The organism is Flavobacterium algoritolerans (assembly GCF_030010385.1).
Lineage (GTDB): Bacteria > Bacteroidota > Bacteroidia > Flavobacteriales > Flavobacteriaceae > Flavobacterium > Flavobacterium algoritolerans.
This window is the reverse complement of record NZ_JASCRZ010000007.1, coordinates 57672-115342: the sequence shown is the minus strand read 5'-3', so window position 1 is coordinate 115342 and position 57671 is coordinate 57672. Positions and strand designations below refer to the sequence as shown.

General features: G+C 31.7%; 34 protein-coding genes (2 of these 34 cut by a window edge). 6 read left to right on the top strand and 28 right to left on the bottom strand.

Features of this window, described 5'->3' with window-relative positions; all coding sequences use genetic code 11:
* The 5 genes from QLS65_RS14140 to QLS65_RS14120 form a co-directional block, all read left to right on the top strand.
* Positions 1 to 446 carry the end of a zinc metalloprotease gene (locus QLS65_RS14140; protein ID WP_282712712.1) on the top strand. It extends 502 nt beyond the left edge of the window, so the window shows 446 of its 948 coding nt (coding positions 503-948); its start codon lies off the left edge, out of view; its stop codon occupies positions 444 to 446.
* A 302-nt stretch (positions 447 to 748) separates the two neighbouring features.
* Positions 749 to 1696 carry a zinc metalloprotease gene (locus QLS65_RS14135; protein WP_282712713.1) on the top strand — a complete coding sequence of 316 codons (948 nt, stop codon included), beginning with the start codon at positions 749 to 751 and terminating at the stop codon, positions 1694 to 1696.
* Between the two features lie 76 nt (positions 1697 to 1772).
* A complete protein-coding gene (locus QLS65_RS14130) occupies positions 1773 to 2864 on the top strand; it encodes an AI-2E family transporter (RefSeq protein ID WP_282718458.1) in 1092 nt (363 codons plus the stop codon).
* Positions 2865 to 2866: 2 nt separating this feature from the next.
* The gene (locus tag QLS65_RS14125) at positions 2867 to 4048 is read left to right on the top strand and encodes a class I SAM-dependent methyltransferase (protein ID WP_282718457.1); all 1182 of its coding nucleotides are present in this window, start codon (positions 2867 to 2869) and stop codon (positions 4046 to 4048) included.
* A 2-nt stretch (positions 4049 to 4050) separates the two neighbouring features.
* Positions 4051 to 4617 carry a hypothetical protein gene (locus QLS65_RS14120; protein WP_282718456.1) on the top strand — a complete coding sequence of 189 codons (567 nt, stop codon included), beginning with the start codon at positions 4051 to 4053 and terminating at the stop codon, positions 4615 to 4617.
* Between the two features lie 3 nt (positions 4618 to 4620).
* On the opposite strand, the gene QLS65_RS14115 is transcribed toward QLS65_RS14120, so the two are convergent.
* The 11 genes from QLS65_RS14115 to QLS65_RS14065 all read right to left on the bottom strand — a co-directional run bounded on the left by QLS65_RS14115 (position 4621) and on the right by QLS65_RS14065 (position 22794).
* Entirely contained in the window at positions 4621 to 5280 is a 660-nt protein-coding gene (locus QLS65_RS14115; protein ID WP_282718455.1) for a M15 family metallopeptidase, read from the bottom strand.
* A 157-nt stretch (positions 5281 to 5437) separates the two neighbouring features.
* Positions 5438 to 6415 (bottom strand): hypothetical protein, encoded by a 978-nt coding sequence (locus QLS65_RS14110; protein ID WP_282718454.1) that lies wholly within the window; start codon positions 6413 to 6415, stop codon positions 5438 to 5440.
* Positions 6390 to 9701, bottom strand: coding sequence for a sbcc family protein (locus tag QLS65_RS14105; RefSeq protein WP_282718453.1), 3312 nt, complete (start codon positions 9699 to 9701; stop codon positions 6390 to 6392). The genes QLS65_RS14110 and QLS65_RS14105 overlap by 26 nt, the downstream gene beginning before the upstream one ends.
* Positions 9694 to 10326, bottom strand: coding sequence for a condensin complex protein MksE (locus QLS65_RS14100; protein ID WP_428831882.1), 633 nt, complete (start codon positions 10324 to 10326; stop codon positions 9694 to 9696). The genes QLS65_RS14105 and QLS65_RS14100 overlap by 8 nt, the downstream gene beginning before the upstream one ends.
* Before the next feature lie 17 nt (positions 10327 to 10343).
* Entirely contained in the window at positions 10344 to 11669 is a 1326-nt protein-coding gene (locus QLS65_RS14095; protein WP_282718451.1) for a hypothetical protein, read from the bottom strand.
* A 30-nt stretch (positions 11670 to 11699) separates the two neighbouring features.
* Positions 11700 to 14834: an AAA family ATPase gene (locus QLS65_RS14090; protein ID WP_282718450.1), complete on the bottom strand. Its 3135-nt coding sequence runs from the start codon at positions 14832 to 14834 to the stop codon at positions 11700 to 11702.
* Complete coding sequence (locus QLS65_RS14085) at positions 14831 to 15376, bottom strand: ABC-three component system middle component 1 (protein WP_282718449.1); 546 nt, start codon at positions 15374 to 15376, stop codon at positions 14831 to 14833. The genes QLS65_RS14090 and QLS65_RS14085 overlap by 4 nt, the downstream gene beginning before the upstream one ends.
* On the bottom strand, positions 15354 to 16736 hold the full coding sequence (locus QLS65_RS14080; protein WP_282718448.1) for an ABC-three component system protein: 1383 nt from the start codon (positions 16734 to 16736) through the stop codon (positions 15354 to 15356). The genes QLS65_RS14085 and QLS65_RS14080 overlap by 23 nt, the downstream gene beginning before the upstream one ends.
* Positions 16718 to 17797: a ComEC/Rec2 family competence protein gene (locus QLS65_RS14075; protein WP_282718447.1), complete on the bottom strand. Its 1080-nt coding sequence runs from the start codon at positions 17795 to 17797 to the stop codon at positions 16718 to 16720. The genes QLS65_RS14080 and QLS65_RS14075 overlap by 19 nt, the downstream gene beginning before the upstream one ends.
* 25 nt (positions 17798 to 17822) lie before the next feature.
* Positions 17823 to 21557, bottom strand: coding sequence for an AAA family ATPase (locus tag QLS65_RS14070; RefSeq protein ID WP_282718446.1), 3735 nt, complete (start codon positions 21555 to 21557; stop codon positions 17823 to 17825).
* Between the two features lies 1 nt (position 21558).
* Positions 21559 to 22794, bottom strand: coding sequence for an exonuclease SbcCD subunit D (locus QLS65_RS14065; RefSeq protein WP_282718445.1), 1236 nt, complete (start codon positions 22792 to 22794; stop codon positions 21559 to 21561).
* Positions 22795 to 23090: 296 nt separating this feature from the next.
* Here QLS65_RS14065 and QLS65_RS14060 point away from each other — a divergent pair, with 296 nt between their 5' ends.
* Positions 23091 to 24821, top strand: coding sequence for a recombinase family protein (locus QLS65_RS14060; RefSeq protein ID WP_282718444.1), 1731 nt, complete (start codon positions 23091 to 23093; stop codon positions 24819 to 24821).
* Between the two features lie 509 nt (positions 24822 to 25330).
* Here the strand turns inward: QLS65_RS14060 and QLS65_RS14055 are convergent.
* The 17 genes from QLS65_RS14055 to QLS65_RS13980 form a co-directional block, all read right to left on the bottom strand.
* Positions 25331 to 25894: a hypothetical protein gene (locus tag QLS65_RS14055; RefSeq protein ID WP_282718443.1), complete on the bottom strand. Its 564-nt coding sequence runs from the start codon at positions 25892 to 25894 to the stop codon at positions 25331 to 25333.
* Positions 25834 to 26076, bottom strand: coding sequence for an AAA family ATPase (locus QLS65_RS16195; protein WP_428831881.1), 243 nt, complete (start codon positions 26074 to 26076; stop codon positions 25834 to 25836). The genes QLS65_RS14055 and QLS65_RS16195 overlap by 61 nt, the downstream gene beginning before the upstream one ends.
* 55 nt (positions 26077 to 26131) lie before the next feature.
* On the bottom strand, positions 26132 to 27166 hold the full coding sequence (locus QLS65_RS14050; protein WP_282718442.1) for a nucleoid-associated protein: 1035 nt from the start codon (positions 27164 to 27166) through the stop codon (positions 26132 to 26134).
* Positions 27163 to 29025, bottom strand: a complete 1863-nt coding sequence (locus tag QLS65_RS14045) for a DUF3732 domain-containing protein (RefSeq protein WP_282718441.1) — start codon at positions 29023 to 29025, stop codon at positions 27163 to 27165. Before QLS65_RS14045 ends, QLS65_RS14050 begins: the two co-directional genes overlap by 4 nt.
* Complete coding sequence (locus tag QLS65_RS14040) at positions 29022 to 29474, bottom strand: three component ABC system middle component (protein WP_282718440.1); 453 nt, start codon at positions 29472 to 29474, stop codon at positions 29022 to 29024. Before QLS65_RS14040 ends, QLS65_RS14045 begins: the two co-directional genes overlap by 4 nt.
* Positions 29471 to 30700, bottom strand: a complete 1230-nt coding sequence (locus QLS65_RS14035; RefSeq protein WP_282718439.1) for an ABC-three component system protein — start codon at positions 30698 to 30700, stop codon at positions 29471 to 29473. The genes QLS65_RS14040 and QLS65_RS14035 overlap by 4 nt, the downstream gene beginning before the upstream one ends.
* Before the next feature lie 393 nt (positions 30701 to 31093).
* A complete protein-coding gene (locus tag QLS65_RS14030; protein ID WP_282718438.1) occupies positions 31094 to 35689 on the bottom strand; it encodes a non-ribosomal peptide synthetase in 4596 nt (1531 codons plus the stop codon).
* Positions 35690 to 35696: 7 nt separating this feature from the next.
* On the bottom strand, positions 35697 to 38195 hold the full coding sequence (locus QLS65_RS14025) for an amino acid adenylation domain-containing protein (RefSeq protein WP_282718437.1): 2499 nt from the start codon (positions 38193 to 38195) through the stop codon (positions 35697 to 35699).
* 477 nt (positions 38196 to 38672) lie between these two features.
* Positions 38673 to 40613: an alpha/beta fold hydrolase gene (locus QLS65_RS14020; protein ID WP_282718436.1), complete on the bottom strand. Its 1941-nt coding sequence runs from the start codon at positions 40611 to 40613 to the stop codon at positions 38673 to 38675.
* 29 nt (positions 40614 to 40642) lie between these two features.
* The gene (locus QLS65_RS14015) at positions 40643 to 41275 is read right to left on the bottom strand and encodes a 4'-phosphopantetheinyl transferase family protein (protein ID WP_282712741.1); all 633 of its coding nucleotides are present in this window, start codon (positions 41273 to 41275) and stop codon (positions 40643 to 40645) included.
* A gap of 14 nt (positions 41276 to 41289) precedes the next feature.
* Complete coding sequence (locus QLS65_RS14010) at positions 41290 to 45735, bottom strand: amino acid adenylation domain-containing protein (protein WP_282718435.1); 4446 nt, start codon at positions 45733 to 45735, stop codon at positions 41290 to 41292.
* 60 nt (positions 45736 to 45795) lie between these two features.
* Entirely contained in the window at positions 45796 to 47427 is a 1632-nt protein-coding gene (locus tag QLS65_RS14005; RefSeq protein ID WP_282718434.1) for a cyclic peptide export ABC transporter, read from the bottom strand.
* Complete coding sequence (locus QLS65_RS14000) at positions 47427 to 48125, bottom strand: thioesterase II family protein (protein ID WP_282718433.1); 699 nt, start codon at positions 48123 to 48125, stop codon at positions 47427 to 47429. Before QLS65_RS14000 ends, QLS65_RS14005 begins: the two co-directional genes overlap by 1 nt.
* A 100-nt stretch (positions 48126 to 48225) precedes the next feature.
* Positions 48226 to 48981: a hypothetical protein gene (locus tag QLS65_RS13995; RefSeq protein ID WP_282718432.1), complete on the bottom strand. Its 756-nt coding sequence runs from the start codon at positions 48979 to 48981 to the stop codon at positions 48226 to 48228.
* 51 nt (positions 48982 to 49032) lie between these two features.
* The gene (locus QLS65_RS13990; RefSeq protein WP_282712746.1) at positions 49033 to 50118 is read right to left on the bottom strand and encodes an NHL repeat-containing protein; all 1086 of its coding nucleotides are present in this window, start codon (positions 50116 to 50118) and stop codon (positions 49033 to 49035) included.
* Between the two features lie 20 nt (positions 50119 to 50138).
* Complete coding sequence (locus QLS65_RS13985; RefSeq protein WP_282718431.1) at positions 50139 to 56111, bottom strand: non-ribosomal peptide synthetase; 5973 nt, start codon at positions 56109 to 56111, stop codon at positions 50139 to 50141.
* Positions 56112 to 56288: 177 nt separating this feature from the next.
* A protein-coding gene (locus QLS65_RS13980; RefSeq protein ID WP_282712748.1) for an MBL fold metallo-hydrolase crosses the window boundary here: on the bottom strand, positions 56289 to 57671 show its 3' portion. It continues 243 nt past the right edge of the window; 1383 of the gene's 1626 nt are visible here — the last part of the coding sequence; the start codon falls outside the window, past its right edge; the stop codon is at positions 56289 to 56291.

Below are 57671 nucleotides of genomic sequence, written 5' to 3'. Positions count from 1 at the left end.
CACCTACAACAAAACTTAATATGTGGGCTTGTACTATTGGTGGTGGAATCTTAGGTTACGCTCAATTTCCTGGAGGATCAACAACTACTGATGGTGTTGTAATCGATTCAAAATATTTTGGATTATCTGGATCAGGTGCTTATCCTTATAACTTAGGAAGAACAGCTACTCACGAAGTTGGTCACTGGATGAACTTACGTCACATTTGGGGAGATGCAACTTGTGGAAGTGATTTAGTTTCTGATACACCTACACACAACACGGCTAACTATGGTGTACCAGCTTACCCACATTACAGCACTTGTACTGGAACTCCAGTAGAAATGACTATGAACTATATGGATTATACAGACGATAGAGGAATGTACATGTTCTCTAATGGTCAAAAATCAAGAATGGCAGCAATTTTTGTTTCTGGTGGATCAAGAGCAGGTTTCGGAATATAATTCCCTTTAAAATTAATAAGAGAGGCGACCTAAAAAATCGCCTCTTTTTTTATTCAGAAGCCTGTCTGATTTTATTTTTCGTTTACTATCGAAGCTGATAATACCCGTATAAATCTTATTTAATAGCATTGTATACTAAAATTGTAAGGTTGAACTATTTAAAGTTCATACCCTAAAAGCATAATTTCAACATCTTTTTAAATTATTTTTTAAATAAATGTTTAAAAAATTTGTTTTTAGAAAAAATTGTTATAAAATTGTGAAATAATTAACCAAAACCATTAATTTATAACAAATTTATTATGAAAAAAATTCTTTTATCTGCTGTAGCATTATTGATGCTTTTTTCTTGTCAAAATGAAACAACAGAAATGACTCCATCTGCTGATGCAGTTACAAAACGCGGTTGTGCATCTCAAGAGGTTTTAGCGGCCCAAATGAAGGCTGATCCAACTTTAGCCTTAAGAATGAACGAAATTGAAGCATTCACACAAAAAACAATGTCTACTGCACGTTTAGTAGACGGAAAAGTTCAAATTCCTGTAGTTGTAAATGTTCTATACAGAACTACTGCCGAAAATATTTCATTAGCTCAGATTCAATCACAAATTGATGTATTGAACAAAGATTTCAACGCAGCTAATTCTGATTTCAATAGTGTTCCTGCATTATTTTCTGGAGTTAAAGCGAATGTAGGAATCTCTTTTGTTTTAGACCAAGTAATCAGAAAATCAACTACTAAAACATCTTGGGGAACAACAGACGCAATGAAAAAAACGACTTCAGGTGGTTTAGCTCCAACATCTCCTACAACAAAATTAAACCTTTGGATTTGTACAATTGGTGGTGGAACCTTGGGTTATGCTCAGTTTCCTGGAGGATCTTCTTCAACTGATGGTGTGGCAATTGATTCTAAATATTTAGGAACTACCGGTACCGCTACTTATCCTTACAACTTAGGAAGAACAGCTACTCACGAAGTTGGTCACTGGATGAATTTACGTCACATTTGGGGAGATGCAACTTGTGGAAGTGATTTAGTTTCTGATACACCTACACACAACACTGCAAATTATGGTGTACCAGCTTACCCACATTATAGCACTTGTTCTGGAACTCCAGTAGAAATGACTATGAATTACATGGATTACACAGATGATAGAGGAATGTACATGTTCTCTAACGGTCAAAAATCAAGAATGGCTGCTCTATTCGTTTCTGGCGGATCAAGAGCTAGTTTTGGAATATAATTTTTTAGTTTTTTAGGTTTTAAAACTCGCTACTAGTTAGCGAGTTTTTTTTATCTTTATAACCTAAAACAACGATATGATTACATCTAAAACCATTTCAAATGGCATTATCAGAGCATTATTGACAACAGTTTTCGTTGGTTTAATTTTATTCGTCTTCTATCAAATTCAATCTGTACTAATTTATCTAGTTGTATCGTTTATACTTACATTGATTGGAAATCCTATTTTAGACTTTTTTAAAAAGCGATTGAAGTTCACCCATGTTTTTGCAACAATAACAACTTTGTTTATTTTCATACTAATCATATTTGGGTTTATAATGATGTTCGTTCCTTTGATTTTATCACAAGGACAAAATTTATCGCTTCTTAACACTGCTGAAATTGAAAAAAATATAATTCAGTTAATTAATCAAATCACTGTATTTTTAGACAACCACCAAATTGATTCCGCACAAGTTTTAAAAGAAGCAAATATTACCTCTAAAATAAATTTCAATATTATTCCTAACTTTTTAAATGCAATCTTAGGAACCATTAGCAGTTTCGGAATGGGATTGGGCTCAGTACTGTTCATCACTTTTTTCTTTTTAAAAGACCGATTAATGTTTATCGTGGGTGCTAAAAAATTAATCCCAGACAGTCATGAAGATCAAATCTTGAATTCATTGGAAAAAATAAATCATTTACTGTCTCGTTATTTTATTGGTTTACTGCTTCAATTGTTTATTGTATTCCTTTTATACCTTATTGTCCTAGTTATTTTTGGCGTTCCAAATGCAATTGTTATTGCTTTTTTATGTGCTGTGCTAAATATCATTCCCTATATAGGTCCATTAATCGCCTCTTTTTTAGCTGCAATTTTAACTATGATGAGTAATTTAGGAAGTGATTTTCAATCTGAAATTTTGCCTACAACAATTTATGTACTTATAGGTTTTTGGATTGTTCAAATAATTGATAATAATCTATCGCAACCTATAATTTTTTCCAAAAGTGTTAGTTCACATCCTTTAGAAATATTTCTAGTAATCCTAACTGCAGGTTTCCTTTTTGGAATATTAGGAATGATTGTGGCAGTTCCATTATACACTATAATAAAAGTAATTGGAAAAGAATTTTTTCCTGAAAACAAAATCATTCAATTATTAACTAAAGATATTTAATTTTGGATTTAAGGATTCTAGATACCGAGATACAAGCGTTTATCGATACTAATATTGGCAAAAGCATTTCAAAATTAGCACTGCAAAAAAATCCTTTTCAAGAGGTGGATTGGATTTCTATTTTGAACCAAATAGAAGCCAAAACAAAAGCTAAAGAAAAACTCCCAACTTGGTTTTCGACAAAAAATATTATTTATCCAATTAAAATTTCAATAGAACAAACTTCCTCTGAAAAAACCGCAGCCTATAAAGCTTCAATTATATCCGGAGAATCTCTAATCGATTTAACTGGAGGTTTTGGAGTTGACGATTTTTACTTTGCAAAAAAAATAAAAACAGTTGTTCATTGTGAAATTAATCCAGAACTGTCAAGTTTGGTAAAACACAATTTTGAGCAATTAAATGTTTCTAATATCACCTGCTATGCTGGAGATAGTTTAGCTACATTAAACACTTTAAATGCAAAATGGGACTGGATTTACATTGATCCTTCCAGACGAAATGACACTAAAGGCAAAGTATTCATGCTAAAGGATTGTTTACCAAATGTTCCTGAAAATATTGATTTTTATTTTACGCATTCAAATGCCGTTCTAATAAAAACAGCACCTATTCTTGATATTTCTGCTGGCTTATCCGAATTAAAACACGTAAAAACGATTAATATCGTAGCTTTAGAGAATGAAGTAAAAGAATTATTATGGGAATTACACAAAGATTATTCTGGAAATATAAACATTAAAACTGTCAATATTTTAAAAGATAAAACAGAAACATTTGATTTTGTTCTGAACGAAAATTGTAAATTCCCGAACTTAAGCTTGCCTCAAAAGTATTTATACGAACCCAACAGCGCTATCATGAAATCGGGTGGATTTGATGAAGTAAGCTCGTTTTATAATCTAAATAAATTACACAAACATTCTCATTTGTATACATCAACAGCTTTACTATCTTTTCCGGGGCGCGTTTTTGAAATTCAAAATACATTTCCTTACAACAAAACGGAAATGAAAAGTTATTTAGAAAAAAGTCAAGCAAATATAACTACCCGCAATTTTCCTGACAGCGTAGAAACCATTCGAAAAAAATGGAAAATAAAAGACGGAGGAAATGTATATTGTTTTTTCACAACTGATGAAAATAATCATAAAATAGTTTTAATTTGCACCAAAATATCATAAAAATGAAATACGTTATTACAATAACTTTATTATTCCTCAGCTTGAATATATTTGCTCAAAAACCATGTGAATATAACGCAAATGTTACCGATTCTTTAGGTACTTACAAATCGACAAAAGAATACATGATTAGCGAGAAAAATTTTGCAGGAAATTCCAGTTATATTTTTTATTCTTTGGCATTAACAGATGGAATACCAACATTGAGTGTGCAATTAATTCAAAAAAGCAAAGATTTTTTGAAAGCGAATTGTTTTGATAAAAATTCTAAATTATTTCTACAGTTAAACAATGGAAAAATAATCACATTAATACATATCGATCAAGAAAATTGCGGTACCATGTTACGCGACGATAAAGGATTTGATAATAGGGTTAATTCAGGTATTTTCATGTTTATGAAAGATAGCTTTGAAGAATTAAAAAGCTCTCCAGTGTCCATGATGCGAATTAAATATTTGACAGACACCGAAGATTATGTCTTCAAAAAAGAGTTTAAATCGGAATTAACGAATGAAATTTACAATCCGGAAAACTACTTCATCAATTACTTAAAATGTATTCAATAGGGACTATTTACAGTCCCATTTAGCATTAGAAACTTTATCATTCAAACCTGACTTCAAATTGTAGTGCCACCATTCTGAATCAAAAGAATTAAAACCGCTGCTAGTCATAATTGTTTTTAATAGTATTCTATTTTGTCTTACTTCTTCTGAAAGATTTGGATAATTGTGGCTCGCCTCAACTCCAAAAAAATCAAAATAAGTTCCCATGTCTAATTCTTTATCATTACTGTCTACTAAAGTAATATCTACAGCTCCTCCTCTATTGTGAATAGAACCTTTGGCAGGATTTGCAACATATTCTGGGTTAGATACAATTTTCCACATTTTTTTCTGAATGTCCAAAGGGCGATAACAATCAAAAATTTTGATTTTGTATCCTTTTTCCTTGAATTTTTTATTCACATCAACAAGTGCATTAACGGTTTTTAAACGTAAAAAACATTCCGCACAATCATACACTTTTGCTTTCAGGAAATTATCAGACGTTGCATATTTCATATCATACACAAAATCTTGACTATACTCTTTTAAATTTACAAATGTAGTATCATTGATACTTGTAGAATTCCTTTCTTGACCAGCAGAAACAATAGTTTGCGATTTACAGGAAACAATACATAAAAAAGAAAACAGAAGTACAAATGGTTTGAAGTAGGAAGTCATAAATGCTATTTTTTATAAAAATAGAATAAATAAAGGGATTTCAAGAACTATAAAAACAAAAAAAACGATACTATTTCTAGTATCGTTTTAAGTGAACCTTACGGTACAAAATTCGAACCTTTTACTAGAAGATTTAAAGCTTTTGAGTGAGTTATCTCTAGCGGATGTCGTTTAAATTATGATAAAACATATCCTTCAACACATTGCTTTCTTCTTCTATCCATAAATCTTCTTTAATCAATCTAGCTATTAGCTCTTGCTCATTTACAGAAAATACATTCCTGTCAAGCCCTGAGAAAGCAACTTTATAATCCCATCTGCTTTTGTGCATAAAAGAATCTGTTGGGAGATATTGATGCGGTGGTGGAGGTGTTAGGATTTGAATTTCTGCTCCTCGATTTTTTAATTTAGTTTTGATACGTTGATAGATTTTCAATCCTTCGTGATCCCAATCACAACTGTAATAGATGGGATATGACAATTCAATTTCGTCAATATCATCTATAATAGAAATGTTGTTGCCACCTACGTACCAGAGTTTAACTTCAAGTTCTTTAGCATTCCAAGGTTGTTTCAGGAAAGATTTGTTCTCACAGAGGATTATTGCCTTAGGGTTTGTATAGTCAACTACTAATCTGTATTGCAAATCCTTAGAAGTCTGTGGAAATTCATCGATTTCTAAGATTTTCAATACTGCATTACGGACACTGTTTCTAAATTTTAAATATTTTGATCCACCATAGTCAAATACCTTGGCAGAGAAGTCCTCAATGTTTGAGAGATTACCCTTTAATTCATTTCTGCTTTCATAAACTACGATCAATGTGCGAATATCTTCATCTGTGAAATTTTTGCCTCCATCGGGCCGGATACCTGCAAGATTAAGAAAGTCGTAATAGTATTGATAAGCGGTTAGGAACTGATCTTCATAATATTTCTCATAACCATCCTGTGCTATCAATATCTTGTTATTACCTTTTTTTTGAGCGATAAAATCTGTTTGCGTCATCAAATAACGTATAAAATCTACCTCCTGGATTTTGGCGGCAGTTTTCTTATTTTCATACAGATCATTCAGTGCTTTCAGTACTGGCCATGTAAAGTCCTTGCTAGGTAGTTTCTTCAAAGATTTCATCTATATTTTCTGTTAATTGTCCGTTGTGAAAAATGCCAAAAGGGGGAACGTATGTTAAGCCTGTAGCATCTTTATTGTCATTCATAATATACATATATTGCCCTTCGTCGGTGATGTCACCAGCAGTTTCGATGGACATCGTTACGATTTGATAATTTTCCTTCTTTGCTAATTTATGCAACATTTCATAGTTACTTCCTAATCCTTCGGCTTCATCAATCGGCATAATTCGTATTCCTGAGTGATCTTTATCTTCTATTAACGACAATCTGGCAAGGCAAAGCAAGGCATTTGCGGTATAGGTCTGTCCATTACTTCCCGAATTACTCTGTCCATCTTCTAATTTGATTTCAAAAAGGAGATCAAAATAAGAGCGAGGATTGAGCAGGTCTTGTACTTTAGCTTCTCTTGTTCCATTCGCCTCGCGGAATACACTGATCATAATTTCATCAATGTCCTGTTTGTTGTTTGGTGCAAATAATCCAACATCTTGCATTTCGTTCGTTAGCCGTTTTCGAAAAATTTTCATCCAATCATCCGGATAGCCGGCCGCTGGCTTATGCTGTAAAGTAGCATAATTGCCTCCCGTGATTTCGTGGCTTGATAAATATTTCGTTATTTTTTGAACCTTGGTCAGGTAATCGTTGTAGACTCTTTGTACTTCATTGAAGACGTTATGAAGAATTTCTATTTTTCTTGAACCGATGCGCTGCAAATCATTAGTCAGTTCGGTGAGCCTTTTTTCAATTTGCTCGCCAATAAGTTCTTCCTGGATTTGCTGTGTGAGGAAAACGGTAGGTAATAATTTGTGTGCAAGTACTCCAACGGAATGATCTTTTAAGATGGTTTTGTCTTCGATTTCGGTAGTAGCCCATTCATACGAGGCTACAAATTTGCTATAGGCTTCTGCACTTAGGCTTTCCTTCGGTTGATATTCTATTTTGATCAGATCCTGTTCTTTAACAAAATCACGATTATGCTCAACCATAAATTTCATCTTTGCCTCATCTAGCTTGGGTATGCTTGAATCGTATATTTGCTGATTCTGCTCAAACTGTTTTTTTACTTCATTATATGCTGTTTCGATTTCGTTGGCCATTTCATAAAGCCTGTTAAGCGAAGGAAGGGTTTTAAAAAGCTCGTCTTCTTGCTTTTGGATTTTTTGCAAGGCTATTTTCTCTTTTGCCAGAAGATTTTCTAAATCTGCTTCCACTATCAAAAGAAGGCTTTCTTCTTCTTTTGATAATTGCTCGAAATCGGTTGTGCCGTATTGTCTTTTTATGTTGCCATTAATCAGATCGATTTTTTCCTGGGTATCCTTATCAATCTGTTGGCGATGTGTATAATCGGCATATGCCTTGTCATAGTCTTCTTTGTGACTTTTATACATTGCTAGGTATTGTTCGGAATCCTTAAAAATAGAAAGATGCTTTTCGAGTTCAGCCGAAGTTAGTTCTGCAATTTCATCTATTTCTACAAATAATTCATTTTGGCTTGCTTTGTACAAAGAAACCGCCTTCTCCAATGCCGGATAGCTTTCCAGTTTTTCTTTCAGGTGTTTTAATTGTTCGTACTCTAGTTTTAATCCTTCTAGCAGTTGTTTCAATGCAACTAAAGGTTCCCTATCTAACTTGATTTGGTCTACTGGTACATTAAGATGCTGTTTTGAAACGTTCTCAATAAATTCATAGATACCGTTTAATTCCAGCCAAAATCCGGTAAGGTCTGTTTTGATTGTAATTGGATTTTCAAACAGCTTTTCTGGAAAGGGAAGGTATCTTCCTTCGGGCGGATTTATGGCCGTTCTCGATAAGGACTGGAAATGAATAAGCAGACTTTCCTGCTCAAGGCTCAGCGGCAAGTTGAGATGTTCTATTGCCCAATGGGCTAGTGATGCCGGATTATCAAGATCTGAAAAAATAAGCTGCGTTTCTTGCTTTGCGATAGCTTCTTCAAGGTTATTCAACTTTTGCAAACCAAACTGTCCTGCTTTCGAATACTTATTAAACCAATCTGACTGTTCAAAATCTTGTTGTAGTTTATGCTCTTTAAGAAAATTTTCAAATGTTTTTAGCGCTTCAGTATCATTGATTTTGGAACGTTCTGCCAAATGCCACTGACGGATGGCATCTTCATCTTTACGGTCTTCGGTAAGCCAATCGTTAACTTTTTCTATTATATCTTTATATTTTGTACTTTCATCCAACAACTTTTTTGTCTCTTGCAATTCAGATTCGAGTCTTTCTTTTTGCCGCACTGTATTTTTAATATTGTCTTTTAACTGAATTACGATTTGATGCTGCTCGTTGATATCAAAAAGTTTCATGTTAGCCAATTTTCTTTTAATCAAGAGCCTTTTGATACTGGTTGTTTGTTGTTCCTGATTTGATATTTGAAGTTCTTTATATATACGGACATTTTCTTGAGACAAAAAGCTTACGTTTTCCAAGCTAAATTGCTTTTTCAATTGGTTGTAGTGCTTGAAATCACGGAGCACATTTGCTATCTTTTGTTCCTTGCTTCTGATGGTAGCAATTTCTTCTAGCAGGCGTTGATGTTGCTGTTGATCCACATTGATGTTTTGCACTTCGTCGCGGTATTTATCAATAAGCTGTTTTTGGTCGTCGTCTCCAAAAAGAAATATTTTTAGTGCATCTGAATCTGTAAAGAAGCCTTTTCCTCTTGAAAATGAACGGATGATGGCTGCATAGCTTTTCAGGCTTTGCATGTTCTGGCTAAGATCTACCGCCAGTAAGCCGTTATTGAAAAGCAGTTGGTGGTATTTTTTATTGTTTACACCTTTGAGGTAACCCTTCTGTAAAAAGCTTTTCTCCATGTTTTCCAATGTTTCTATCTTTCCATCTACCAACAAATCCCGATAAAAAACAGGCTCATTCATCAGCACTAGCGTTTCTTCGAAATCATAGCCGGCTTGAATAATGAAAAATTGCATTTGGCTGCTTGTGGTTTCCAGATAGCCTCCCAATGCAATATATTTGCGTGGCTGTACCTCAACGTTAATCAAAATATAACCCCGCCCGTATTTTCCACTAGTGCTTTTAAGCACCAGTCCGCTTGTATCCCTTTGTTTTACGCCTTCTGTTCCTGATTTAAAAACACGAGAACCAACTAATAGCAATTGCATAAAATCGGCAATCAAACTTTTACCGCTTCCGCTTTCTCCACTAAAATCGGTACGGAAATTGTGGAATCGGTAATCGCAATTAAAGTGCTGCCTTACATTGAGGGTTGATAAACTATAAATCTTAGGTTGAAAATTAGTCATGGTCTTTTCGTTTTATAATTTCATCAATAGTTTCAATTTGTGGATAATAGATTCTTCTTAACCTTTCAAATGAGGGTTGGTAGGTAAAATAGTCGCTATCATTTGCGTCCCTTGCTATCCAGCCCAGCTGTTCAAATTCTGAAAACGCCTTATATACCAAATGTCTTAGCTTTTCTTCATTCATATCCGAATCGGCATCACTATCAATAGATGATACTACGCGTTGCATTTTATTGAGCAGTTCGTCATATTCCTGATACAGCAAGTTGATGAAATCGGATATTTTAGCCAGTTCAATATTACCATCGAGCTTATAGATTTTAAAAAAGATCAGTCCGATCAGAATGTACTCTGACTTGAGGTACCATCGGTATTGATTGTCAGTTGGGATCTTGCCTCTCGAACCTTCATGAAAATCGATATAGAAATAGGTATTCCATTCTTCGCCTTCTTTTTTAAGCAGCATTTCAAAAAAATCGTCATAGTAGGCTTGTAGACTGGCGTAATGTTTATCCAGAAATGCATAAAGCGAAACGGGTTTAGGAAAGTCTCGCTGTATGTGCATTCCCGATTTGAGCAGATAGTCGAGTTTGGCAAATGTGCTTTTTGCGGCTCTATCTGACATAAACGAATAGCGTACGTTTAGATCTTTTTCTGTATCGTCATATTCCATAGTGAAAGATTTAGATAATTTGGGTCATGATATTCGTTTTGGTCTACCGTTATCTTGTATTGCCAGCTGCTACATTGTTTCACCAGTCTCTGCGCAGTTTTTACGGCAATATTTAAGTCATCCTGCTCGTGGGCAAGAATGCTGAAGAAAAAGGGCGAAAATTCAAGTTTTCCTTCCTGTTCTATTTGGTCTATAGCTTTATTTGCCCAAAACTGTATTTTTTTCTTTTTTTCGAGTTTTTCTTTGTTTTTAGCCATGGCAGTTCTGGTTTGTTCCACGTCGACTGATCTGACGGCGGGTGGTATAGGTGCCTTCCTTACGAAATCTTTTTCGGTCAGGATATAAAACCGGGGTATCGATTCGGAAATCTTGACGCTAAAGGATTCAATTTCTTCGGGAAAAACGAGTCTTTTGGGTTGATTTTCCTGACGGATATAGGAGCTGTTATCTAATAAATAATGAAGAAACTTGTCTGTTTTTCGATCGAGCTCCCGTTGGTTGAATTCGAAGATAAACTCCCTAATGCGGGGTTTTATCTTGTCGATGCGTACGCTCACCTGATCTAAATGATTACGTACATTTTGGTTGTATTGCAGCACATGGTTGATGCTGTCCAGAATCTCAAAATTTGAGGGATCTTTAAGCATGTCCTGTAAGATATCGTCTATATCATAGGTAATCTGAAAGCCAGTAGTCAGTTCATGTGCGTGCTGTTTGATTTGGTCTAATCCTGCACTAATGATATCGATTACTTGATGGATGTTGTCCTGGCGTTGATTGATCTGGAAGCGGAATTCATCTACGGACTCGCTCACTTGCTGGTCTAATATTTCAATTTGCAAAGCCAATTCATTGCTTCGCTGGTTAAAATGGTCGTCCATCCAGATCAGCAGTTCTGGAGGTTTTTTTTCAAGGCATGTTCTTAAAGTATCCAATAGATGTTTGAACAGACGTTCTATTTTGGCGGGATGATAACTTTCTGAAAGGCGTTTGAATACTTTTTGACAAAATTCTTCTCCGTAATTTTTAAATCCATACACTTTTCTTTTCCTGTCGCGCCAAAGGAAGAACTCCTGCAGACGTAGAATAATCGTGTTGTTCCGGTTATTCTCTTCTCGATGTGAGCCTCCCAGATCGGTAAGAACCTTATTGATAATCTGTATGATCTGGTCTTCCGTAAATTCCTGCTTTTGATATTTTTGGTATAGAGCAAGAATAATCAGCCCATCTTCCTTGTTTGGGATGAGCTGATAGTAACGTGGCTTTGCTTCGGAATAAAGATCGATTTCTTTCATTTCAGGGAGTTAGCAAACTACTAAATTTAATTAATTTGTTTTCAACTTTCCAAAAGTCTCAAACTCTAAAAATTTAGATTTAAACAAATCTGATGGAATTTTCTTTTTCAGTAATAGATGAAAGTTTTCTTCGTGGGTTGATACTATTAATTGTTTATCTAGAGATAAAGTAATACCTCTAAATAAATCTATAAAAGATAGAATATTAATACTATCCATTGATTGAATTGGATCGTCTATAAATATACAATTGACAGGCTCTTTAGTTGCCGGATCTTTTGTTTTTAAAGCTCTTGCCAAGAAAATACTTAAACTTAAAATATTTACTTGAGCAGTACTAAAATAAAGAGAAGGTACAGATCTAACTTTTTGTCCTTTTTCATTAGACGACCATGTATAAATTTGTAAACGGGGTTTATTTTCGGCAAAATCACATTCAAATTCAATTGACTTATAATCAGGATGTGGATCTATTTTCTCGTAAATAGCATTAATTAAAGGTGTATAAAAATAAGCTTCAATTGTATTCTTAAGAAAAGATTTAAGACTTCCTCTTTCAATATTTAATTTGCCCTCAGCATCATCTAATTCTTTTAAGCTGTTGTTGATTTCTTCAATGCGGTCTTGTACTTTTTTTGATTCAGTAGCTTTTATACAAGCATCGTTTAAAATTCTAGTTATTTTAAATTTTTCTTTTTTATTTTCGATTAACTTTTCAACTTCCTTTTGCTTCTCAATTAGGTCTAAAAATTCTTTCTCAATTTCAGCTTTATCTTTACCAGTTAGTTCTATGCCAAACTCTGATAGAATATAATTTTCATAATTATCATATATCCTTAAAGCTAAATTTTTAGTGTTCTTTACCAGTTCTTTTTTCTTAATGTATTCCTCGTTGGTAATAGTATAATTTGACAATTTAGTATTTATCTCACTTAAAGATAAATTTAGACCTTCAATTTTAACTACTATATCACGGATAATTAGCTGAATACTAGTGATACGTTCTAATAATATAGATTTTTCAAAATTGTTAGAATTTAGCGCTTCAATAAAGAAGTTCCTTACTTCCTCATAGTCTATTGAAGATCGAAGTTTTACAAGATTATTTTCAGAAATTTTTATATTTTCTTCGTATGTTTTTAGTAATGAATCTATGTTAAAAACTTTACTGGCAATTGTATCAAGTAATTTATTCCTGTCGAGTAATTGTTTCTCTATCTCAAATACATCTTCCTGTATCTTCGCTGGCAATTCATCAGGGGTTTGCTGATCTCCAAAAAATAAAAGTAATTCTTGTAAGGTTAATTGATTTTTATTTAAATCATTTAACTTTTCCTTTCTCTCTAAAACTAGTTTATTTATTGTATTTTGTGTAACTTTCTGCTCTGATAAATAAGGTTGTTTTAATGCAGAAAAAGTATTTCCAATTTGTTCTTTGTTGCTAGATAGCTTTATTACTAAGTTATTTAATTCTATTTCATTATCATTTTTTGCCGCTAAATATATTTTTAATTTACTGTCAATTAGTTTATTAGATAAAATACTCTCTGATAATTTTTCAAATGAGTCATAATCATGATTACATAAAGGGCAATCTGAACTTTCTGATTTATTGACTAACTCTAAACCTGTATTTATAAATTCTTTTAATTCTTGATTAAAATGGTTTTGACTATCAATTTTACTTTGGACATCATCAATATTACTTTTTAAATCCTTTAATTTTTTCGATCCTTCTATATAACTAGTAATTAATTCTTTATGCTCTTTAAATAAATTAAACTCTAATAAAAGCTCAATATCATCATTAATTCTATTCTCATAATATCCAAATTGATCTAAAATTTCTTTTGAATCATTCAACTTTTTTTCTCCTGATACTATTAATTTTGATAAATCACCAATTTTTTTTTCTAACTCCAAAATAATCGGAGAAGTTGCTTGTAATTGTTCTTTTTGGGTCGGAATATTGTTTAGGATTGATTGATTCCTAACTAAAGAATTTTTAAGCTCATTGAGTTTTATTGTTGCATCGTTTTTCTCTTTTTCAGAGTCGAGCTTTTCACCTTTAGCAACTAGCGATTTGTTTTTTAATTCATCTATGTTTTTTTCTAAAGCAGCAATTTCAATTTTTGTAGCAAGAAAAGATTCAAATTGCTTTTCAATATTGAGAGTTCTCTGCAATCTGTTTTGCTCAATCTTTACATTTTCATTATTTAAACTTAATTCGTTATTAAGCCTTTCTTGCTGTTCAAACCACAATATTATTTGATCTAATTCTTTAGATTGTTCATCTAATTTTAGAATCTTATTTCTATTATCTAGGTAAGACAAAATGCCTCCATTCAATTCATTATCTTCAATTTCTTCACCATCTCTTGCTAAAGTAATTGTATCAATACGCAATTTAGCCTTAATTAGCTCCTCTTCCAGTGATAACAGTCGAACATCAATATTTCGTGATAAATTGTCGTAAGATGTCGGGTTAAATGAATGTTGATTAATAAAATCAATGTTTTCATCTTCTTTTTTTAGATAGCTAATTACTTCGTTAATTTCATCAAACTTTTTGAACTCTTGTTCAAAGTCTATCTCAGTTTGTAATGATTTTTCTTCTTCCGATTTTTTACTTTCTAAAGATTTTCTTTCCTCCTTGATATATTCTAATAACCGATTTATTTTCTTATATATTGCATCATACTTTTTTAAACTATCATCAATTTCTATGAAATTTTCATAGCGCTTATCAGCTTTCTCTTCTTTTAGAAATGCATCTATTAAATCTTGAGTCAATATTTGATTTTGAAAATATTCGTTTACGGGTTTCTCATTGTACTTATAAACTTTTTTCTTATTAATAACATTCTCAAAACTATTTAAACTCGTTTCTACTATTACCTTTCCTGATAACGAAGCCTTATTTAATAATAATGGAGCATCATTGTCTTTTCTTACTTTTTCAAAATCAACCATTCGATCGAAACGTTGAATTTTATGAGTAACTGCCCATTCAACAGCATCATAGAAAGACGTTTTACCAAAACCATTTGGAGCATAAATTGAGGCAAAATTCATTATTTCACCGTTAGAAGTGAAATCAAAAGTAGAATCTGCCTCTTTCTCAAATGCTCTGAATCCAGTAATTTTCACACTTTTAATTTTCATAACTTGGTAATTTCCTTAATTAATTTTCCTTGAGCTTCTCTATCTCCAATAACTTTTTCCTCTTTTTCTAAAAGCTCCCAAATATTTTTATTTTTTGGAACAAATTCAGAGATTGTAACTTCTTGAGTTTTATCTACAATTTCTTTTAAATCTGAATTTGTAATATGCTTTACAATTAATCGATTTGCTTCATCATTATCAAATTCTTTACTATAAGAATCTTCAACAATTTTTCTACTTGAAAATTTATCATTTTCAACTTTATTTTTTAGTTCTTTGGGAGTTATATCGCTCGCGATATATATGATGTAGAGATTCCATTTTTCATATACTGTTTCTAATTTAGACTGGTATTTTAATGCAATTTCTTTTGAAATATTTTCCCATAAACTTTCTTCAGAAAGAATAGAACTCTTAGCTAATACAAAAAATACAGATATGTTTACATTTACGTGTACTAACTGAAACTGAAAATCACAAGTCTTATATTTTTCTTTTAATTGATCTATTACATCCGCGCTATATTCCAAATACTTTTCCATATTCTTCTTTTAGTTTAATTAATAATTCATTTTCATTAGGTCTTTTATAAGTTTTGAAATCGTCACTATTTTCAATGAGCATGTATTTTTTTAAATATTCAAAATGAATAAAATTATATTTATCAAATGCAAACTCATCTACATCAGATACTGCACTCCCAATATTATTAACTGTTAAGGTTCCATTTTCATAACTTTTTCTGAAAGCATCAATTCTCGGCACTAAACTTCCTTTTTCTAACTTATAATAAGCTATATTTCCAGCGACTGGATTGCTATTTGTCTTTATAAAGACAGTACCATTTTCATTTAATCCTAAGTAGTTTGATGACAAACAATCTTCTAGAAAATTATCGCTTTGCCAATCATCATTTGTGTTCTTATACAATAATCTTGTCATTGAAAAAATACTTTCAAGATCATTTTGAGTGCAAGCAAATTCTTTTGCAATATTTATTAATGTTAAGAACTCTAACCAAGTAACATAAATTAGTTCATCATTAAGTTTCGCACCATTATTTTCATTAATTAATAATCTCTCTTTAAAAAGATCTTTGATAAATATTGGAGTAATGTCACTATTAATAACTGCAAGTGTCTTATCTTTCAGAAACTTTCTTGTAAAAGAAATATTCTCATCTAATATCCCCGCAGAAATATCAAAAGCCTTGTCCTTTAAGAATTTAAAACTTGTCAGAAATGAAGGCATCATTTCTGACAAACTGTTCTCCTCAACTATTTCTATAAATTTATTAATCGGAACAACATCTATTTGTCCATTTGCATAATCCGTAGTTGTAGATGATTGAATACCGATAATGTTTATTATTCCATTACTTAATCTCAAAATACCTCCGCCGGAAAACCCTTTAATATCTTCATGATTTAGATTTCCAAAGTTTGTTTCTAATCTAAAATACCCGTTATTAGTTATATTGATTTTACGATTAATTTGATGATTACTATATCTGTCATTTTTATTATCATCTATTTTACTAGGATAACCACATAGTAAACACTCATTAAATGCGATACAATTTTCATCTACAAAAATTTTATTACAACCTAAGATCTCCTTTATAATTAGAATAGAAGCATCTACATTTGCATCAGGATGTTCAAAATAGTTTTCATCTTTTTTTATATCAATATCATTTGGAGCATTCTGTGCATCAGAGTAAGATATACTAATTATATCTTTAAGTTCTTTTGTGTTTGGACCATCATCATTTTTCATTTCGTTATAAAACACGTGCTTAGCAGAAAGTACATAAGTTATTGTTTCATCCAAAGGTTGAAATAAAACTCCACTACCACCACCTAAAATGACCGTATATCTTTTTAAATCGTTTTCATCCATTTATAAGTAAATTCATTAGTTTCTTTAGACTTAAAAAACGCAAAGCTACTCCAATCTTCTTCTAAAAAAATTTTATCTTTTAAATCAAAATTAAAGCATATGATAGCAGTTGGATTATTATCAATAATTCTTGCTATCGTTCTTTTATTAGGTAATCCGTGCTTAGTTGCATTTGAACTTATTAGGTAATTATCTGTTTTTACAATTTCTAAAAGTTCTTTATTTGTATTGTACGCACTTCCGTGGTGAGAGACCTTCATTAGTTCAGTATTCAAAGGATTATATTTATCGTATCCAAACATTTTTAAACCTTCTATCACAACAGATGGGTGTGCATCACCTAAAAATAAAAAATTTTTATTCTCGTACTCCATAATAAAGGCTATAGAACTGCCATTGGCAATACTTGTATCCCCTTTAAATTTAAAATTAAGCTTGTTTTCTTCATCAATAAAATCTTTTAATGGAATTTTAAAATCATATTCACCATTACCACTTGTAAAATAGTCCTTTTGTTTTTCATACAACTTTAAAAGTATATCCAACTTCTCGTTATTAGGAGACAAAATTTTAAATTTTGCGCCAAATAAAATAAATTCTAATCCTTGTTCAATAATCTGCCCTTCCCATAAATTATTATCCCTAAGATACTTTTCAAATTTAATTCCTTGTTTAGGGCTGGTATGAAAATCGTCTGCTCCTTCAGTGATTTCAATATCTAAATCTTTGTTTTCATCACTTTCGAACTTCTTAGCTATTTCCTTTCCTGAGTTAAACCAAACTTTTTTAATAAGTTTAGGAGCCTCTTTATCTTTATTCAGCCATCTTAAAATCCCTCCAATATGGTCATCATCAAAATGGGTTAAAATGAGAAGGTCTATGCATTGTTCATTTTCCTGAATCTGTTTAATTACTTTAAATAAATCACCATTTACATTTGAGGAACTTTTATAAGTATCACCAATACCACCATCAATTAATATATTTCGGTTTTCTTTTCCATCCTTAAATGATAAAAGTATAGAATCTCCATTACCTGCTTTTAAAATTTTTATTTTCATAGTTTTAAGTTTGATTAGTTTTTATTTACATCCCCAAAACATCCACTTTACTTTTCCCACTTTGCTGCTTACTCACTTTAATCTGTACTGGTATCCTCTCAGTCATTTCTTGCACATGGGAGATGACCCCCACTTTACGGCCTTGGTTGTGGAGTCTTTCCAAAGCATCCATGGCGATATTGAGCGTGGTGGGATCTAAAGAACCAAAACCTTCGTCAATAAACAAAGATTCCACTTTCATACGGCTGGATGACAAAGAGGCTAAACCCAATGCCAAGGCAAGCGATACTAGGAAAGATTCTCCACCGGAAAGCGAATAAACTGTACGTACCTCATCGCCCATGTCCTGATCTACTACCTGTAATCCAAGTGTAGCGGAAATACGTTCAATCTTGTATCTGTTGGTGAGTGCCTTTAGGTGAATGTTGGCATAACCAAGCAACACATCAAGTGTATATTCCTGAGCAATCTGGCGGAATTTTTTACCATCTGCAGAGCCAATAATTTCATTCAGTTTGCTCCAGTTTTCTGTAATACCCGCTTGTGTTGCGATGCTTTTCAGCAAGTCACCAATTTTATGCTTATTGACCTCGTCCTGTTGTAATTGGAAACCAATTTCACCTTTTTTATGTTTCTGTAGTTCTGCATCTGATTTTGCAAACGTAAATAATACGCTGAGCTCCTCGAGTGGGCGTTCGGATAACGATTTTTGCTGATGAACATCCAGCAGTTGTTTTCTTTCAGCGAGGATGGAGGTTGCTTTTGTTACTTCATCATCAATTGCTTGTAATGCCATACGCTCGGTATCAATCCAATCGTTGTTTAATGTAAGAAGTTCATGCAGTTCGTTAATGCATAAGAATTGGTTGTTTTTTTGGTTGTAATTGACAAGCCAGGCTTCTGCTTTTTGCGAAGCTTTTTTGGCTTCTGCTTCTAATGAGGTTAATGTTACAAGCAATTCCTCTTTTTGGGTGTTGGCTTTTGTATTATTAGTACTCAATTCTTGCTGTATTTCTTTAAGCTGATCCAGTTGTTTTTGGGCTTCGGTTACTGCTTGTTTAATCTGACCCTCAACTTCTTCTGCCGATTTTCCTTCAAAAATGGTTTCTCTCTGTTGCTTAAGATCAAGATAATTTTGGTGCTGAGTTGTATACGCTGCTGTCTTATTTGTAAACTCTGCTAAAAGGCTTTTGGTTTGGTTTTCCAGTTCTTTTAATGTTGCTTCAAATGCTCCTTTTTGAAGGATATATTGCGTAAACTTTTCAGCATTTTCTTTCCATATTTTAGCAAAGCTGTCAATACCTTCTACAAATGCAGATGGAGCTGATTTCCAGTTTTCCATCCAGTCTGAAGTCGTGAAATAAGGTGAAAGTGTTTTTTCTACTTCACTAAGATCCAATGTAGCTTTGTTCCTTTCATTAATTTTTCCACCGTGCTGTTCCATGTATAAGGCGATAGAATTTTGCATAACCTTAACTTGGTTAGCAAGGCTGTCAATAGTTTCTTTTAGTTGGTCAATTTTGATTTTACTTGCTTCAAGTTGTTGTTTTTGGCCGGCATGACCTTGTATCTGCAAAAGCAAGTCTGCTTGTTTGGTTTTTAGGGTCTGTAACTTTTCCTCGATCCACTCAGCTCTTTTTTCATTGGTAATGGAAGGATTTTCTTTTACAATATCAAATTTCTCCCATGCTTGCTTTTTGTTTTCAAGGGCAGCTTCATTTATTTTAAGAGCCTCACTCTGACTTTGAATGGTTTCCTCTAGCGTTTTAAACACTTGTTCCAAAGCAATATGCTCACGATAACTAACGAGGTGAAGATGTTCTTTTTCATCGTAAATTTCTTCCAACTTAGCCAATACGTTCTCCAATTGCGGATTGTGCACTGCATAGGGATGGCTTGTGCTACCACATACCGGACATGGCTGATTATCGATTAAAGCCTCTCTAAGCGTTTCTACATTTTCGGCAGATGCCAGTCGAGCATGTTTCAGAAGTTCTGCAGCTGTATCTTTTTGAGCAAGTTCTACAACTAATTTCTGGGCAAGTTCTCCTAAAGTTTTCTCTTTTGTTTTGTAATCCGACTGATCTTTTTGTTGTTTCTGATTTAAGGTTTCAAGGTCTGTAATTGCATTGTAGAACAGCTGCCAATTAGATTGAGCTTTTATTGTATTTTCAACATAGCGATCTGCTTCTACCTTATCCAGATTTAGGGTTTCAATAGGTATTAATAATAGCTCTTTGGACTGTAAATCATAGGTTTTTTTTAAACTTTCCCATTCTTTCGTGTATTGGTCCAAGTTTACCTCAATTATTGTTTTATCAGTTTCACTTGTGCTAATTTTATGCTTCAATACATCCAGCTCCTCACTGGAAGACTGTAATATCCCTAAAAGCTTTTGAGCATCCTGTAATTTAGAAAGGATAATATTTCTATTGTCAGCAATGGGGCTACGATCTGCATTTTCTGTATTCCAATCTGTTATAATCTTAATTTTATCAGAAAGGTTGGTCAATTCAATTTGCTTCTCCGTCAGAACTTTTTGTTGTTGGTTGACATTTACTGAAGCACTTTCCACTTCTTTTTGGGCATTATCTGCTTGTTCCTTTCTTTCAGCAAGCAGAGTGTCCAGTTTTCTTGCCTGCTCCAGCAGAGGCAAAGTATCACTAAGAGCTATGTTTTTTGCTTTAAGATCAGTTTCTGATGCTAAAAGATGTATTTCCAGTTTTTCTTTTTGCTCCAGAAGCGAAGTAATTGTTTCTTGTAAGGTATTCAGTATTGTTGTTTTCTCAGTATGTTGTTGTTGGGCATGCCTTTGTGCATCTACCCAACTTCTGGTTTGTTGTGCGTGTTCGGTCACTAGTAGCTTTTGCCTGCGTTGGTGAGCATTTACTTTAACTTCAGTTGATAGTTGTAATGCAATATTGGCTTCAAAATGATTAACTTGCAGCTTGGCTAGCTGTTCGTGCCAATTTATTTCCGTTGTTAAATTTTCTATTTCTTTTTCGAAACCTTTGATTTGGGTTTCTAAAACACCTTGTTCTTCGAGTAAAGTTTTTAGTTCTTCTTCGTTTAGTGTAGCAATTCCTTCTTTTCTGAAATTAAGGTCGCGAAGTTGCTGTTCTTCAAATTTGTACTTTTCGTATATCTTTTTCGAAATTTCGGAGTAAATATGTGTTCCTGTTAGTTTTTCGAGCAATGAGGATTTTTCGTCTTTACTTGCTTTCATGAAAGCGGTAAAATCACCTTGTGCTAACAATACCGATCTTGTAAACTGGTCAAAATTTAAACCAACGAGTCGTACAATTTCATTTAAAGTTTCTTGCTTTTTGCCAGGAATATCTACATTGGAAGTAATATTTTTTAGTGTAATCAAATCAGCCTGCATACTGCCTTCTGCTTTATTTCTTGCACGTCGTACGCTCCAAGTTGCACGATAATGCTGCCCATCAATACCTATAAAATCTACCTCAGCAGACCCTTCTGCCGTTCCGTCCCGCAAGATACTACGAACGTCTCCCTGACTAAGTGTGCTTCCCTGCACGTCAAAAATATCTATTCCTGTTTCTTTTGCTTGTAGATATCTGGGAGTTTTACCATACAGTGCAAGGCATAGTGCGTCTAAAATTGTAGACTTTCCCGCTCCTGTAGCTCCGGTAATGGCAAAAATTCCTGCCGAACAAAGTGGCTCAGCAGTAAAGTCAATCTCAGTATTTCCTTCTAATGAGGCCAAGTTTTTTATGCGTATAGCTAATATCTTCATTTTATTCGGTTGTTTGATTTACTTCTTCTGCTACTTGTTTAAAAAGTTGCAGAATATCGTCCGGAACATCAATATTGTACCTAGATTGATATACTTTACCAAATACATCAATAGGCTGTAGTTCGCTAAGTTCATCTGGTGTAATAAATTCTGGTGCTTGCAGGGTTGATGCTGGATATTTTACATCAATTTTAGCAAGCCTAACTCTCTTTCCTACTAATGCCGTCTCTACTTTATGTCGCAAAGCTGGTTCAGGTCCATCGAGTAGTATTCTTACTTCCAGAAAAGGAACTGTTTGTAGATTATTATCCATAATTGACAGATTATCCAATAATCCAATTACTTCATGCAATGGCAAAGGAGTTTGTGGAATTCTTTGAAGCGGAACAGATAATGGAATTTCTATCGATTTTAGCTCGCTGATTTCTTCGTCTAGTTCAAAAACGATAACCTGATGCTTATAATTTAATTCAGAAAAAGACATTGGTAATGGACTTCCCGAATACCGAATGTGTTCTTTTCCACCTATTCTCTGTGCTTTATGAATATGCCCCAGAGCTACATATTTGATATCTTGATGAAATGCTGTAGCCGCAATACATTCCACACCTCCCATAATAAGTCTTTCTGTCTTATCCAAATCGCTTACTTCGGCGTGATGGGTGTGCAAATGCCCCATAGCAATGATGGTTTGCCCATCTTGCTTTTTCAAACTAGCATATTCAAATGCGTCTTTATATAATGCAGTTACTCCTTCAGTATAAGGATTTGCACAATTTAATACAGTTGGATAGTCACCCATGCGCAAAAAGGGAATCGCAAGACACCATATTTTTACATTTTTCGAATCATCATGAATAGGAACAAGTAGCTTTTGGTAGTCTATATTGCCTTCTGCATCTTTTTCAACAAAACCTATAATATGTACATTAGAAGATTCCAATAATGGTTTCGGAGCTTCTAAACGCGATGCCGAATCATGATTGCCTGCTGTAATAACAATCTGTAGATCAGGATTTAACTTAATAGCTTTGTTTAGAAAAGAATAAAACATTTTTATGGATGATGCAGATGGGTTGGAAATGTCAAAAATATCTCCACTAATGAGTAAAACATCTATTTGTTCTGTTTGCAAAGTAACAAGTAGCCAATTAAGAAACTGTTGGTGTTCATAAGTACGGTCATATTCGTGAAACAATTGGCCAATATGCCAGTCTGCTGTATGGAGAATCTTCATATTTTAATTTGCTTTTATCGGTATGCTTTTAAATTACATTATGTAAGATAATTCAAATATCATTCTTTAATATGAATCTTTTTTACGGAAAACCACATTGTTCTTACAAATATATCGATTCACAAAAATCAATCACTACGTATTTATACCTATATATTTATAATTAATATCACTAATATCTAGCTGTTAATTTATCCAAAACCTTATTGTTTTCGTAAATATATAATAAGCAAATGAGATACGTAAACATGCTCCCTAATAAAAGTAAATAAAGTAATCACTACACAATTTTTGTTATGAAAAATGCTTATTTATATGTCAGAGTAAGTACTGACGAACAAAAAAGAAAGGGGTTTTCTCTGATTGAACAAGAAGATCGTTTATTAAAATTCTGTGCAATGAACCAAATAACGGTTAAGGGAATTTTTAGAGAAGATTTTTCAGCCAAGGATTTCAACAGACCAGAATGGAGAAACCTTATTAAAACAATAAAGAAAAATAAACATCGCCCACCAGAAAATATTCTATTTGTTAAATGGGATCGTTTTAGCCGTAACATCGAATATGCTTATCAAATGATCGGGATACTAAGAGGACTGAATACTCAAGCCATGGCTATTGATCAGGTAATCGATTTTGAGGTTCCTGAAAGTACCGTAATGCTTGCCATGTATTTATCAATTCCGGAAGCAGAGAATAGCAGACGAGGGCTAAATACATCTGATGGTATAAGAAGAGCGAGAAAAATGGGCAGATGGCCGGGAAAAGCACCAATGGGTTATATAAACAAGGTTGCTCCTGATGGCAAAAAGATTATTATACCCAAGCATCCTGAAGCTGATTATATCCGCTGGTCATTTGAAGAATATTCTAAAGGTAAATTTACAATTAGCTATATCAGAAGAATGGCTAACCTCAAAGGACTTATCTGTGGCAGGAATAATTTTTGGAAGGTTCTGCACAACCCACTGTATTGTGGATTAGTCTTTGTACCTGCATACAAAATGGAGGAAGAATATTTTGTAGAAGGTCTACATGAGCCTCTTATTTCAGAGAAGCTTTTTAAAGAAGTTCAATGCCTGCTAAACAGTCGACGAACAAAAAATTCGTTTAAGCAAAAAATGAAACCGGTTTTCCTCTTGAGAGGGTTTTTAACCTGTCCATATTGTAACAAGCCATTAACTGGAAGTACATCGACTGGAAGATATGCAAAGTACCAATATTACCATTGTGCAGTTAGAAAGTGTAAAGCACGTATAAGAACTTATATTTTGGACTTTGAATATGAGGAACTATTAAAAAAAATAAACATTAAACCAGAAGTTTATGAATTGCTTGAACTTGTTTTGGAGGATGAAAATATTTTGACTGTAAAACGGGAATGTATAAATGAACAAAAAAAGATTCTTAAAGAGATCTCGGATCAAGAGCTTATAATATCAAAGGCAAGGAGGCATTTCATTCAGAATGAAATTGATTTTGAAGATTTTAAGGATTTAAAAACAGAATACAAACAAGTGATGAATTTCCTTAGTGATCGGCTTACACTTGTAAGTGAAAGTCTTAATAACTGCAATACTGGTAAAAACATTAAAGATCTAAAAGATGGTAAAAAAAATGTTTTAACATTGTATAAGAGCCAAGATATAGCTGGTAAACAATATATCATCGAGTTATTTACACCTCTTTCGTTCGACCCACTAACAAAGAAATTAAATCACTTACATATAAATCACGCTATATCCATGATAACTACTTATAGTGATAAATATATTACCAGTACTAATTTTATAAACACCAAAACCATTGGTCAAATTTCAAATAGTAAGCCCAGAGTTTTCTCTGATAGAAAAGTCTCCATCAATCAGGTAATGAAAATATTGAAAAAAAATGGCATCGAGACAACCGTAGCACAGGCAAAAGAAATACTTGATTTCCTGTATACATTTACTAAATTATATTCAAAACAAGATGTTCAAAATATATCAGAGTTGATAGAACCCCGCAAGGGGATATCGAACCTCTAATCATTGTTGTTATTATCTATTTTCACATTTTCTTTAAAATGATCTTTACGAATCAAAATTATCGAACCAGTAAAAATTTTAAAAACAACTATACAACTAATTTAAAATCAATAAGTTGAACCAAATAAAAAAGGGGATAATCAAAATTGATTATCCCCTCAAGTGACCTTGCAGGACAAAATTCGAACCTTTTATTAGAAGATTTAAAACTCTTAGCCGACTGTTTTGAGGATATTTTGTAACACAAACTTAATTAAATAAGGCATTAATGAAAAAACTTAAATAAATAAGACGACTTTAATATAAGCTATTGTGGGTGCTAATAAAAAGAAATTTTAATCATGAAAGCTACCTTTAACTTTGTCTCTATTTTATGCTTACAAATCCAAATTGGATCTAATACCTTTTCTACCACATTGATTTGAGTCTGTTTTTTATGTTTTAAAAAATATCTAATTTTTAACTATAGAAGTTTCTAATACGCTTCGTAGGTTTATGACGATATAAAACTATTTGTTTAATAATGATAGAAAAAATCTCATTCCTCTGAAATCTCCAGTTCCATCACCAGAATTCCTGTCATAAGTATGTTGTTTAACTTGATATACTAGTAAGTAATTATTAGTATGCATATATTCTAACAATAACTCAGTTCTAAAATACTCAAAATTTTGAGAATAATAATCTTCCTCAAAATTATAAGATTTGTGTGCAAGAATATTATTTTTATCTAGTATTTGAAGATTTTTAGTATCAGCTCTTAGACCCATTTGTTTTCCAATTTTTGTATTTGGAATGGTTGAACTAATTGATGGAATTACTTTTGAATTACTTTCCCATAAATAATCAGTGAGCGCTTGTTCAAATTCAAAAGAAATTCTTTTTTTCTTTTGAATATGAACAACTTTATTTATATCCTCTTTTTTATATTTTGCAGGATAATGTACTATGTCAAATGGTGTTATCATATGTCCAACTTCTTCTTCACTTTCTAAAGGCAAGTCTTTATGATTTAAAAGAGCAGTTGGTATATTGTCAGCCCAATATAATTCTCCATAATATACTTTTGACAATGAACTTCTTGAAGTATGTCCTTTTTTTGGTTACCCAAATTGTACATCAACCTAATTGCATCTATGATGGCAGTTTTACGACAGCCATTTTCGCCTATAATAATATTTAACTTTGGATCGAAGTTGATCGAAAGCGACGAAACTCCTTTGTAATTTTTTATATTAATTGTTGCTAAATACATTTAAAATTTTTAAAATTTTTACAGAAATAAATTAACTTTCAACCTGATTTTAATACTAACTTTCTTCCTTATAATAAATCTTATAGAATTTCTTACCACCTTTATCAATGCCTTTTTCTATTAACTCTTTGTCCCCGTGTATATAGATGTGAAAATTTTTATCTAACTTCAAAACACTTTTAAAAATTCGTGATTGTTTTTTTGTAGCGGTTTCAGATATTAAAAAATTATCTGCAATCTCAAGACCTTGCTCTTTTTCAAATCTGCTTTTATAGCTTTTAAAACTTTCACTAATTTCAGAGTCATCGATAACCTTTTTAGAAAAGTCTTCTATCTCAAAAACATTTTCCTCTTTAAAGAAATCTACAGACTTATTCATATAATCAGCCTGTTCAGTTTTGGATATATTGAATTTAGCAGGAAGTTCTTCACTAATAAATTTTTTGCATAGTGACATTGCATTTTGTGTATTGTAAAAACCATCTTTTCTTGGGCGTACATGAAGGAAGTCATTTATCCAATATTGTGCTTCATTAGTTTTGTTTGTATTGTCTACCACTGATACTAAGTATCCATTTTCTTTATTTGTATTGAAAATGATGCAACCCTTATCTAGCTTATTAATGTTCATTCCCTGTAAAGTTTCGATTTCGAAACCATCAGGCATCTGATTTACCATTAAAAAAAAATCTTTATTTTCCGATTTAAAAATACCAATTGCATCTGTGATTTCATCTTGTACCAAACAGTCTTTAAAATATAATATATATAATTCTCCATCCTTTATCTTAGCATGGGTACTTTGATCGTAAAGATGGCTCACAATACTTTGGGATACTTCAATTAATCTTTCATTATCGGAAAATAGTGTTTCGGCAAAACTATATAAAGGATTAAGGCTTATATTATGGGTGTAAAAAAATTCATGAAATTGGTCAAAACTAAAGGCATTTTTTGCCTGCTGTAAAATACTTGCTTCAGCATTCTGAAAGTTTGTCTCAACTTGCGAGAATTTAACACCCTCTCCTCTTGATTTATTTCCGACGTAATGAATTACTAAGTTTTTAATATGTTCTATTGAAATCTTCATAAAGGTTTATTATTTGACTGAACGTATAAAGGTACCATACCGTTACCATCTGTAAATTCTGCAACAGTATGAAAGTATTCCATATTATTTTGCTCCCAATATTCTTTTGGAGCATGCTCGACCATAAAAATCTGGAACTCATTTTTAAGTTCTTCGACAACATATTTTAAAAATGAATTGAGAAGACTGAAGGCATCTAAAAGTTTATCCTTATCGTTATTTTTCACATCTCCCTCACCTGAGTAGTAAGGGAAACTGGGTTGATCAATAAATAAAAACTGAGGCACATGTTTTTGTTCTTTTTTTATCATATGTTCATGCAATCCCAGATAAAAACAGAGATGCAAGAACATATAATTAGATGAGCTGCCGACAGTCTCAATTTCGAAAAGTTCCAAAGGGCTTTTCAATTTCAAGAATTTATCTTCAATTGAAAAACGGATTTTATAATCGTTATAATTTGGCATTGAATTGACAAGGTCATAATTCCTTTGTATGGCTTTGTCAAGTTCTTCGCTCATCACATATTTTGTACTTTCAATGTCATTTATTAGTGCCTCTAGTACTTCAGATTCTTTCACAAGCCGCTCTAACTCCTTTATGTCGGTGTTAGTAATATTATTTTTCTGCTCTTCAATATGAGCAAGCCTTTGTTTGATAGTACCAACAAAAATGTATTTTGTAGCTTCGTTTGAAAACGTGGGTTTAATTTTAGGAAGATCAGTTATTTCTTTTGCAATTTTCTGCTGTTCTTTTTTTAATTCGTCTAGATCTTCTTGAAGAGTGAATGTTTTAAAATCTGATTTAAGATAGCTTCGTTTTATATCTACCAACGATTTTTCAAGCTCACCCACAAAGAGTAAAACCTCATGGGATTTTATAATCTCATTAAAATTTTCATTAATGTATTCAATAGGTTTTAAGCTATCCTCATAACTAGAGAGATTTTTATTGTAATCAGCAATTTCTTTTTCGTAGCCTTCGATTGAATTTATTTTGCGAATTATTTCTCTTTTTTGCCTATTTAAAGCGTCAATTGCGGAAAACGTTTTCTCGTTATCAGCCAACACTGTATACTCCTCGACTATTCTGTTTAAGATACCTGGAGCTTCGATTGGTGTGGTTTCAAAATCCGGGCTTAGCAAATTATTTTCCTTGCATTCCCGCACTAGAGAAAATAAGCTTAAATCTATATCTTCTTTTTTTCTCCGTTCAGCTTTGATCCGTCTTGTAATACTGGAGATTTCTTTATTTAAACTATCTAATTTCTTCCTGTTTTTCATATTTTCCATTCTGTCAACACCAATAGCCATAAGCAATATTTGCTCAAGAGTCTCATCATTATCGATTTCGTAAAAACTTTTATCGAAATAATTATTTGTGGTAATAATGATATCAGCCGATATAGATGTGAAAAGCAAAAATTGTTTGTAACTAAAGGTTTTTAAATTACTTAAAAGGTAATCTTCAGAAGTAGATATGCCAAATTCTGTATTTAGTATTTCTTTTAGTTCATCAATTGTAGTATTGGCATATGGAAATTCAGGATACTCTCCAGTTTGGGAAAAATAAATTTCAGATGATACGGTTCCACTGTTTGCACCTTTTCTAGCTATAATAAAATTATTTTCATTAATCTGAAAATCAATTAAATACCACGAAACATTTTCATTTATTGTTTTTTCAATGATCCTATTTTTATTTGATAGCATGCAATAATCAATAACACTTAGAAAACTTGTTTTACCAGTTGTTGCATCTCCTGTGATAACATTGATTTTATTGGGAAGAAACTTATAGATTATGGGCTTTGATTCATTTTTGAACCATAGCTTAATATTGTTGAGCCTAAATTTCATAATCTAATTTTTAAAATTTTATATAACGTATTGGTTTCATAGCCTGCAGTCAGACTGACAAAATTTTCAAGTTGGCCTGCAATGCTCTCTAATCTATTACTTGATGCTGATTGTGACAACTGCTGATAGTTTGAATTATAAAAAATTCTATTTTTACTTGTCATCAAAACTCCCATTTCTTTAAGAAGTGTTAATGAATTAATAGAAATTGGCAAAAGGTCAAGATACCGGTCATTGAAATTGGCAAAAAGTGTGGGATGTTTGCGAAGCAACTCCTCAAAATTGGAAAAATTACTTGTCCGCAATTTAACAATAATCCTATCTTCGAGAAGAATAGGTAAAATAAGTAAAAACCTTGATATCTCAATCTCATTTAAGAGCCGTAATGTCTTTTCTAGCACCAGTGACGCAATTGCCTCATTATTGTACACATAATAGCTTTTACTCATAGTTTGTATTTCTTTTCCCAATCGATATGCCATCCGATTACAGGCTCGTTTGAAAGCAGGTAAAATTGACCGTTACTAAATTCTTCCGTTAGTTCGTTGCTCTTAATATTTAATTTTTCTCTTCGCATTTCATTGACACATGCAATTGCACATTCTTTTATCTCTTCCTCTAGATCTTCAAGGGCTGCTCCAGTTGTTATTCTTTTCTTGATTTCCCTATATTTTTCTTTAAAAATTCTTTGCCACGTAATAATTGCGTCTTTATCCAAATTTGATTTATCAGTTTCTAGTAGATCACCTTCATTTACCCAGTCTTTAAGCTGATTAAAGAATTTTAGCATCGCTGTGGTATAATTTAAAATTTCTTCGTCTTGATCAGTTTCACCTATTTCAATTAGTTGTTTTATAAACAACTGCTCCTTTAAATCATCAGGAAAAATTAATGGCAGGTTTCTAATTGGGAGATTATTAGAAGCATATGCAAAATCAAAACAAGTTTTGTATTTGTTTGAAAAATCTTCAAAAGTGATACTAAACTTTTCTCTCCCGGCAATAGTTAAAAATTTATCAACTTGGATATTTGTGTAAAAAGCATTAAAAACATCATCAATTCTCTCAGGCCTTCTGATTAATTTATGAATCCTGCCCTTTATTAGTGAGATAATATTTTCCTGATCCGACACTACCTTAATCTTACATAAAAAACTTTTTTTTACTTTTTGTTTCAACTTTATTAATTGATTTATCTTTTCTTTTAAAACCTTGTCAGTGGTTCCTGAAAACAAATCTAAGATGTACCCATTCATTTGCTTTATGTCAAGCTCGCCAACTTGGAGTTTTGCAAGGTTTTTTAGAAAACCATTACTATCAATGGATTTATTGGTAACAATAGTAAATGAAGTGTTTAAAATATATTTTTCAGCATCCTCTGCTACGTTCACAAATGCAATCCAATTGGATATTGTTTTCCATAAATCAGAATCTCTTTCTGTTAGATTTATTTTCTCACCAGATCCATTTGTTTGTGTTGTATGCTTCAGTTGAAGTAACTCAATATTTCCGTTAGGAAATTCAATATGAATATCATCTAGGATCTCGAACCCAAGTTTTTCTCCGGGATCTAAATCAAGGGATAGATATAAAAAATAAAAAAGCTGATAATCAAATCCAATGAGTTGAGGACCTGCAGTATGTTCGGTATGAATTTTTAAAGTATAGGATATCATTTGCAAATAGAAGATCAAATTTCAAACTAGAAAACATTTTAAAAATAGTACTTTTTTTATTAACTTAAAAAAAAAAAAAATGAGATTATTTCATTCATGTTTGGATTTCTGCTTTCGAAATGTTAAAATTACAGTTCATAATAAATTGAAATAACGCTTTACTGCTTTGTGTAAGATTTTATATTTGTTTCCCTCAAATATTTAGATTCTTTAAACTAATTAAATACGTGGATGCAAAAAAAATTTAGAAATATAAAGTATTAATTCTTTTACTAAAAGTCATGTGTCAGATTAAATACTGTGATCACTAGTCTCTAAAAGGGTAATTCGGCTGTAACTATCTAATAGACTGTAGTCCATAGTCTTAAAGTATAATAACATCTTGCCTTTCTATTATGGCAAGTTCTTTTTAAAGAAACCTGATTGAGTGGCATGACCAATCATATTGCTAACGGAGAACTCATTTGGGTTATCCCAAACTAATTCTAGCATTTGCATGACAAGATTAGTTAAATCGTTTCTTACATAGAATGTCTCAATACTTTTTTGACCATTCAAAATACCCGTATGTAATACCACATTATCAATTGCTTCCTCAAACCGTGAGTAATTATCACGAATAAACTTAAGAAAGTCTATATAGTTTATTACTTTGATTCCGAAACCATATTTATTAGCAGTTTGAGCAAAAAGCTCATTAGACAATTTTGCTGGATCTTGAATCTGCCAATTAAGGTTTAATAATTCTTTTTTATCCATCATTGTTATTATTATCTCTGATATCCAATCGATGCAGGAGATATCAAAACCACTATCTAATTTTGGCATTACACCAATCTCTATGAATGCCTTAAGAATGGTATAAAAAGCATTATCTTGAGGGTTAGCTTGGAATTTTCCCGTTTTAGAATGAAATGTAAGATTACCAACACGATAAATACTAACCGTCAACCCATTTGCCCTAGCTTCATCTAGCATTTTCTCGGCGGTTAGCTTACTAACTTGATATGTCGTACTTAACAATTGCCCTTTGTCAATATCTAATTCCGTGAAAATATCTTTTTTATTATCTCCTGGCACACCTATTATCCCCATTGTTGAAACATGATGAATGGCTGCTTTGCATGATTGATTTTGCACAAAAACAATCATATGCTGAATTAACCCTACATTAACTTTATCAAAGATGGTTTGATTTCCATAGTGCTTCGTATAAGCCGCTGAGTTCAATATTGCATCTACTTTATTTTGTAACGTCAAGTATATTTCTTCAGTTAATCCAAACCTCTCATCAGTAATATCTCCTTCTAATATATGGAGTTGGTTTAGATGGGAAGATAGTGATTGCTCAAAATAATACTGATACATGGCCTCCATTCGTTCATTTGCCGATTGGTATTTTTCGGGTCTTATAATAATGGTAATCTGTTGCCCTCCATTTTGAAGTAAATCGTGAAGAAGATGTATTCCCAAATATCCTGTAGTACCTAACAGTAGTATATGATTGTAGTTGTTAGACACCTTCATATTCTTCTCAAAAGAACGATTAACATAGTTCTCATAATAATCATTCCGTTCCTTCAATACATCGGAATGAGATGCCCCTTTAATCATTCTTCCTGATAAAATTCCATCGTTCTCATTAATTAGTGCATTTAACTTTTCTTCAAAAGATAAAACGCAGGAATCTAATTGAATTGCAAGATCACCCAATGTATCAGCATTGAAAACATCCTGTAAACTGATAGAATAACCTTGCTTTTGAATGGCTGACACTAGCCTAGTTGCAAGCAATGAATGCCCACCTAACTCAAAGAAATTATCGGTTATACCTATTTTTTCTATTGCTAACACTTCCTGCCATATAGCAACTAAACTTTCTTCTATCTTATTTCTCGGTGCTAAATATTCTTTTCTGATAAGATCTTCTCCAGCTACACTCGGTAATGCTTTTCGATCTATTTTTCCATTGGGAGTTAACAGTAATTCTTCTAATTCTATATAAAAACTGGGAACCATGTAATCCGGTAGTTTGCCTTCTAGAAAATGACGTAATTCCGATTTATCTATCTTTACTCTAGACGTAAAATAAGCCACCAATGCTTTCTCCTTATTCACTTCTTTAAACTCTACTATCACTTGCTTTAATTCCTCTGAATACTGCATAATAGCATTCTCTATCTCACCTAGCTCTATTCTAAAACCTCTAATCTTGACCTGGTAGTCTTTCCTGCCCATAAACTCAATATTCCCATCAGGTAACCATCTGCCCAAATCTCCCGTATCATACATTCGAGAGCCTTCTATAAAAGGATTTGCAATAAACTTCTCTGCGGTAAGTTCCGGATTGTTTAGATATCCTCGAGCTACTCCTGTTCCTGATATATACAACTTCCCCAATACCCCAATAGGTAACGGTTCTAATAATTCATCTAATATGTAAATCTGGGTGTTGGATATTGGACTGCCAATATGTGGAATTTTACTAATTATGTTGCTTTCTTTTTTTAAAACGCATGTCGAAACAACATGTGTTTCAGCTGGTCCATAATGATTGTGCAATTTAAATTCTGAAAATTTTATAATATCTATAACATCTTGATTTAATATTAATTGCTCCCCAGCAACTATGATATTCTTTAAACATTTATTAATAATATCTAAAAAAGAACGATTCTCTATCAACATTTTAAAATATGCTGTTGGCAAAAAAACAGTCTCAATTTTATTGTTTTTTATAAAATTTCCTATCTCATCTATATCTTTCTTTTGCGTTTCCGAGATTGGGAATAAAGTAGCTCCAATCGTTAAAGTTGAAAATATCTCTTGAAATGAAACATCAAAACTTATACTTGTGAACTGAAGAACATTTCTAACTTCCCCAACGCTAAATTGATCATTATGAAATACAATTAAGTTCTTTAAACTTTGATGTTCCATCATAATTCCTTTAGGTAAACCTGTCGAACCTGAAGTGTAAATCACATATGCCAAATTTCTGCTATCATTTATTTTATCAATATTTAGCGTTGGATATATTTTTCGATGATTAATAAACTTATGATATTCTTCTTCATTTACTACCAGCCTATAGTTACTATTTTTTTTAAGATATTCTTTCCTCGCAGATGGATAATTCTTATCAATTGGGACATATGCCGCTCCTGATTTTAATATTCCAATTAAACTTATAATAAACACATCGCTTCTATCCAATTTTATCCCTACTAAATCATCCGGTTCAATAGTATAAGTCTCTCTTAGATAATTAGCTAATTGGTTAGCCTTTTCGTTAAGTTCTTGATACGTCAGCTCAGTTTCTTCAAATAGGACAGCTACATTATTTGGCGTTCTCAAGACCTGCTCTTCAAATAAATCAACTATAGTCTTATCCTTCGGGTAAGCAACATCTGTATCATTAAAATCAACCAATAATTGATGCTTTTCTTCTTTGGTTAAGTAATCTACTTCTTGAATAAGTGCTTCAGGATGTTCTAATGATTCTATAATAAGATGCTCAAAATGAGTAAACATTCTTTCTATCAAATAACCATCATAAATATCCGTATTGTATTCAATTGTTAAGTCTAGGCCTTCTGTTTCAGCAAAAGCAAAACTGATGTCAAATTTAGAAGTCTTGATCTTAAAATTGTAATCACTTACTTCAAGGCTTATTAATTCTTCATTATTAAGATTATTTAAATGCCCATGGTTTTGCAAAACCACCAAAACATCAAATAAAACAGAACGGCTGGCATCTCTTTTTAAATTCAATTTTCCTACTAATGCATCAAATGAATAACTTTGATGTTCGTAAGCCCCTAATAAAGTTTCTTTTTGGGCTGCTACTAAATCTAAAAAACTATTCCCTTCTTTAAATTGGGTTCGTATAGCAAGCGTATTCAAATACAAACCCAGCTGATTTTCTAAATCAGGATGATCCCTTCCTGCTATTGGAGTACCAATTATAATATCATATTGACCTGTATATCTATGCAACAAAGTATTTATTCCTGCCATTAAGGTCATAAATAAAGTAACATCTTGCTCTTTTGAAAAGGTCTTTACCTTCTCTAAAAATAATTTTGAAAAGTGATGAGTTATATTGTCTCCAGTATAGGTTTGAATTAATGGTCGTATTTTAAAACTCGGTAAGTCCAATACCGGCAGTTCTCCTTCAAATTGTTGTAACCAATACTGTTCTGATGCTTGCTGTTTCTCTTGCTGTATTGCCGTATTAAGCCATACGGCATAGTCTTTATACTGAATTCTTAAATCAGCCAAATTAATTTTTTTTCCTTGTATTAACGCATTATACGTTTTTACAACCTCTGATATTAATAGCCCTATTGACCATCCATCTCCAATGATATGATGCAAAGATAAGAAAAATACATATTCTTCCTTTTGTAACTTGATCAAGGATGCTCTTACTAGTGGAGCTTGCTCTAAATCAAAAGGTTCGCTGTTTTTTTCTTGTAAATAACTGGCAATGGCTTCCTCTTGATTCTCTACTGAACTATAGTCTTCCTTTGCGATCTTAAAGTTTACTTGTTTTCTAGGTATAATATATTGTCTAATATCCCCTTCTTCATTTGTTTTAACGCAAGTTCTTAGGATTTCATGACGATCGATTAATCGTCTAAACGACTCTTCAAATTTATTGACATCAACAACTCCAGTTAGCCTTAAAGCCGCCGGCATATTATACGCCAGGGAACCGCCTTCCAACTGACTCAATATCCATAACCTACCCTGAGAAGCTGCCAATGGATAGGATACAGCTTCTGCGGATTTAGGGATGGGCGTATAAATATTGTTCGATTTTATATTATTTTTTAAGAACTCTATAATTTGTCCTTTATTTTTTTTTATCTCCTCTAAAATTGAACTTGGAATCAACTCATCATCAAATTTTAATTTTAGATTTTTATTTTCTAAAGAAATATGAATTTTATTTTCTCTAAGCCTATCTATTAACTCTCTCATTATATAATTATATAATTATTTCATTTTTAAAATCAATCTTGGTATTTAACCATTCTTTTTCATTAATTATAGCCGCTATACCCTTTATATCTTTTTTTAAAAAAAAATCTCTTGTAGAAATTTCTATATCAAATTCCTTAATAATTTTTTTCACAATTACCATCGCAGTTAAACTATGACCTCCTAACTCAAAGAAATTATCAGTAACACCTATTTTTTCTATTCCTAATACTTCTTTCCATATGGCAACCAATGTTTCTTCTATCTCATTTCCCGGAGCTACATATTCTTCTCTGATTAGATCTCCTCCAGCTACACTCGGTAATGTTTTTCGATCTATTTTTCCATTGGGAGTTAACGGTAACGTTTCTAATTCAACATAAAAATTAGGGATCATATAATCCAGTAGTTTGCCTTCCAGAAAACGTCGCAATGCTGATTTGTCTATATTTTTGGTAGAGGTAAAATAAGCTACTAATACTTTTTCTTCTTTTACTTCTTTTGCCTCCACAACTACATTTTGTAAATCCTGAGAATACCGCAAAATGGCATTCTCGATCTCTCCAAGCTCAATCCTGAATCCTCTAATCTTCACCTGCTGGTCTTTCCTGCCTATAAACTCAATGTTTCCATCAGGTAACCATCTGCCCAAATCTCCAGTATCATACATTCGAGAGCTTTCAATAAATGGGTTTTCAATAAACTTCTCTGCCGTAAGTTCTGGCTTGTTTAAATATCCTCTAGCTACTCCTGCCCCTGCTATGTACAACTTCCCCGTAACTCCAATAGGTAGCGGTTCTAATGATTCATCTAATATGTAAATCTGGGTGTTGGAGATCGGATTGCCAATTGGTACTATTGACTTATCAAGATCTTCTTTGGTTACCTTGTAAATCGACACACAAACAGAACATTCAGTGGGTCCGTATGCATTATAATAATTAATTTTTGATTCTACAGCAGCTATTGCTTTAGTAGGATTAGCCGGTTCACCAGCTGTAATGATACATCTTATCCCTGAAATATCATTTTCTGACAATAATCCTAAATAACTTGGTGGTAAAGTTACTACTGATGATTTTGTTTCTTTTAAAAAGCTAATAAATTGATCCTTGTCTTTAATTATTTCTTCTGTAGGAATACATAGCGTAGCACCACTATACAAACTCATGAGAATCTCCGATATAGATGCATCAAAAGCAACAGAAGCAAACCATACTACTTTATCAGTTTCGACAATTTCAAAAGATCTGATTTGATCTAAAGACATATTTATGGTACTATTATGTTCTACCATTACTCCTTTTGGATAACCTGTAGAACCTGAAGTATAAATTATATAAGCTAAATCTTTGGATGAAATCTTTTTCTTGATATTATCACTACTATTACAATCAAAATTGATTGATTTAATAACTACTGTATTACAATTATCAATGTATAAAGTGACACTATTAACAATTAATAATTTTAAACCACTGTCTTTTATTAAATAATCAATTCTTTCTTGAGGATAATTAGTGTCTATAGGTACATATACGCCACCTAACTTTAAAATTGCTAATAGCGAAATGATTCCAATGTCTGATTTAGGTAAAAATACACCTATGACATCACCACTATTTATGCTATATTTGGAAGAAAGATAATTGGCTAACTGATTAACCTTTTCGTTAAGTTCCTTATATGTTAATTTCGATTCTTCAAATACGATGGCAATATTTATTGGAGTTTTTACTACTTGCTCTTCAAATAAATCTACAATCGTTTTATCATTCGGATAAGCTGCATCAGTACCATTAAAATCTACTAATAGTTTATTCTTTTCTTTTTCAGATAATAATGGATATTCTGACAAATCAAGTTCTATGTTATTCTCTAAATTAATTATAAACTGGTTAAAATGTTGAACTAAATATTCACCGATTATTTTTTTTACAAAACCTTCTAAATAAGAAGCATGAATTTCTATATCTTCATTCTCATTTATTTTTACATTAAAAAAAATACCATTACAATCTAATTTAGAATCGGAGTTGATATTTATGCCATAACTCGACAGGATATTTAAATCATTACTACCTACTTTTTGAGATATAAGATCATTATTATAATCCGAATGTTTTAATGTCTCCAAAATTTCATGCTTTACTTTTTGAAGATATTTTTTAAATGATATTTTTAAATCTACAGGAAACGAGAGAAGCAAAGAATTACATTGATCTTTATAGTTTGAAACAACATAACCATCAAATTCATTGATAAGTTTCTTTAACAAAAATGAATAAATAGCAATTATAACCGTATACTGAGCTATTCGATTTTTATTTGTAAGTCTATTAAAATACTTTAATTCAATGCTATTAATAATAACATAGGGTAGACTCCTCTCTTTACCTTGTATCCTAAGAACTTCCTCTCTATTCAACATCTTTTTCTTCCAATATCTTGAAACTAAATTAATGTTCTTTGACTCCGAATTTTCACCCATAAATTTCACGCTCATTTTTCTTGATTACCCCCTACATTCTATTGTACTTCCTTATTTAATAACCACTTTAAAAATTATTTAAGGCTATTTAAGCTGTTTTGCTATGTTTCTGCAAAACATAAGTCCAATCCCTTAAATCATCTAAATATTAATTTTAACATTTAAGTATAATAGCTTTTATGCTAAAATAACGGCAACTTTCATCTAAAAATTACGGATTTTAAATATAAAAATTATGGACTTTCACATCTAGCACACAAACTACTAATAATTAAGTAGTTTGACAAGGAACTTAATCGAACCGGTGTAACGCGTCTGTTGCTTTGTGAAGAGTATATTAAAGAATATTGTTTCTACCGTATTGGGAAGTTTTTTTGATGATACTTACCATAGTAGGTGACAGAAGTTTAAAAAGAAAAGCATGTAGATACCTAACTTGCAAATTCCAATAAAAATCTGATCTTTATAAAAATACAAAATCATACATTTTTTCTAGAACAAAAAGCCCCAATATTGAAAATAAACACCGATAAGCAATAAAGAGAATAAAATTGTTGCAATAACACTTCTATTTGAAATAGACTTAATTTTTAGCACAAAATAAAATATTGAAATAATAATAAATACTATAAAAATCCACTGAATAATAAACAAGTAATCAAATTTATTTGACACCCCAAAAGCAAGTATGTAAAAATTGTCTTGAGCAGTACTACTTATAGCTAGAATGAACCCAACAATTGAAAACAAACCTAATAAAGAAGTGATTAAAATTAAACTCTTCATAAACTTATTTTGAGTTGTATCTTTCCTGTTTCTAATTAGTCCATAACAAAAATTAAAAATGGAAATCAATAAGATAATAAGAGCGATAAAAAACGGAGCAAAAAAGAGTAGATTGAATTCGTTTAGACTATTGGCAAACTTAGAAACTCCTCCGTTAATCTTTACATCTGTAACAAAATGAACTTTAGTATTTGACTGGAATTCCTTAACATTAGGATTCTGATCTGGATTGTTTATAAATTCATCAACAATTTTAGCTCCAATTTTAGAAAAACTAGGTGCATGACCAGAAACTAGAGCATTTACTAAAAATCCATTTTTAAACTTACGCATAGTGGCTTTACCATTTGAAGGTGGAGTGATCGGATCAAATGCCCCTGAAAATACTAAAACTGGTGCAGTTAATGTGGATAGCCTAGATAAATCATATATAACCTTAGATGACTGATCAACTCCAAAATTCCATTCATTACAAACTGAAAAATCTGATTTATAAAAAGATAAACCTCCCTTTAGTTTATTAAAAGCAAGCCCATCTTTATCAAACTCCAAAATTGAATTATTAGGAATAGCTTCATTACAACTCACAGAATAATAAACTCCGTAATCTAATCCCAAAGCACTCGAAAAAGCAACCACCAATGAACTTAAAGTACTCTTGTTGCCTTTATTAAATTCGGTGATCAATAAAGGTAATACTTCTATTAATTTTTCATTATATAGCGATTGTTGAATAGCAATTTTAAAATCTTCAACGTTATAGGTAAACTTTCCACTTGGAATTATTTTCTTGTCAACTGTAACGGTAATGGGATTTTTATCTAACTTTTCAATTGTACTGTAATAAACATTTTCTAAATTGGGATATTGCTTATTACAAACAAGATCATTTTCACATGCTTCGAAAACTTTTTTAAGACTATTCATGTAATTTGAAGTATTATGATTATAATACTGAGAAATGTCTGAAATTGAAGAATCTAGAATTAATGTTTTAATATCTTGAGGAAAATCATTTGCATAAACCTGAGCTGTATAAGTCCCATAAGAAACACTATAAACATTCCATTTACTATACTTTAAAACTTTTTTTAAAGCATCTAAATCTTTAGAAATCGATTTACTAGTATAGGCGTTAATATCAATATTTCTGTTTATTAAATCCTGTTTACACGCGATTGCAGCAATTGCTTTTTCCCTTTCATCTTCTGTACTATTCTGATTTTTTGAAAGTATTTCTAAAAATTTCTTTCCTAAGTCTGGACAAAGTCTAGGAAAGGAAAAACCAGTTCCTCTGACATCTAACAAAACAATATCGCTGTTCTTCCTTAATGAATGCTTAAGCCAACCCCATATTTCTTCAATTCCCCCTGCACCTGGTCCTCCTGAAATATAAACGACAGGATTTGAATTACTATTTTTAGATTCTTTTTTTAAAACGGCAACGGCTATTTTAATTGTTTTACCTTCAGGCTTATCCCAATTTTCAGGAACTATTAAATACCCCCATTCTACAGCCTCTTGATTAATTTTCTTTTCTTCGGGAAAAAATGAGGTCGTTTTTTCAAATTTAAAATTATTTACTTGAGAAAACATGCAAGTTGGCAACAGACATAGTAATACAAATAGTTTTACGAAATTTTTCATTTTATTTTTAATTAATTAGTAGGGTTATATTATATGTTTTTTATTGTTACGTCACTAATACTCATCTTTTGTGAAACGTAACATTTATATTTATCATTTATTTTAATTTCTTTTAAGAAGAATTTTTCTCCATTGATCATCGTCCTATAATCTGAAACTTCAAAGGAGCTTAATGGTATTGACAATCCCTCTCCCTGTGCTTTTATAACGGCTTCTTTTTGTGTCCAATAATCAAAGAAAGATCGAGTGCTATTACTTGAAATTACAATCTTACCAAATTCATTTTCTGACATTTGAGATTTAAAATCTTCAATTTCAATATCCGTTACTATTTCAATATCAATACCAATTTCAGATTCATCACTCAAGGCACAAACAACAATTTCTCCCGAATGGGAAATATTAAAATGGATGAAATTATCTTCAAAATAAGGTTTACTAAACTTTGTATGTTTTATTACTTTATCTAAAGGATTATGTTTGTAAATTTGTTCAATCCCCTTAAATAATAAAATCCGTCCTAAAAGTGACAATTGTGCATCTTGCCATCTTCTATATCGCTTAATTTTCTCCTGATAATCCTTTGGGAATTTGGGCAAATCAATTTCCAATAATTTTCTGTGCTCTTCTTCAGATAGATAAGAATAATAGATGTAAACCAAAACTATGTTACTTTTTAGAAATTAAAATCAAATTCTAATGCGATACCATTTTCAAATTCCAATTTAATATCAATTAAATCTACTTTAATTGATGAATTCTTAATTATTTCATTCAAAAGCTTACTATACTTTAGAGCAATAATTTGTATCGTATCTTCCTGAAATAAATCACAATTATAATCTATAATTCCTTTCAACTTATTCTCACTTTCAAACAAATTAAATACTATAGGCATCTTACTATATTCGTTATCAACAGGATAAAAAAGCAATTTGATATCATCTAATTCATTAATATCCCCAAAGGAAAACTCAGGATTCTGATATACTAAAATAATATCAAAAATAGATTGGGGTAGTTTGTCGAAAGGTATATCCTGATAACCGTTAATTTCTAATAAATCATTTTGAATACTTTCTAATAGATCAATAAAAGTTTGCTGCGATTCAATTTGTGTTCTTAAAACAATTGTCTTAACGAACATTCCTATTTGATCATTTAATTCTGGAATATTTCTCCCAGAATTTACTGTTCCAATACAAATATCATTATGGTTTGAGAATTTATAAATTAAAACATTTAAAGCTGCTACCAAAATGGTGTAAAAAGTCACTTTCTTGTCAACAGCTATTTCCTTTAAAGCTAAAGTAGTATCGCTTTTTAGTTCAAACAAAAATTTGCTTGCATTTTGCTGATTGTTTTTGATGCTAAAGTCCCTATCAAAAGAATCTTTAGATCGATAATTCTGAAGATATTTTATCCAAAATCTCTCATTTTCAACGCCAATATCCTTTAATATATTATTAAACCATTCTGAATAATCTTTAAACTGAAACTTCAAAGTATTTTCTTTAGGTGTAACTTGAAAAGTATTCTCATTATAATTTCCAATAAATTCTTTGATGAAAATTTCTAAAGACAATCCATCCATTATAATGTGATGGGTAGAAAATAGTAGTATAAATTGATTTGCTTCTAATTCAAGAAGATGCACTCTTATTAATAAATCTGTTTCTAAATCAAATGCAGTATTAATTAACTGATTTATCGTTTCTCCAATTTTTTCATTTTTAAATTTATCGATTGCAATTTCTAGCCTTACGTCATCAAAAGAATTAATCTTTTGATAAGGAACTCCTTCTATTTCAATAAAATTTGTTCTTAGGATTTCATGCTTATTAATAATTTTATTTATTGATTTTGTAATTTTATCCAAATTTACAATCCCCTCAACATGATAGCCTGCGGACATATTATAAGCTATTGAACTATTTTTCTGTTGAGATGCTAGCCAAATATTGTATTGAGATGGTGTAAGACTATAAAAACCTTTTGATTCGGATAGTGATAAAGTAATCGATTCACTCGGTTTAAGCTCTTGTAGATAACTAGCCAATAACTCAATAGAGGGATAGTCAAAAATATCTTTTAAAGTAATCGTAAATGAAAGCTGTTTGGCAATTAATCCGATCAATTTAACCGCATTTAATGAATGTCCCCCAAGAGCAAAGAAATTATCATTTAAGCTTATAGGCTCTTTACTATTTAATACCTCTTTCCAATATTCAGATAGTTTTTTTTCTAAATCGGAAATAGGAGCTTTAAAATCATCATAATTTACATTTTGTTGAATATTTCTTTGAGCCAAAGATTTTCTATCAACTTTTTGGTTTGGAGTAAGAGGAAATGCTTCCAAAGGAATGATTGCATTAGGAATCATATAGTATGGAAGATGTTTCTTTAATGCTGCGATAATTTTTTTAGTGTCAATCGTGTCTTCGCTTTCTAAAATATAGGCTACCAAAAAAGCTTCTTGTTGATCTCCTTTTTTGGCAATTACTACAGCCTCTTTTATTCCTTCAATTTGATTTAATTGAGACTCTATGTCCCCAAGTTCAATTCTATAGCCTCTAATCTTAACTTGATTATCATTTCTTCCTAAAAACTCTATCTCTCCTTTATCATTCCACTTTCCTACATCACCGGTTTCATATAATAAATGAGTCGAATCAAATGGGTTTTTAATAAACTTTTCCCTTGTTAATACATCATTATTATAATATCCTTTTGCCAATCCCTCCCCTGCTATATAAATTGCACCAGGCGTCTCTATTGGTTTGGGGCTTAAAAACTTATCTAGAATATAAAACTGCGTATTATTTATTGGTTTTCCAATATTCGATGCCTCTTTGGAATATTCAATTTTTTTTATGCTTGACCAGATAGTGGTCTCGGTAGGACCATACATATTCCAGACTTCTAAACTTTGATTAATTAGTTTTTCAGCTAATGCTTCGCTTAATAAATCACCTCCACACAACACTTTTAATCCTTTATCACCTTGCCAATTCGCATGAAATAACATTTGATAAAAACTTGGCGTCCCTTGGATTAACGTTGGTCTAATCTCTTCTAATTTTTCAATAATCAAATGTGGGTTTGATAAGACCTCTTGACTTACAATATATAAAGTAGCTCCCGAAATTAACGGTGTGAAAAACTCTAAAATTGAAATATCAAAAGAATATGTTGTTACCGATAATAATGTGTCGTTTGAACTAACCCCTGGCTTTTGTTGAATACTGCTCAAAAAATTAAGCAATGATTGATGACCTATTTCAACTCCTTTTGGATTTCCAGTTGAACCTGAAGTATAAATTATATAAGCTGTATCCTTAGGAGAAATTACTGTCTTTAAAATTCCTTTAAATTGATTGATCACTGCCAAAATACTTTCCAACGATAATACCTTTACATCTTCAACTACTGCTAATTCAAATCCTTTTTCGCTAATAAGTACTTTGCTTTTACTATTATCAACAATATAACTTAATCGATCCTTTGGAAAAGCAGGATCCAACGGAATATAGGATCTACCCGTTTTAAGTATTCCTAATAAAAAGGCTACCATATTGGCAGACCTTCCTAATAAAACAGCAATAGGCGATTTATCCCGTTCCCCATAAACATTAATAAGGTATTCAGCAATTTGGTTTGATAGTTTATGGAGTTCCGAATAAGAATATAATTTACAATAATCTCTTAGCGCCTCTTTCTTAGGGAATTTCTCTACTTGCTCTTCAAATAAATCAATTATCGTTTTGCCATTCGGATAATCTACTTTTGTATTATTAAATTCCGTTAATATCTGACGTTTTTCTTCCTCCGCTAGATAGGTCAATTCTTTTAATTTTTTATCAGGATAAGCTAAAACAACATTAATTAAATTTTCAAAATGCTGAACAACCTGTATTATTCTCAAATCATTAAAGTAATTCAGGTTATAATCAAAGTCTATTTTTACATCTTCAGATTCATCAAACTCTCTTATATAAATAGCCAAAGCAACACGTTCTGATTGATGACTTAGCGGAATTACATTGGTTTGCGTATGCTGAAAGTTAGTAGCATAATCTTGTTTTTCATACGAAAGTGTGATATTGAATAATCTTTCTTTCTCACTAAATAAGTGAAGTTCTTGAATTAGTTTACCTAATGGAAATCTTTGATGACGATAATCTTTTTTTAATTGATTTTTTATATTTTTAATAAGACTCTCAAACGTTTCTTCAAAATCTAAGCCCATTCTTAAAGGAGAAATTCCCATAAAAAGACCAACCGTTTTCTTATATTTAGATTTACTTCTGTTTAAAACGGGCAAACCTATTGCAAAATCATTATTTTGATGTTTTCTACCAAAATAGGTATACAAAACTGCTAAAATTAAATGAAATGTAGAGCATTTATAGATTACTGCTAACTCATTTAATTGATTATACACTTTTCTACTAATAACTAATTCTTTACGCTTACTTTTATTAATTTGAATAGAATCGCTTACTTTATCAAACAAATTTTCAGGCAAAGTATTAAATTTATTTATCCAATACCTTTTATCTTCCGAAAAGAAAACAGAATTTTGGTACTCATCATCATCTTTCACAAAATCCTTATAACTAAAAGGATACAATGTTTTAACATTGCCAAAATCATAAATTTCATTATAATTGTGAACCAATCTTTGAAACATTAAAGATGTACCCCAACCATCTGTTATAATGTGATGATAAACAGAAAATAAATAATAAAAATCTTCTCCTACTTTAACCAAAGTAAAAATATGCAAAAGATCTCCTTTAAATAAATCAAAAGGTTTCATAAACTCCTTTTGCATATAAATAGTAGCTTCTTCAACAGGATTTTCGCAATGCGAAAAATCAACAAATCCTAATTTAGAATGATGTTCTTCTAATAATTTAGTTGTTACATTATCTTGAAATCTAGCAAAAACAATCCTATAAGCATCGTGCTGATTAATAAGAGCTTCATAAGATTTTTTAAATATTTCAATATTTAAAGGTCCCTTAATTTCAATTTTTGCACCGATATTATATATTGGTTCATTAGGATGTAATAGTTGATCAAAATATACATCTTGTTGGGGTAAAGTAAGTTTCATGTTTAAAAAATGGTTTTCGATTTTGGTTTTATATTTTATTTCCCCATGGGAGGTTAGGGACTACCATAACCTTTCTGTATTCAAAATTTCGTCCTCCATTTTGAAATCTTTTACAATTTGTCCGTAATCAAATTTTAGTATTCTGTCAGCATGCTTAAAATAGGCGTCATCATGCGTTACCGCAATTATTGTTTTTCCTTCTTTCTTTAATTTTGGAAGTAATTTTTCATAGAAAAAGTTTCTAAAGTAAGGATCCTGATCTGCCGCCCATTCATCGAGTACCAAAATGGGTTTGTTTTCCAGAAGTGCAAAAATCATGGACATTCTTTTACTTTGTCCTTTAGAAAATTGCCTTCTTGCAGATTCTTCTCTATCATCAATAATTATTTTATCAAGTTCCATTACTTTTAGAAGCTCCTGATACTGAATGTTGTCTTGTAAAGAATAATTGTCATAATTCTGTGAGAAAATATGATTCTCAGTAAAGACTGCAGCAATCAAATCCTGAATTTTTATGGTTTCTTTATCAATAGCTTGACCATTTAACAAAATACTGCCATCAGTAGGCTGATACAACCCCGTGAGTATATTAATAAATGTGCTTTTACCACTTCCATTACCTCCAATTATGAATATAGTCTCCCCTTTTTCTACTGAAATGTTTACTGGCCCTAAAGAGAAAGATTTTTCTAATGTTTCAGTTCCATATGCAAAACTTACTGCGTTGAACTCTAAAGATTCAAATTCTTCAACTGATGTACTTGGAAAATTATTTTCGACTTCGGTGGTTGCAAAGTCTTTTAGGAATTTATTAATTCGTCTATTAGCTACCAACAGCCTTGTATACATATTTTGCATGTTGATAAGATTGTTGATTGGCCCGGAGATAAATAATAAAATGACAACATAGGAGGTACTATCTTCAATGTTTAATAATTTAAACTTAGGTAATAAAAAAAGTATTGCTCCTATTACTAAATATAACCCATATTGGCTAATAAGATTAATAGATAAAAAAACATAATTTATTTTATAATCCAGTTCTCTGGCATTTTCTCTGTTTGGAGACAGGTATTTATTCATCAAATTCTTTCTTCGCTGAGGACCAAGCTTAAAATCTTTAAATCCTTTAATTACATCCTGAACATAATTATAATAATTTTCATTAAATTTTCGAAGTGTAGCAACCTTTTGATACATTGTGCTCATGACGTAGAAATATATGCCTGCTATAGCAATAATTAGAATAATCACCACTACAGCCGAAACGACAGATAAGGTAAACATATACATTATACACAATAAGACCATTAATAAGGAATTAACAGTATGTGTTACTATTTCAGGAAAGGACGAAAATATTCTTAAATCTTCGATTGTTGTATAAAACCTCTGTGAACCAAGTTTTTCAAGAGTCAATAAAGGTGTTTTTAATATTTTATCGAAAATTTTTTTCTCATTGTCATATAGCATTTCAAATGAGTATTTATTAATTTTTTTTTGAAAAATAATGTTTAATAAATAAGTATACACAACAATGCATACAAAGACTATCCCCATGTAGTCTTCTAAAAAACCTTTGTCACCAGAGATTACGTGATTGGTAATGTATAATATTCCAAAACTAAGTATAGTATTTGGTATAGAATATGCTGCGAGATAAAGAATATTCTTTATTGAAATTTTAAGCATCAGTTTATAGGTATGTGTATATTTGTAGTAAGACTTTCAAAATAGTTTACAAAAAAGGACTCGTTATCGTAAATAAAAAAATGGTTTCCTTCTAAAGAGTTAAGAACAACTTTTTCTGTGCTGTGATTTTTCCAGCCTTCAATTTCATTTTCTGATATTCCCTCGCTCTTTCCGTAAAAAACGTCTATGGGCACTTTTAATTTTTCACTTTTCTCATAGTGATAATCTTCTATTGCCTTAAAATCAGCTTTTAATATGGGCACGTAAAAATCAATCAATTCAGGATGCTTTTTTAGTTCATCAGGGATACCGCCAATTTTTATAACTTCTTCCCAAAATTGAATATTGGGAAGGTCTGCTATTTTTTTATCCCTTTTAAGTGAAGGATCATTTCTGCCGCTAACTACAAGTTTTAAAGGAGATTTTATTTCTAGTTCCTGAAGACGGTGACAAATTAAAAATCCTATCAAAGCCCCCATACTATGTCCATAAATGATATATTCCTTGGTAGTTTCAATTTCTTTTATAACTTTTGGAAGCAGATCCTCAATTATCATATCAATTTCGGTTAGCATTTTCTCTTTTATTCTTAGTCCTCTTCCAGGATATTCTTCAACTATAAAATGAGATATTTTTTTAGAAAACATTTGGAAAGAATATCTGCTGCCACCAGCAAAAGTAAAAGCTATTATTTTCATTTTTTGTTAATTTATAATTTAAAACCGGGGTTTAACATCAACTGTTAAACCCAAATTTTAAGTCAGTAATGTTGAAATGGATTTTAGAGTTTCAACTTTATTATAAAGTGGCTAAAGTATTTTGAAGATGACACTCTAGTTTTTGCTCAAGACCTTCTAAACAATTAAAAAGGTTTTCAAATGAGTCAATTACGAAGTACTCATTTTGCAGTTCGAAACTATTAAAAGATGTATTAAAGATGTGATCTAAATCAAAAGGATATTTAGGCGTATTTGGATTATTTACTTTGCTCATTTCTTCGGCAGAAGTAATAACGGCTCCTCCATAGAATTTAAATATCCCATCCTCATTTATCAAACCAGTTTCATAGGTAAACCAATATACCCTGCTTAACAAATCCATAGCTTTTTCATTATCAATATATTTCATGGATATTGCACTAAAAGAAGTAAGAAAATCAACAAATCTTTCATTGGTTAATAGCGGTATATGCCCGCAAACATCATGAAAAATATCTGGTTGTTCGCTAAAATCAATTTCCCAAGGTTCTCTAATCGAAACTGTTACAGGATATCTTTTTTGCATCAACATCTGAAAAAAATCTTTTGGAGGCAATAAACCTGAAACAGGTACCAAACTCCAGCCAGAAATAGCAAACAAACGCTCGCTAACACTAGCAATAACCTCTATCTTGTTTTTATCAAATTTTAGTTTATCAAATCCATTTAGATATTCTTTGCATACCCATTTGTTATGTGAATCCTCTTGTCTTTTATAAAGGACTGACCATGTTTGATGATCTTCATTTTTATAGTTATCATAATTTTGCTCGATAACATAATTTTTAACTTCCATAAATTATTTTTTTATTTGTAATTAACTGAATTGTAATTATTTGAAATTAAATTATTCTAATTTAATTTGAGAAATGGTATGAAATTTATCGATCTCCTTATTCTTATCCCCTGGGAAGGTGTCATAATTTACCACCAATAAATTTCCTTTATAAATTATTGTTTCGCATGGATTATCCAGTTGTCCATCTGCACCGTCATTGTTATCATTTTCCCAGATAAGAGAAATTGCATTAGTATTTAAGTTTAGTTGATAAACACTGTTATTTTCATAGTTGGCAATAAAAATTGAATTTCTTTTCTTGTCATAGAAAAAACCATCACAGCATTTTAATTTATCTGAATTAAAAACTACATTTTTTGCTTTTACTGCTCCTGATTCGGTAAATTCAATTTTTGTAATCACTCCATCTCCAAAATTCCCTGCATATAGATTTCCATTTTTATCAAATGCAATTCCATCAATTCCGATTGTTTTTTTGGTTACCTCTTCTTTTAAAACAAATTCGCTTACCAAATATTTTGATCTGTTTTCTTTAGTCAAAATCACTTTTCCCTGATTCATCTCGTTCAGTGAAAAGCTGTAAATGCCACTTGTTCTTCTGTTTTCAAACAAAGCATCTGTTATATATGCCTTATTTTTATTCCATCTTATTGCTTCTCCAAAATTTAAGCCTTCAACTAAAATTTCAGTCGATTTTGGTTTACCATTTTCGATATTAATTCTAATAAGTCTTGAAAAATTTTCATTTCTGGTAAAAAATTGATTGTCGACGACATACAGATTTCCATCCGGTCCAAACTCAATTCCCATTGGATGTACTCTCTTGGTAATAGGATGAAGAGGAAGTTGATCAAACCATATAATAGGTTTATTATATTTATCAAATGTCAGAATCTTAGCACCATTAGTTTCAAAAGTGGATGGATTAGCAATCGATAGAAATAAATTTCCTTTTTTATCCACAGCCATTCCATCAGGTGTCTGACAAGTTTCATCCAAACTTGCAAACAAAGTTGGCTTTATCTGCTTTGGAGTTTCGTCATAGGTTATATCTTTCTTCTCTTCCTGAGAATAGAGAATTACCGAATTGAGAACTAAAATTAGTAGCAATACTGTTGTAAATTGTGATTTCATTGTAATTGTATTTAAATTATTTATACTAAATAAGCTGTTTTTTGCCCTGTTAATTGAACAAGACATTCCTCCAAAATTCTGCACACATTAACTTCTGAGATAAAAGACTGATCGAAATCTATTGCAATTGTCACATCATTTTCGTCATTAGGATTTATTCCTACTTTAATATTAATAGGATAATGATAATAGTCAATAGAAAATTCATTTAACAATTCAGGCATTCCATCCACTGGCATATTCTTATCTTCATTTTTTGAATTATGAAAATGAGTGAAATTAAAACTCACAATACTATGATCAGAAGTCCTATCTTTTTGTATTGAAGTGTTCGAAAATCTCGAAAACGCCTCAGCCTGATTTAATTTATTATGAATAGTTTTATTATTTATATTGAAATTTTCATCCATTTGGATTGGCAGAATATTCCAAAAAAGCCCGATAGCATTCAAGCTCTCCTGATCATCAGATCGTCCATTAAATACTACTGCAACACTCAGACTTTCGGCTTCCATAACAGTTTTACAGGATTCTGCAAAAGATCTCAGATAAATTGTCTTTAATGAAATTTTGTCTTTAAGAATCTGACCTTTGATTTGCTCTACTATTTCTTGTGAAACTTCTATTCTTTTAGTCAAATAACCCTTTACACTTGTTTGCAAATCAGACATAGGCTTCCAAGGCTTCCAATTTTTCATTTCATTATTCCAGAAATCAATCGCATCGTTTGACTCGCTTATTTTTTTGCAATTTTCGATATGAGGAATTAGCATATTTGGAGCTGGAGTAATAGCGATCTCCTTATTTTGTTTTGCATTAAGATAAAAACTCAGAAGTTCTTTCTTAAAAACTGCTCCACCCCATCCATCGATTAAAGCGTGATGTGCCGAAATCATAAGTTCAAAAGAACTTTCACTAAGTCTAAAAATTCTAAATCTCGATGAAAATTTATTAAATTCATTCATTTTGAATTTATCTTCAACATCCCTTTTAATAACATTATCAATATATGAACGCTGTAACTCATAAGAAAGCTCAGTAATATTATCTTCTTCTATATCTCCTAATGTATTCTTAACGACTTGACAAATGGTTCCGTTTTGAAGTCTGATAAAATTTGATCGGAATGCAAAATGTTTTAGTTGTAGCGCGACAATTGCTTTTTTCAAAGCGTCAGTTGAGAATGTCTGATCAGAAAAAGTCCACGAAAATAAACTATGATAAATTCCTTTGCAATCAATGTCTTTTTCATACTTCTCAATAATACATTGCTGCATTGCTGACACTTCAAAAACATCTTCAATTTCAAAATTATTCCCTAAAGACTCCAGTTCTTTTATAGTAAAATCGTTGTAAGTAAGATCTACCGGCGTGATATATTTATTTTTTTCTAAGGCTAATTCTGAGATTAACTGATTTAAATTTGCTTTAAAAACATCGGTCAGATTATCTATTGTACTTTTTAGATATTGCTCCTGGCTATAATCTATGGTAACCTGCATAATACCATTGACTATCATCGCAGACACATCTATAGCAGAATCTCTTTTCATGTTTTTGGAAAAAGGAAGACCATGATAATCACCTAAAAAATTAAATATTTTTTTTCCACTTTCAGCTCCTACTCCTGATCCAAAATCTCCAAAATAATTAAATGTTATCTGTGGATCGAGCTTATACGGCTTGTTACATAAATATCGAAGTACTCCATATCCAAAACCTTTATTAGGTATGCGGTGTAGATTTTCTTTTATACTTATAAGATGCTTGCTTGGTTCGTCTGTACTAAGCACTTCTAAAACCACTGGATACATTGTGGTAAACCACCCCACAGTTCTTGTTATGTCTATTCCTTTTCCAATATTTTCACGTCCATGCCCTTCCATAGCAATAGCTACTTTATCAATACCAAAAACTGTATTCAAAGCTGCCGTCAAAGTGCTGATTAAAATATCATTTACGTCCGTTTTATAAGCTTTGAAACATTTAGTTAGTAAAATATCCGTAATTGTTTCTTCTAATACAAAAGAAACCTTATTAGTATTTTCATATAAATTACTACCATTTGGATTATCTGCAGGAAGCATGGAAATAGCTGCTTCTTCAAGCCTTCTCCAATAAGCTTCCTCATTTTTAATTTTAATACCATTGGCATATGCTAATTGTTTTTCCATCCATAACTTAAAAGAATCTGTCTTTAATGGTATAGACAAAGTTTCATTTGCAAGGCATTGCTCATACAACGAAGAAAAATCTTCAAAAAGAATACGCCATGAAACAGCATCAATTACAAGGTGATGTGCAATCATTAATAAACGATCGCAGTCTTTACCTCTAAATACACATACCTTAAATAAAGGACCATTTTCTAAATCAAAACCTGATTGAAGACGATTACAATTTTCTACGAATTCATTTTCATCCTTAAATGATATTAATTCATAATCATAGGTATGTTTATTTCCTCCGTTAATCTGTTTGTATACCCCGTTCTCTTTTGGATAGTACATTCTGAGTGCATCATGGTGATTAATGATAACATCAAAGACCGTTTTTAAATGCTGCTCTGAGATTCTCTCAGTCGACTCAAGTAATACCGATTGATTAAAATGATTCTTTGGAAATTTGTCATTTTGAAAAAATGAAAGCTGAATTGGGCTTAATCCAATTTCACCCTCCACTATTTTTTGATCCTTTTCTTCAGTCACAAACTCAATTTTCTCTGATAATTCTTCAATAACCGGAAATGCTAACACATCTTGTATTGATACCGTATAGCCAAGCTGTTTAAGCGTTCCGACAATTTGAATTGCTTTAATTGAATCTCCACCGGAAACAAAAAAATCACTTTTACTATTAATATCTTCCCTTTTTAAAACTTCAATGTAAACACCAATTAAAATGCTTTCTTTTTCATTTTTAGGTTTAGCACAGCTAATTCCAGTTTCGATTGTACTGTTTTTCAAATTAGACAATTTGCTTTTATCAATCTTCCCATTTGTATTTAATGGCAGTTCATCAAGTTGTACAAAATGGCTTGGTATCATAAAAGACGGCAAATCCTGGCTTAATTGAGCCATTATTTCCTGAACATATATAGTACTCAAACTTATAATATAAGCGGTCAATTCCTGAAATCCGTCAGCATTTAAATGTGCTGCTACAATAGCAGAATCTACTCCGTTACATTTCTGAAGAATTCGCTCTATCTCTCCCAGTTCAATTCGGTAGCCTCTTATTTTAACCTGATCATCAACCCTTCCTATAAAATCTACAGAACCATCTGGAAGCCATCGTCCCAAATCCCCTGTTTTATACATAAATTCTTCAGGTCGAAATGGATTTGCTACAAATTTTTCCATGCTAAGGATCTTATTATTTACATACCCCTGAGCAAGACCAATTCCTCCTATACAGATTTCACCAATCATACCTGCCGGAATAAGATTCTCCTGTGGATCTAGAATATAGATGAAAGTGTTTTGCAATGCTTTGCCGATTGAAATATGCGGCACAGATTTACCACTACCCTTTTCTATTTTGAAAATTGAAGTACAGATACTCGCTTCTGTAGGTCCATATGCATTAAAATAATCAACATAATTAGAAATTTTAAAGATAATTTCTGGATTAACCGCTTCTCCCCCTGTAATAAGCTTATTCAAAGACGGCATGTTTTCGATATTTATTTGACTTAAATAGGCAGCAGGAAGAGTAAGGATAGAAATATCTGAATCTGATATGAAATTTTCGAGAAGTTCCGGATTTTTCTTTTCCTGATCTTTTATGATATATAAAGTAGATCCGGATACAAGGCTTAAAAATATTTCAAAAACTGAAACATCAAATGAACATGAAAAAAACTGAAGGCATTTGTCATTCGCGCTAATTTCTAGAACATGAAGTTGAGCCTGAATTGAATTTGAAACAGCACCATGTGTTATCATTACTCCTTTTGGACGTCCAGTAGATCCAGAAGTATATATAACATAGGCAAGATGTGAAGTGTTAACTGGTGAAAAATAACTCTCATCTGCATATAATTCTTTTGTGTCTTTAAAAGTTACCAGTTCCTTATTATCAAACAATAACACACAACCACTATCCTCTATCATATAATTAATGCGATCCTGAGGGTATTCTGTGTCAATGGGCACATAAGCGCAGCCTGCTTTAAGGACTGCTAATATGGTGATAATCATCCATTGGCCTCTTTCTAACTGTATTCCTACTAAATCATTTTTAGATAAACTATAATTTTTTAATAAATAATCTCCCAGCTGATTTGACAAAGTGTTGACATCTTGATAAGTATATTCAGCTCCCTCAAATACAAGAGCAATTTTATCCGGCCTTTCTGAAACCTGGTGTGCAAATAAGTCCAAGAGTGTATTTTCTGTCGAATACATTGACTCTGAAGGATTAAATCCATTTAAGAGCTGTTTTTTTTCGGCAGTGCTTAAGTAGTCGATACTTTTAATAGGCATTTCAGGCTCACTGGCCAAAATTTCTAATATCTGTAGCAAATGACTTCCTAGTTGACTAACTGTTCTTTCATCATAAATATCACTATTATATTCCAAACTCAAATTCAAAATATCTCCTGACTCAGCAAAATCAAATCCCAGGTCAAATTTACTTATGATCTTCTCTTCTCCTTTGTATTCACTAACTTCTAAAGAATCTAACAGTTGAACTTCTTTTTTATGATTAATGTCTGCGCTCTGGAATAAAACCATAACATCAAATAATACATTTCTGCTAGCATCACGCTTAAGATTAAGTTCTTTTACCAATTCGTCAAAAGGAAAAATCTGGTGTTTATAACCTCCAAGAGTAACTTCTCTTACGTTTGAAAGTAAGTCTATAAAATTGTCATTACCGCTGAAACGTGTTCTAAATGCTAGTGTATTAACATAAAAACCTATTTGATTTTCTAAATCTGCATGATCTCTTCCAATTATTGATGAACCAATAACGATATCTTCCTGCTGTGTATAGCGGTAGAGTAAGGCATTAACTCCGGCAAGCAAACTCATAAACAGGGTACTATCATGTTTATGAGCAAAACTTTTCAATTTTTGTGTCAATTGAGTTGGAATACGCAAATTAACTGCCCCACCTCTATACGTTTTATTTACAGGACGCACCCTGTCTCCCTGCAGTTCCAGAATTGGTAATGTACCTTCAAATTGTTTTAACCAGTATTTTTTATGTTCATTAAGATAATCTCCCATTAACCTCTCTTGCTGCCATGCTGCATAATCCTTATACTGAATACGCAATGGCTGCAGAGAACTTTTTTGTTTTGAACAGAAAGAATTGTATAGTTCCAACATTTCTTTTATTAGAATATCCATAGACCATCCATCAGTAATAATATGATGCATGACGAATGTGAATATCCATTTATTATCCTCAATTCTATACAAGTGCGTATTCCATAGCTCATCTGAAGAAAGATCAAATACTTTGTTAAATTCTTTATGAATGTGATTTTTAACAGAATAATCTATGTTTTCTTGAGCTCTTAGGTCAGTAATATCAATACTTAGATTATATGAATTGGCAGGCAGAATAAACTGCCTGATTTCTCCCTGACTATTTTCTTTAAATGCTGTTCTTAAAATCTCATGCCTGTTTTTTAATTCTGAAATTGAAAATTCAAGTGCCGAAACATCAAGGGATCCCTTGAAAACATAACATCCAGGTATATTATAAGCATTATTGCCTCCATCAAATTTACTTAGTACCCAAAGACGTTTCTGGGCTGAGGATAATGCATAACTATCCTGAAGATTCACTACGTTGATATTATTGTTTCCAATGGCATTCAGATTAGTTAAATAATCAATTATACTTGACTTCTTTAACTTTAACTCTGCCAGAAGATCATCATTTATTCCTCCTTTAGGAAACTTAATTGATAATTCCCCTTTTTCCAGCTGCAAATGAATATTTTGCTTACGAAGGGTAGATAAAAACTCTCTCATTTTTTATAATTGGATTCTCGAAAATCCTATTTTAATTAAAATCAATTATTTAACGATTACGTGTGAAAATTACCAGCTGACTTTAGGGACTATTTTTTATGATTTATTAAGAACATAAATTCATAAAACTGAAAACAGGGTGCCCTATTCAGCTGATAAATATTCGAAAATGATTTATTACAAAATGATTTCTTCTGAAAATTCATGTTTTTCAACAGACAGCAACTCTCTTTCACCAAATAATCTTTCAGCTACTATACCCCGGCTTTCACATGTTTCAATAAGATAATTAGATTGAATAATTGGATTAGATTCATTAGTATATTCTAAGTCTAAAATGTGTTTTAACCATGGTTCTTGTCCCATTGCATAAACATATACTTCTTTACAGTTAAAAGCTTCGACAAGCTTTAAACCTTCTTTAAAATTACTTCCTCTACCTCTTCTTGAACGGTCAGCTTCACGTTCTAATACTTTTGGAAAAAGAGGCCCGTATGCCCATGATGCTGGCGAACCATCACACTCCATACCTAAGAAAAGAACATCAACATTACCCACAACTCTATTAATATGCTCATAAAGTCGTGGCTCGATATTACAGGCATCTGCAACTGCCAATACAGAATAACCGTCAACACGGATTACATATCCTAATTTGCTGTTTATACATAAATCATGGTGTTCTCCTAAAAATGGTACTCCTGTAATTGATCCTTCTGTAAATGAAATCTCTTCCAGATCTCTTAATTCAAAAACATTTTTAAAACCTAAATTTTCCAACGCCAGTTTAAGTGAAGGATCTTCCAAAATTCCATCCATGTTTCTACCCACGATTATATTTTTAACCTTATGTCTTATCTGAAGTAGTGTTTCTAAAAGAATGTGATCCTGATGACTGTGCGTAATCAACACATAATCAATCTGATCCGGTAAATCTAAATAAGTATATCGTGATAAATCTGACTCATAAGTATAGCTCAAAACAGGATCAAGTAAGATACTTACATTTTTAGTTTCGACCAATATACACGCATGTCCAAAATATCTTGTTCTAATTCCATCCCCTTCATATTTTTGATATTTTGGTGGAGCTTCTGTCGTGAAAAAAGACTTAAAGAGTTCTTCCTCAGGTAAAAACACTCCTAGCTTTTCTTTAATAAAAGCATAAGTCTGTGGCGTATTTTTCATTTTAAATAGTTCGTCAAGACCTTTGCTATCAAAAGACATTGGCAAATGAAGCACTTTTTCATCTGGTAAACGAGGCGTACTCATGATAAAAGGACGATCTTTATCTTTTATAATTTCTGATAAGGCTATACTTTGAGAAGCCACTGAATAATAAGGACTTTTATACAATAAAGCTTCAAAAAAACGGAAAGATGCATTATTATTAATATCATAATACAGTTCAACATATCCTTTTAACAGATCAGGAACTTCCTTGTATAAAGGTTCAAGAGAGAATCCTTTGGCTTTTTCTTCAAGTAGCTTATGAAGATCATTTATTGCAACTTTAAAATCAAATAAATCTTTATTGCTCTGTTTTATCTCGTTAATAAG

Bases quoted from the DNA above. Each gene is read 5' to 3' on its own strand.
- QLS65_RS14000 (WP_282718433.1), bottom strand. From the start codon at position 48,125: ATGAAAATAATAGCTTTTACTTTTGCTGGTGGCAGCAGATATTCTTTC.
- QLS65_RS14135 (WP_282712713.1), top strand. From the start codon at position 749: ATGAAAAAAATTCTTTTATCTGCTGTAGCATTATTGATGCTTTTTTCT.
- QLS65_RS14050 (WP_282718442.1), bottom strand. From the start codon at position 27,166: ATGAAGATTTCAATAGAACATATTAAAAACTTAGTAATTCATTACGTC.
- QLS65_RS14065 (WP_282718445.1), bottom strand. From the start codon at position 22,794: ATGAAGATTCTCCATACAGCAGACTGGCATATTGGCCAATTGTTTCAC.
- QLS65_RS14010 (WP_282718435.1), bottom strand. From the start codon at position 45,735: ATGAAACTTACTTTACCCCAACAAGATGTATATTTTGATCAACTATTA.
- QLS65_RS14060 (WP_282718444.1), top strand. From the start codon at position 23,091: ATGAAAAATGCTTATTTATATGTCAGAGTAAGTACTGACGAACAAAAA.
- QLS65_RS14020 (WP_282718436.1), bottom strand. From the start codon at position 40,613: ATGAAAAATTTCGTAAAACTATTTGTATTACTATGTCTGTTGCCAACT.
- QLS65_RS16195 (WP_428831881.1), bottom strand. From the start codon at position 26,076: ATGTATTTAGCAACAATTAATATAAAAAATTACAAAGGAGTTTCGTCG.
- QLS65_RS14080 (WP_282718448.1), bottom strand. From the start codon at position 16,736: ATGGATGAAAACGATTTAAAAAGATATACGGTCATTTTAGGTGGTGGT.
- QLS65_RS14075 (WP_282718447.1), bottom strand. From the start codon at position 17,797: ATGAAAATAAAAATTTTAAAAGCAGGTAATGGAGATTCTATACTTTTA.
- QLS65_RS13985 (WP_282718431.1), bottom strand. From the start codon at position 56,111: ATGAGAGAGTTTTTATCTACCCTTCGTAAGCAAAATATTCATTTGCAG.
- QLS65_RS13995 (WP_282718432.1), bottom strand. From the start codon at position 48,981: ATGGAAGTTAAAAATTATGTTATCGAGCAAAATTATGATAACTATAAA.
- QLS65_RS14105 (WP_282718453.1), bottom strand. From the start codon at position 9,701: ATGACTAATTTTCAACCTAAGATTTATAGTTTATCAACCCTCAATGTA.
- QLS65_RS14005 (WP_282718434.1), bottom strand. From the start codon at position 47,427: ATGCTTAAAATTTCAATAAAGAATATTCTTTATCTCGCAGCATATTCT.
- QLS65_RS14095 (WP_282718451.1), bottom strand. From the start codon at position 11,669: ATGAAAGAAATCGATCTTTATTCCGAAGCAAAGCCACGTTACTATCAG.
- QLS65_RS14090 (WP_282718450.1), bottom strand. From the start codon at position 14,834: ATGAAAATTAAAAGTGTGAAAATTACTGGATTCAGAGCATTTGAGAAA.
- QLS65_RS14035 (WP_282718439.1), bottom strand. From the start codon at position 30,700: ATGATATCCTATACTTTAAAAATTCATACCGAACATACTGCAGGTCCT.
- QLS65_RS14100 (WP_428831882.1), bottom strand. From the start codon at position 10,326: ATGTCAGATAGAGCCGCAAAAAGCACATTTGCCAAACTCGACTATCTG.
- QLS65_RS14040 (WP_282718440.1), bottom strand. From the start codon at position 29,474: ATGAGTAAAAGCTATTATGTGTACAATAATGAGGCAATTGCGTCACTG.
- QLS65_RS14070 (WP_282718446.1), bottom strand. From the start codon at position 21,557: ATGAAGATATTAGCTATACGCATAAAAAACTTGGCCTCATTAGAAGGA.
- QLS65_RS14115 (WP_282718455.1), bottom strand. From the start codon at position 5,280: ATGACTTCCTACTTCAAACCATTTGTACTTCTGTTTTCTTTTTTATGT.
- QLS65_RS13990 (WP_282712746.1), bottom strand. From the start codon at position 50,118: ATGAAATCACAATTTACAACAGTATTGCTACTAATTTTAGTTCTCAAT.
- QLS65_RS14025 (WP_282718437.1), bottom strand. From the start codon at position 38,195: ATGAGCGTGAAATTTATGGGTGAAAATTCGGAGTCAAAGAACATTAAT.
- QLS65_RS14085 (WP_282718449.1), bottom strand. From the start codon at position 15,376: ATGGAAAAGTATTTGGAATATAGCGCGGATGTAATAGATCAATTAAAA.
- QLS65_RS14120 (WP_282718456.1), top strand. From the start codon at position 4,051: ATGAAATACGTTATTACAATAACTTTATTATTCCTCAGCTTGAATATA.
- QLS65_RS14030 (WP_282718438.1), bottom strand. From the start codon at position 35,689: ATGAGAGAGTTAATAGATAGGCTTAGAGAAAATAAAATTCATATTTCT.
- QLS65_RS14045 (WP_282718441.1), bottom strand. From the start codon at position 29,025: ATGAAATTTAGGCTCAACAATATTAAGCTATGGTTCAAAAATGAATCA.
- QLS65_RS14110 (WP_282718454.1), bottom strand. From the start codon at position 6,415: ATGAAATCTTTGAAGAAACTACCTAGCAAGGACTTTACATGGCCAGTA.
- QLS65_RS14130 (WP_282718458.1), top strand. From the start codon at position 1,773: ATGATTACATCTAAAACCATTTCAAATGGCATTATCAGAGCATTATTG.